The following is a 46,728-nucleotide window of genomic DNA, read 5'->3' as shown; positions in this document are numbered from 1 at the left end:
CGCAAAGGCGGCGGGACTTCGCGAACCGCGAATCACGAGTGACGTGAAGCATGTCGAAATCGGCTTGACCGACAAGTCCGACTCAGCGCGTTTTGCGGCGGGCTGGCTTGCAGAACGAGGAATCACCGGCGAGCTCATCGCCCTTTCGCATGAGATGCACCGAATGCACGGCGCTCGGGCGATGCCTTCGGAAGAACCCGAGCTCTGGACGGCCAGTTCGAGACAGGAACTATTGGCACGCCAGCCTCTTCATAGCCAGCGCTTGCTGAAAGACAGGTAGAACTGCCATGAGATTCACGAACCGAGCACAAGCGGGTCGGCGCCTCGCTAAGAAGTTGGCACAACTTCAAGGAAGGGACGTGGTGGTGCTCGGGCTCCCGAGGGGCGGAGTACCGGTCGCATTCGAGGTGGCTCGGGCACTCGGCGCACCACTCGACGTCATCGTCGTGCGCAAGATCGGCTTTCCCCACCAACCCGAGCTTGCAATGGGGGGGCAATCGGCGAGGACGGCGTTCGTATCGTGAACCAAGACATCGTGCGATTGACCGGGGTCACCGAAGCAGAGTTCGCGACGGTCGAACGCCATGAACGCGCGGAACTCGAGCGCCGCGCCCGAGCGTTCCGTGGCGAATGTCCCCCGGCTCTCGCTTGCGGGGCGGACAGCACTGGTCGTCGATGATGGGATCGCAACTGGGTCGACGGCGCGTGCCGCGTGCCAGGTCGCTCGAGCTCACGGAGCGACCAGGATCGTGCTTGCCATCCCGGTCACTCCATGTTCGGTCTTCGCGGATCTCGGCGGCGATGTCGACGAGATCGTCTGGCTCGAGACACCCGAACCCTTCCACGCCGTCGGACAGTGGTATTCGGAGTTCTCGCAAACTTCCGACGAGGAGGTTGTCGACCTCCTTCGCCGGGCTCGCGAGGGAACGAAATTGACCCACGCCGTAGCCGACGCCGACCCGCTGGTTCGCGACGAGGAGGTCGCGGTGAACCCCGGACCGGTCCGCCTTGCCGGACACCTCACCGTGCCCGAAGTCACTCGGGGGTTCGTCATCTTTGCTCACGGAAGTGGCAGCACCCGCCACAGTCCCCGCAATCGCTTCGTCGCCTCGTTGCTCAATGAGGCGCGACTCGGAACGTTGCTCTTCGACCTCCTCACACCGACCGAGGAGCTCGAGCGTGCCAACGTGTTCGATATCGAACTCCTCGCGAGGCGCTTCGCGAAAGTCACCGAATGGCTGCGCGGCGAGCGCGAGGTCGATGAACTGCCGATCGGCTACTTCGGGGCGAGCACCGGAGCGGGCGCCGCACTGCTCGCGGCGGCAGAACCGGACAACCAGGCCGCCGTGGTCGTGTCGCGCGGCGGCCGGCCCGATCTGGCCGGGTCAGCGCTGGCAAATGTACGGGCTCCGACGTTGCTCATCGTGGGTGGCCATGACACGGCCGTGCTGGAGCTCAACCGCGCCGCCCAAGCGCGTCTTCGCTGTATCAGCGAGCTCGCCGTGGTCGCGGGCGCGACGCACCTCTTCGAGGAACCAGGTGCCCTCGAGCAAGCCGCCGAACTCGCGCGCGATTGGTTCATTCGACATCTCTCGGTGAAGTGAGCGAATCGATCGGGCGGCACCGCCAGCTCGAACCAAGACCTCCCGTGGGCGTATCTTTTCCTCACTCCGATGCACTTCACTTCATGGAACAAGGCTCGGACCGGACTTCGACAGTCAAATTGCGAACTACTCGCGAAACATGGCTCGCGGTTTCGACAAGGCGGCATCTCGCCAGCTCGCACGCCGAGCAGTTCGAGGAATTGGCTTCCCCATAGAGCGCGTCTGATTCCGATGGCATGCACGATCACGCGACGATTCTCCTCGTGAACGTGACTCCTTGACAGAGTACAAGGACCTTTCATACCGCTGATCGCAGAACGGGACCTGGGCCAGTGACATTCAGGAGAAGAACGACTGACGATTCACGGCTGACCACGAACGCCGGAATCCAGTTCAATCGACGCATGCAAACGATTTACGAGACTTCTCTCTTCGCCGGCATTATCCGGGTCAGATACTGGGGGTCGTCGAGTTTCCTCGACCTCTCAGCTCTCGCTCCCTCTTGGTCTCGTAAACCATTTCTTATTAGAGCACTGCGGTGAGCGGTCGCCTAGGGCCGAAAGACTCTTGGTGACCCGTGGCGACCACACGCGGCAACGACACCTTGAGCAGCTGCGAGGCGTCGGCCCGGACGTCGCTGGTCTCGACGTGCGGGATCTGAATCGGCCCTTGTCGGGGTTGGCCTTCGCCATGGCCCCTTCAAGATGTGTGCGGCCAGACCGAACTGTCAGGACCTGATCCCGGTGCGATGAGCTCGCCTTCCGCCTTCACTGATTTGGGCCATCGGACCCTAGGCATCCGCCAACGGATGGGCCAGGCTCAAACTATGTGGATCGATCAGCACGGCTCGGAGGTGCTCGAGCGAACTGAATGCTTTCGCCTGCTTGCTGTGGCAGCGAAGGAGCACAGCATTGCCTGACTTGGTGTCGCTACGTCGAGCTCCCCGGTCATCGTCCCTGTGAACTTCACCTACGACGACGCTGGCGTGGTGATCCGGATCGCCCAAGGGACGATCAGCAACTTTGCCGCGGGCTCGCTCGTCGCGATCGAGATCGATCGGGTCGATGAGAAGGTCGGCGAAGCGTGGAGCGTCCTGCTTCGCGGGTTCGCGCGCGTGCTCAGCACTACAGGTGATCTCCCATCAAAGCGCGAGGTTCGACGCGTTCCCCAACCGCTCGCCCCGGTCCCTGGCGATCTGGTGATCTGGGTGCGGGGAGACGACGTCACTGGACGTCGCTTCCCACTGATTACCTCACAAGCCGATGACGGCTAATCGTTTCGAGAAAGAGTTCGACCGTACGTTTCTTCGCACGCGCCCGCATGCAATGACGCAGGACCCGTGACCATCAAGTTGCTGAGTGGGACCCAGATTCCTTTGTCCACCCGCGCCGATCATCCAAACAGAGCAGAAGGAGACAGCCATGGGAAATAGAAGCAAATTGGTCGTTGTCACCGCGGGGTCTGCCGCGTTCGCCGCTCGAGCGTTGTCGAGAGCTCGGCGTCGTGCCCGGCTGGCGGCGAGCACGAAAGGAATCGCCGAGGTGATCATGCCCTCTGTGGTCGAAGAGACTCCATCGGCACAACAACGCCTTATCACTGACGAGTCACATGCCCCGGGCCATCAGCATCTGATGAGGAGAGCAATGAACGCGTCCGAGTCCGAGCCCGAGCCCGTAGACGACCGTCCGTTCGCGAAGCACCAACGCGGCTTGCGCCATCCGGGCCGTCGCTGATCGGAGTTGCTATGCCTCATGTTCGTAGCCGCAGGCCAACAATCATGAAGGTCCTGCTATTGCCGCGCGTGAGAGTCCTTACCATGGGACTGGTCCAGTGAAGCGGTCGCCGGCCACCCGCCCAACGCCAAGGCGAGACACCTCTCGATCGCGCGGCGTGCCCACGGAAGCAGCAGAGGCAGAGTTCGCGCTTTCCGAAGAGCGAGTCGCGATAGCGGGGCGCGCCGATGCCGAGTTCTCCGTGCTTGAACAAGACCTGCAGTCGCTCGTCGCCAAGCACGAGAAGGACCTCGAGCTTGTTCACGCGGTGCACCGGACTGATGCAGTCAACCTCCTGCACTATCTCGCGTTGCGGCGACATGACGAGCACGATCTTCAGCGGAGACTGACCGAGCTCGGTCTCTCATCACTCGGCCGATGCGAGCCGCATGTGATGGCCTCAGTCTTGTCGATTCACGGGATCGATCCGGGTGACCTCAGATCGCTACGGACACTTGTTTCCGGGTGCACGTGCTGCCCTCGCCGAGTCGCTGGAAATCACGTTCCGAGCTACGACCGATCTCGCTGGACGGACAAACGCCGGATGAAGTCCGCTCGGAGATCGAAGAAGAGCCGGAGCGAGAACCCGAATCAAGCCTCTGACCAGGTCGTCGATTTGGAGCGGACGACGGGATTCGAACCCGCGACCCTCACCTTGGCAAGGTGATGCTCTACCAGCTGAGCCACGTCCGCCTGCTGAGGGACCATGGTAGTCCGCCTCGGGGGAGGCGTCGCTCACCGGCCGGTGTGACCGAATCCCCCCTCGCCTCGCTGGCTCGTGGGGAGGATCTCGCCGCGCACGAAGCTCGCCTGCTCGACCGGCACGATCACGAGCTGTGCCACGCGATCGCCGCGTCGGACCTCGTAGGCGATCTCGGGGTCGGTGTTCACGAGCAGCACCTGCAGTTCGCCCCGGTAGCCGGAGTCGATGAGGCCGGGACTGTTCAGGCAGGTGATGCCGTGGCGGGCGGCAAGGCCGCTCCGAGGAAGCACGAGCCCCGCGTAGCCGACGGGAATCGAGACCGCGACGCCGGTCGAAACCAGGCCGCGCCCGCCGCGCGGCTCGAGGCGGAGGTCCTCGCGGGCCACGAGGTCGGCGCCGGCGTCGCCGACGCGCGCGTACGCAGGCGCAGCGAGCTCCTCGTCGAGGAGGACGATCGGGACCTCGATCACGTCCGCAAGCTAGTGCCGCCGCCCGGCGGACGTGCCACGAGGGTCACGTAGCATCGCCGGATGCTCGTCTGGATGGATCTCGAGATGACCGGCCTCGACCCCGACCGGCACGTCATCGTCGAGATCGCCACGCTCGTCACCGACGACCAGCTCGCGATCGTCGCCGAAGGGCCCGACCTCGTCGTCTCGGCGAGCGCCGACGAGCTCGCGAAGATGGACGCCGTCGTCGACAAGATGCACCGCGAGTCCGGGCTGCTGGCGGCGATCGAGGCCTCCCCCCTCACCTTGGAGGAGGCGGGCGCCGAGACGCTCGCGTTCATCAAGGAGCACGTGAAGGAGGCGGGGCGGGTCCCGCTCTGCGGCAACTCGATCGGCGTCGACCGCCGCTTCCTCAGTCGCCACCTCCCCGAGATCGAGAACTACCTGAACTACCGATCGGTCGACGTCTCGACGGTGAAGGAGCTCTGCCGGCGGTGGGCGCCGGGGCTGTATGGCAAGGCGCCGAAGAAGTCCGGGAACCACCGGGCCCTCGACGACATCCGCGAGAGCGTCGCCGAGCTCGCCTACTACCGCGACCGCTTCTTCCGCATCGCCGACGGGGACGACGGAGCGCCCGCGGAGTAGCTCAGCGCGCGACGTCGAGGACGACGCGCCCGCGCACCCTACCCGCGAGCACCTCCGGCGCGAGGGAGGCCACCTCCGAGAGCGCCTCGACGCGGGCGACCGTCCCGGCGAGGCCGTCGGGGAGGAGCGCCCCGAGGCGCGACCAGGTGGCCCGTCGCTCCTCGGCGTGCAGCGTCACCGAGTTCACGCCGGCGAGGACGACGCCGCGCAGGATGAAGGGGTAGACCGTGCTCTCGAGCTGGCTGCCCCCCGCCAGCCCGCAGGCCGCGACGGTGCCGTTCGGCGCCGTGCGGCGGAGCACCTCGGCGAGGGTCGCGCCCCCGACGACGTCGATCGCCGAGGCGAAGCTCACCGGACCGAGGGGGCCGCGCCCGACCGGGGCCAGCTCCTCGCGCCCGACGACGCGCGCCGCGCCGAGCGCGCTGAGGTAAGCGGCCTCCTCGACCCGTCCGGTCGAGGCGACGACGGTGTAGCCAAGGCGGCCGAGCAGCGCCACCGCGTACGAGCCGACGCCGCCCGCAGCGCCGGTGACGAGCACCGGCTCGCCGCCTAGGCGCTCGGGCGTCGCGCCGTTGCGCTCGAGCGCCGCGCAGCACAGCATCGCGGTCAGCCCCGCGGTGCCGAGCGCCATCGCCCCGACGGCGCCGAGGCCCTCGGGGAGGCGGACGCACCACTCCGCCGGCACGCGCGCGTAGCGGGCGTACGCGCCGGGGTGGTCCTCGCCGAGACCGCCGCCGGCGACGAGCACCTCGTCGCCGACGGAGAAGCCCGGGTCGCTCGAGGCGACGACGCTGCCGGCGAGGTCGATGCCGATGGTGAGCGGGAAGCGCCGCACCACCGGAGCCGTCGCGGTGGTGGCGAGGGCGTCTTTGTAGTTGAGGCTCGAGTAGGCGACCTCGACGGTGACCTCGCCCTCGCCGAGGGACTCCTCGCCGACCTCGGCGAAGGCCGGGGGCACGCCCTGTTCGGTGGCGACGAGCGCCCGGAAGCGGCCGAGGCCGGCCACCTCAGCGCCCTCCGGCGGTGGACGTGGGCTGCTTCGGGGGGTGCACGGCGCCGTTGTAGCACGCTCGCGCGCGCCGCCCCTTCAGCGGAGCTCGCCCGCCAGCACCTCCTGCAGGCGGTCGATCAGCTCGCCCTGCGCCTCGACGAGCACCCGCTTCGCCTCTGCGAGGGAGCACCACGCGCCGCGGTCGCACTCGGGGAAGCGCTGCAGCTCGCCCGAGCGGGGTGGCCACTCGAGCTCGAAGTCGTTCGAGCAGACGAAGGCAAGGGCCGGGTCATCACTCTCGGCCGCGAAGGCCACGACCCGCTTCCCGTTGCGCTGGCGCACCTCCCCGAGCTCGATCACCGACCCGGCGGGGGGTGGGGCGCCCACCTCCTCGGTGAACTCGCGACGCGCCGTCTCGAGCAACTCCTCCCCCGGCTCGGCGAGCCCCTTCGGGATCGACCACACCCCCTCGTCGCGATGCGCGAAGTAGGGGCCTCCGGGGTGGACGAGGAGCACCTCCGCGCCCTCGGCGGTGCGCCGGAAGCAGCAGAAGGCGGCGCTCACCGCCGGCATCGCGGCGCTCAGGCCGGCAGCGCAGCGCCGTCGAGCAGCGCGAGCACCCGCGGTGGCGTGAGCGGCTGGCGGGTGATCTCCACGCCGAAGGGTGCGAGCGCGTCCGCCACGGCGTTGATGATCGCCGCGGGGGCGCCGATCGCGCCTCCCTCCCCCATCCCCTTGAAGCCGCCGGGGTTGGTCGTGGCCGCCGTCTCCAGGTGGTCGTACTCGATGACCGGCACCTCGGTCGAGGTCGGGATGAGGTAGTCGAGGTAGGTGGTGGTGAGCGGGTTGCCGGCCTCGTCGTAGACGAAGTGCTCGTACAGGACGCCGCCGATCCCCTGGATCACGCCGCCTGCGATCTGTCCCTCGACGACATTGGGGTTGATCATCACGCCGCAGTCCTCGCTCACGATGAAGCGCCGCACGGCCACCTGCCCGGTCTCGACGTCCACCTCGCAGACCGCCACGTGGGTGGCGTTGGAGAAGGTGTAGCCGGTGCTCGTCGTGAAGCGCCCGACCGTCTCGAGGCCCGGTTGCATCCCTGCCGGGAGGTTGAGGGAGGTCTCCGCGAGCGTGGCGATCTCCCCCAGGCTCTTCTGCCGCACCGGGGCGCCGCGCACCTGCACCACGCCCTTTTCGATCTCGAGGTCCTCGACGCTCGCCTCGAGCGCATGGCCGGCGATCTCGAGCACCTTTCCCCGCAGGTCGACGGCGGCCTTGATCGCGGAGTTCCCGCCGCTCACCGCGTTGCGGCTGCCGCCGGTGGTCGCTCCGAAGGGGGTCGCCGCGGTGTCGCCGATGACGATGCTCACGTCGGCGAGATCGACACCGAGCTCGTCGGCGACGATCTGGCAGATCGTCGTCTCGACGCTGTGGCCCTGCGAGCCGCTCCCCACGCTGACGAGGACCTTGCCGGAGGTGTCGATGCGGATCGCCGCCCCGTCGCTCACCCGGCGGGCACCCATCGCCGAGGGCTCGACGAAGACGCTGATCCCGACACCGAGGTAGCGACCCTCGCGGCGGGCCTCCTGCTGCGCGCTGCGGAAGGCGCCGTAGTCGAGGAGGGCGACGGCGCGCTCCATCGTCTCCTCCGCAGTGATGAGGTCGTAGTTCATCCCCGTGCCGGTCCGGTAGGGGAGCTCCTCGCGATGCAGGATGTTGCGGCGGCGGATCTCGAGGACGTCGATGCCGAGTCGCCGGGCGATGAGGTCGAGCATCGTCTCGCGCAGCACGGACTCGAGCATCCAGGGCCCCCGGTACGCGGCGCGCGAGGAGGTGTTCGTGCGGATCGAGGTCGACCGCACCTCGACGACGGGGATCCGGTAGGGGCCGGGGATCATCGTCACGAAGTTGCCGCCGCCCGATCCGCCGTAGGCCCCGCAGTCCTGGTAGTGGTCGACCTTCATCGCGAGGATCCGTCCCTCCTCGTCGGTCGCCACCGAGACGTCGGCGAACTCGCGGCGCGCGTGCGGACCGGCGACGAGGTTCTCGTAGCGATCCTCGATCCAGCGGAGCGGCCGGTCGAGGAGGCGGGCGGCGACGGGGATCGCCGTCTCCTCCCGGCTCACCGAGATCTTCTGGCCGAAGGCACCGCCGACGTCGCCGGCGATGACACGCACCTTGGTCTGGTCGACCTGCATCACCGAGGCAAAGTGCGAGACGGCGGGGTGCGGACCCTGGGTCGAGATCCAGACCGTGAGCTGGCCCGTCGCCGACTGCCAGCGGGCAGCGACGGCACGCCCCTCCATCGGGGAGTGGACGTAGCGGTGCTGCTCGATGCGCTCGGTGAAGCAGTGCGGCGCCGCCGCGAGCGCGGCGTCGACGGTCGCGAAGCCCTCGCTCACCGAGGGGTTGAAGGCGTTGGAAGTGTCCGCGTCGTGCGCGAAGACCGTGTCGGCGACCGCCTCCTCGAGGTCGATCACCGGCTGCTGCGGGGTGTAGCGCACCTCCACCAGCTCGGCAGCGTCCTCGGCTTCGGCGCGGCTGTCGGCGACGACCATCACCACCGGCTCGCCGACGTAGGAGACTGCGGTCGTCGCGAGCAGGCTCCCCCGCCACCCTCCGGGGAGCTTCAGCCCGACGCTCAACTCGGCTCCGGTGAGTACGCCGCGCACCCCCGGCGCGGCGCGCGCCGCGTCGAGCTCGAAGGCGTCGATCGTCGCCTTCGGGTAGGGGCTGCGGACGAAGGCGACGTGCGCGCAGCCGCGCAGCTCGATGTCCGCGACGTAGGCGCCCTGCCCGGTGAGCAGGCGGGGGTCCTCCTTGCGGCGGGCACGCGCGCCGACGAAGCGGGCTGCGCTCCCTGCCTCGACTTGTGTCACCGCGACCTCCCGATCGATGGACGACGCCGAGCATACAAACCGTCCCCGCCGTGGCCCGTGGGAGGCGGTTGCACCGGCGGCGCGCCGACCGTACGGTTCTTCGCACCCTCTCCCCCGGAGCGACAGTGAAGCCGGCCCTATTCGACTACCACGCACCGACGACGATCGAAGAGGCCGCCGCGCTGCTGCACGAGCACGCCGAGGAGGCCAAGGTCCTCGCCGGTGGCCAGAGCCTCGTGCCGATGCTCGCGCTCCGCCTCTCGCGCTTCGAGCACCTCGTCGACGTGAACCACGTCGACGAGCTCGCCGGGGTGGACGCCGAGGGAGAGGGCCTCCGCATCGGCGCGATGACGCGGCAGGCGGTCGCCGAGCGCTCCGCGGAGGTCGCCCGACGGGCCCCACTGCTCGCCCGCGCCTTGCCCTTCATCGGCCACTTCCAGATCCGCAACCGCGGCACGGTCGGCGGGACGATCGCGCACGCCGACCCGGCGTCCGAGCTGCCCGCCGTGGCCTGCGCCCTCGACGCCGAGATGGAGGTGGCGAGCGTCCGCGGCTCGCACAGGATCGCCGCCTCGTCCTTCTTCACCTCGGTCTGGGAGACCGCCCTCGAGCCCGACGAGCTGCTCGTGGCCGTGCACCTCGCGGCGGCACCGCCCCGGTCGGGGAACGGCTTCGAGGAGCTCGCCTGGCGCCTCGGCGACTTCGCGATCGCCGGCGCCGCCTGCCACCTCACCCTCGACGCCGCGGGCACGGTGGCGCACGCCGCGATCGCGCTGATGGGCATGGGCCCGACCCCGCTGCGCGCCGGGGCGGCTGAGGCGGCGCTCTCCGGGCAAGACGCAGGGCGCGTCGATCTCGCCGAGGTCGCGGCGCTCGCGCTCGCAGGCGTCTCCCCCGTCGACGACGTCCACGCTTCGGCGGCGTACCGCCTGCGCGTCGCCGCACCGATGATCCGCCGCGTCGTCGGCCAGGCGCTCGAGGAGGCACGCCGTGGATGAGCTCCCCGTCGAGATCGTGGTGAACGGCGAGCGAGTCCGCGCCTTGGTCGAGGCGCGCGAGACCCTCGCCGACTTCCTCCGCGACCGCTGCTCGCTCACCGGCACCCACCTCGCCTGCGAACACGGCGTCTGCGGGGCGTGCACCGTCCTCCTCGACGGTGCGGCGGTGCGAGCCTGCCTGCTCTTCGCCGTGCAGGTGCGCGGGCAGTCGGTGACGACCGTCGAGGGCCTCTCCCCGACCGACGGCACCCTCAGCGCGGTGCAGGAGGCGTTCTGGGCGAACCACGGCCTGCAGTGCGGCTTTTGCACCCCGGGCTTCGTGGTCTCGATGACCGCCTTCCTCCGCGACCACCCTGTACCGAGCGACGAGGAGATCCGCGAAGGCCTCTCGGGCAACCTCTGCCGCTGCACCGGCTACCAGGGGATCCTGAAGGCGGTGCGCGCCGCGGCCGAGACGCTGAGTGGCGCCGAGGACGAGTAGCGGCCGAGGCCTCATCAGCCGGCGCTCGCCGTAGCGTCTTTGTATGGCGACCCTCCCCTTCGACGCCCCCACCCGTGCCTTCATCGGGGGCGCCTTCTCCCCCGCCGCGGGCGGCTCCACCTTCCCCGTCCTCGACCCCGCGAGCGGGGCGCTCCTGGCCGACGTCGCCGACTGCGGGGCGGCCGAGGCGCTCGCCGCACTCGACGCGGCCTGCGCGGCGCAACGCGACTGGGCGGCGACGCCGCCGCGCGAACGGAGCGAGCTGCTGCGGCGGGCCTTCGAGCTGATGATCGAGCGGCGCGACCCGCTCGCCCGCCTCATCGTCTTGGAGAACGGCAAGGCCCTCCCCGACGCGACCGGGGAGATCACCTACGCCGCGGAGTTCCTCCGGTTCTACGCCGAGGAGGCGGTGCGCAACCGTGGCGAGTTCAGCACCGCCCCCGGCGGAGCCAACCGCCTGCTCGTCCTGCACCAGCCGGTCGGTCCCTGCCTCCTCGTCACGCCCTGGAACTTCCCGCAGGCGATGCTGACCCGCAAACTCGGCCCGGCGCTCGCCGCGGGTTGCACGGTCGTCGCCAAGCCCGCGGAGGACACGCCGCTCAGCGCGCTCGCGCTCGCCGAGCTCTTCGCCGAGGCGGGGCTGCCCGAGGGCGTGATGAACGTCGTGCCGACCAACCGCCCCGCAGAGGTCGTCGGAGCGCTCCTCTCCGACTCCCGCCTGCGCAAGCTCTCCTTCACAGGATCGACCGAGGTCGGGCGCCTGCTCCTCGCGCAGGCCGCGCCGGGCGTCGTGAACACCTCGGTGGAGCTCGGCGGCAACGCCCCGTTCCTCGTCTTCGCGGACGCGGACCTCGACGCCGCGGTGGCCGGGGCGATGGTCGCGAAGATGCGTCACGGTGGTGAGACCTGCACGGCGGCGAACCGCTTCTACGTCCAGGCGCCCGTCGCCGCCGAGTTCTCCCGCCGCCTCGCCGCCGCGATGGGTGGCCTCAAGGTCGCACCGGGGCTCCAGGAGGGGTCCGAGGTCGGCGCGCTCGTCAACGCGGCGGCGATCGAAAAGGTGGAGCGCCTCGTCGACGGCGCCCTTGCCGCGGGCGCCCGCGCCCTCGTCGGCGGCCGGCGGGTCGACCGAGCGGGCTACTTCTACCCGCCGACCGTCCTCGGGGACGTGGCCCCCGAGGCCGCGATCCTCGCCGAGGAGATCTTCGGGCCCGTGGCCCCGATCAGCGCCTTCGACGACGAGGAGGAGGCGATCGCGCGGGCCAACGACACCGAGTTCGGCCTCGTCGCCTACCTCTACACCGGCGACCTCGGGCGTGGGCTGCGCGTTGCCGAGGCGCTCGAGACCGGGATGGTGGGCCTCAACCGCGGCCTCGTCTCGGACCCCGCCGCGCCCTTCGGGGGGATGAAGCAGTCCGGGCTCGGCCGCGAGGGCGGCCACGAGGGGATGGAGGAGTACCTCGAGACGAAGTACGTCGCGCTGAGCTGGTGAGGCCCGCGCCGTCGGCCCCGGCGGCAGTCTGCGATTAGCGTTCGCGGTGCGGCCGAGGAGCCGACGAGCAGCCGGCCGGGGGGTGGCAGATGCTGACAGCCGAAGAGAACGAGATCCTCACCCGCGTCGGGCCGGGGACGCCGATGGGCGAGCTCCTCCGCCGCTACTGGACGCCGGCCTGCCTCTCCGCCGAGATCCCCGCCCCCGACGACCCACCGCTCAGGGTGCGCCTGCTCGGCGAGGACCTCGTCGCCTTCCGTGACACTTCCGGCGCCGTCGGCCTCGTCGGCGAGCACTGCCCGCACCGCGGCGCCTCGCTCTACTACGGGCGCAACGAGCAGGCCGGCCTGCGCTGCGTCTACCACGGCTGGAAGTTCGACACCGCCGGGCGATGCGTCGAAATGCCGAACGAGCGGCGCAGCTTCGCGGAGCAGATCCACCACCTCGCCTACCCGGTCCACGAGTCGGGCGGGATCGTCTGGGCCTACATGGGCGCGCCCGAGACGATGACGCCGTTTCGCGACTTCGGGACCGACTCGCTCGCGCCCGATCAGGTCACCGCCGCGAAGCTCCGCACCGACTGCAACTGGATCCAGGCGATGGAGGGCAACATCGACACCGCCCACATCTCCTTCCTCCACCAGTTCGAGGGGATCGACGACATCCCCGACGACGGCTCGGACCGTCCCGGCTACCCCTCCAACGCGATGTCGTGGAAGTTCTGGCGGCATGACCGCACCCCCCGCCTCGAAGTGGAGAACGAGTGGTACGGCTTTCGCTACGCGGCGCTGCGCGAGACGCCGAACCACCACACCCACGTGCGGATGACGACCTACGTCGCCCCCTACTCGACGCTCGTGGCGAGCATCCCCTTCACCACCCGCCAGGGGATGTTCGTCCCCTCCGACGACGAGCACACCTGGCGCTACAGCTTCGTCACGCAACCGCCCGCCAACCCGCGCAACCTCGGGGGGGCGAACCTCTTCGACGTCGCGCCGTACACGACGCCGTTCAGCGGCGGGCCGCGCCAGGGCGTCACCCCCCGGCCGTACACCGAGGAGAACGAGTACCAGATCGACCGCGCCGTGCAGCGCAGCTCCACCTTCAGCGGCGTCGCCGACTTCGTGAGTCAGGACCTCATGGTGACCGAGTCGATGAAGCCGATCTACGACCACACCAAGGAGCACCTCGGCACGACCGATCTGGCGATCATCCGCATGCGCCAGGTCCTCATCGACGCCGCCCTCGGCCTCGCCGAGGGCAAGGCGCCGCCGGGGATCGCGACCGGGCCCGAGCAGGACTACCGCACCATCCGCGCCGCCGAGAAGATCCTCGAGGTCGGCGAGGACTGGCGGCTGCTCGGCACCGACGACGACCCGGTGGTGCGGGAGGCGTTGCAGCTCGGCGAGGTCGCGCCCAGCCCCGCTTGAGGCGCCCGATGCCCCGCCGGAAGCGGCGATGAGCCCGAACGAGGGCGCGACGCGCGCGCTCCTCGTGTGCCGGGTGAGCCTCGAGGCCGACGACGTGATCTCGATCGAGCTCACCGAGCCCGACGGTCGCGAGCTGCCGGCCTGGGAGCCGGGCGCCCACATCGACCTCTTCACGCCGTCGGGACGGATCCGTCAGTACTCCCTCTGCGGCGACCCGCAGGACCGCGCCCGCTGGCGGATCGCGGTGCTCCGTGAGGACCGCTCGCGCGGCGGCTCGCGCGAGCTGCACGACCATCCCCTCGTCGGGCGCAAGCTGCGCGTCATCGGCCCCCGCAACCACTTCCCCCTCGTGGACGCGGAGCGCTATCTGTTCCTCGCCGGCGGCATCGGCGTCACCCCCATCCTCCCGATGCTCGCCGCCGCCGAGCGGGCGGGACGCCCCTGGTCCCTCGTCTACGGGGGGCGCAGGCTCTCGTCGATGGCCTTTCGGAGCGAGATCGCGCGGCGCAGGGGCGGCAGCGTGCGCCTCGTCCCGCAGGACACCGACGGCCTCCCCGACCTCGAAGCGGCGCTCAGCGAGGCGCCCCCCGGGACGGCTGTCTACTGCTGCGGCCCCGAGCCGATGCTGCAAGCCGCAGGGGCCGCCTGCCTCGGCCACCTCGGCGCGGCGGCGTTCCACCTCGAGCGCTTCTCCGAGCCCGCGGGGCCGCTCCCCGAGGCGACGGCCGTGGCGGGCGAGCGCTTTGCCACCTTCGAGGTCGAGCTCGCGAGGAGCGGCAGGGTCCTCACCGTCCCCGCCGACAAGTCGCTGCTGCGCACGGTGAAAGAGGCCGTCCCCACGGTGCTCTACTCCTGCGAGGAGGGCTACTGCGGCACCTGCGAGACGCGAGTCCTCGGGGGCCTCCCCGACCACCGGGACAGCATTCTCTCCGCTGCCGAGCAGGCAACGAACACGACGATGATGATCTGCGTGGGGCGCTCGCTCAGTGAGCGGCTCGTCCTCGACCTCTGAGAGGTCGCGGTGCCCGACGGCGGCGAGGCCGCCCCGCTCCGTCTCCCCGACCGGCTGGAGAGCGACGGCCTGTTGCTCGGGCGCTGGCAGCCGAGCGACGCCGCGGCGGTGCGGGAGAACCTCGAGCACCTCCGCCCCTGGATGCCGTGGATCGCGTTGGAGCCGCTCTCGGCGGCGGACCGTCTCGCGTTGATCGAGGGGTGGACCACCAACTGGGAGGGCGGCGGGGACGTGACGCTCGCCATCCTCCGGGGCGCCGAGGTCGTCGGTGGGACCGGACTCCACCGCCGCCGCGGCCCGCACGGCCTCGAGGTCGGCTACTGGGTCGACCACCGCCACCTCCGCCAGGGGATCGCGACGACCGCCGCCCGCCTCCTCACCGCCGCCGCGCTCGAGCGTCCGGGGATCGAGTTCGTGGAGATCCACCACGACGAGGCGAACACCGCCTCCGCGGCGGTGCCTCGACGCCTCGGCTTCGCCTTCATCGGCACAACGCCGGACACCCCGGTCGCGCCGGGGGAGGTCGGGATCGACTGGACCTGCAGGATGACCGGGTCGCGCTGGAGGGAGGGCGGCTTGCCCTCCCTCACCGTCGCCGCAGGCCAGTAGCCTCGCGAGCAGGGCGCTTAGCTCAGTTGGAAGAGCAGTTGGCTTACAACCAACAGGTCGTCGGTTCGAGCCCGGCAGCGCCCACCACACGCCCACCGGAGCGGGTGACACGCGCCGGGCGCGGCGACTCGGTCGGCGCCCCGTCGGATTGGCGGCCGTAGGCGGCGGGTAGCCACCGTACGAGATCGACTCCCACGGAGGTCCGAGGATGGCGAACGAGCAGGATCCCACCCGCGTCGACGACGCGACCCGCGACGCCGAAGCCGAGGAGGCGCGCACGACGGCGCACGCCGACCGGCCGCCGACGCCCGAGGAGGAGGAGCTCGCCGACGAGGCGGGAGGCGTCGACGAGGACGTGGCCGCGCACGAGAAGGAGATGCTCGAGCGCGGCGCCAACGTGAAGGGCGAGGGCGCGATCAGCCCGTCCTAGCGGGCCCGGTGCGGCCGCACCGGTGGCCGACTTCGAGTGCTACGGGTTCTCGCTCCCGGGGACGCCGAAGGCGTAGACCTTCACCGTCCCGCCGCAGGGGCTGAACGACACCGGCGCAGTGACCGATTCGCTGCTCCCCGGCGGAGCCATCTCCACCGACGCGACAGTGGTGCAGCCGCCCCCGACCGGGACGTCGCTGAAGATCACGAGGAACTCGGCGGAGCCGTTCGTCTTCAGCGTCACGGCCGCGGGGGCCGGCCCCGCGTCCTGGTCGGTGATCGCCAGCTTGGCCCCGGCGCCGGCGCCGCCCCCGGCGGTCGGCCCGAAGAAGGTCAGCGAGGGGTAGCCGTCGAGACGGCAGGTGGCGGGGCCGTTGTTGGTGACCGTGAAGGTTTCGACGCTGCTCCCCGCCGATGCGCCGCCGCCCGAGGCCGACAGCGACAGCGCCCCCGTCGAGCAGGTGGGGCCTCCCGCCAGCGTCGTCGAGGTCGTGCTGCTCGTCGAGGTGGCCGTGGTCGTCGTCGTCGAGGTGCTCGTCGAGGAGGTGGGCTGCGAGGGGCTGCACGCCGACAGGCCGAGCAGCGCCCCGGCGACGAGCAGCGCTCCGACCAGGCGGCGTCGATTCCCCACGCCTGATGTGTACCAGCTGGCCGACCCGTCGCTCGCCATCGCTAGGGGAACAGGCCGCGCAGCGAGGTCGCCTCGGCGACGCGCTCGAGGCCGAGCGCGACCGCGGCGCGCCGGAGCGTCACCTTCAGCTCGTCGGCGCGGCGGTAGGTGTCGTCGAAGGCCTTGGTCATCATCCTCGTGAGACGGGCGGCGACGACGTCGGCCTCCCAGGCGAAGCCCTCCCGGTCCTGTGCCCACTCGAAGTAGGAGGCCATCACGCCGCCGGCGTTGGCGAGCACGTCGGGGACGACGACGATGCCGCGCCGCTCGAGCACCGGGTCGGCGGCGGGGACCGTCGGGCCGTTCGCCGCCTCGATGAGGACCTTCGCGCCGAAGTGCTCCGCGACCTCGGCGGTGATCACGCCGCCGAGCGCGGCGGGGACGGCGAGTTCGCACTCGAGGGCGAAGATCGCCTCACGCGCGAGCGGATCGGCCGTCGGGAAGCCGGCCACGGTGCCCGTCCTCGCGACGTGCTCGGAGAGGGCGGCGGGGTCGAGCCCCGCGGGGTTGTGGACGGCGCCCTGCACGTCGGCCACCGCGATCACCCGCATCCCGAGCGAGGTGAGCAGGTAGACGAGGGGGCCGCCGACCTTCCCGTAGCCCTGGACGACGGCACGCGCCCCGGTGAGCTCCATGCCGAGCTCGGAGAAGAGCGCCTTCGTGCAGATCGTCACGCCCGTCGAGGTCGCACCGACGTGACCGTGGCTGCCGCCAAGGGCGATCGGCTTGCCGGTGACCACCCCCGGCGTGGAGCGCCCCTGGATCATCGAGATCGTGTCCATCACCCACGCCATCACCCGCGCGTCGGTGTTCACGTCCGGGGCGGGGACGTCGCGGTCGGGGCCGAGGATCGTCGCGACGTCGAAGGTGTAGCGGCGCGTCAGCCGTTCGAGCTCGCTCAGCGAGAGGGTGCCGGGGTCGATGCGCACCCCCCCCTTCGCGCCGCCGAAGGGGATGTCGACGACCGCGCACTTGATCGTCATGTCCGCCGCGAGCGCGGTGACCTCGTGCACGTCGACGTCGGGGTGGAAGCGGATCCCGCCCTTGCCGGGGCCACGGCTCGTGTCGTGGTGGATGCGCCAGCCGGTGTACACCTCGATCGTCCCGTCGTCCCGGCGGATCGGCACCGCGACCTCGAGGATGCGCTCCGGGTTGGTGATAAGGCGGGCGGTGCCGGCGTCGATGCCCGCCAGCGCGACGCCGTCGGCGATCCGCTCCTTCACCGCCTCCCAGGCGTCGTAGGAGCCGGCCTGCGACGGGACGGGGATCTCGGGCGCACTCGGGTTCGGCGCATCGCGCCGGAAGCGGGCGCGGGCGGGCGTCGTCGGGCTCACGCGCCCCCTCCGGCCGCGGCGTGGCCGAGGGCGTGCTCCGGCGCGGAGAGGCGCTCGTGGGCCTCGCTCTGATCGATGAGCGGCGAGGTGCTGAGGATGAAGAGGCCGAGGACCATCACGCCGAGGGCGAGCACCTCGAGCGCGGTCCGTGCGCCGCCGTGCTGCAGGTGGTCGTCGAAGAGCCAGATGCCCATCACGATGCTCGAGAGCGGGTTCACGATGAGCAGCGCCGACTGGGACGCCGCGACCGGCCCCGCGTTCAGCGCGTGCTGGCTGAGGACGAGGCCGAGGAGACCCGCCCCGGCAACGCCGTACGCCTCGAAGTGGGTGAAGACGAAGCCGGGCCCGCGCCCCCACTGCTCGGCGACCGCCTTGATGCAGGCGGCGGTGAGGGCGAAGGCGATCGCCGCCGCGACGCCGGTGCAGGCCGCCCGCCAGGCGCGCGGGCCCCGACGGCCGGCCGACGAGGCGAGGACGATCGCGCCGCCGCTCGCGATGAGGAGCAGCCACCAGTCCTGCCGGCTCGGCGAGGAGCCGCCGCCCGAGGAGGAGCTCAGCGCGAGGAAGCCCCCGAGGCCGACGGCCGTGCCGCCGGCGCCCGCCCACTCCCGCCAGCCGAGGTGGAAGTGGAAGCCGACGCTCAGCACGGCGAGCAGGAAGACGATCTCGGTGACCATGATCGGCTGCACGGTCGAGAGGTTGCCGCCGGCCAGCGCGAGGGCCTGGAGGAGGAAGCTCGCCGTCGTGAGCGCCAGGCCGGCGTACCAGATCGGTCGCCGGAGCGCGCCGGCCATCATCGCCCGGGTCGAGCTGCCCGAGGTCCCCGCCTGCTCGAGGCCGAGGCGCTCGAGGACGGTCGCGAGGGCATTGGCGAGCGCCGCCAGCAGGGCCAGCGCGATGACCATCGACGTGTTTATAGCCGAGGGACCGGCCCCCCGCTGCCGAGGGTCAGGCGGGGAGGCTCTCGACGACCTCGTAGGCGAGCTCCGCGTCGCCGAGCGCGAGCAGCTCGAGCTGCTCCCCCTGGGCTCCGGGGAGGCGCCAGCTCCGCCGGTGTTCGACGCAGGGGCCGAGCGCCCCGAGCGCCGCGAGGTGCTCCGGGGTGGCGTAGCCCTTGTTCTGCTCCCACCCGTAGCCGGGGTGGTGCTCGGCGAGGCCGACCATCAGCGCGTCCCGCTCCACCTTGGCGAGCACGCTCGCCGCCGAGGAGGAGGCGCAGGTGAGGTCCGCTTTCACCTGCAGCACGACGCGCCGGGGCGCCGCGGCGAGGGGCGAGGCGGCGGCGCGAGGCGGCCGCGAGAGCCAGTCGTAGTTGCCGTCGAGCAGGACGACGTCGGGCTCGACGGGGAGCGTGGCGATCGCCCGCTCACCCGCGAGGCGGAGCGCGGCGAGGATCCCGAGCGCGTCGATCTCCGCCGCGCTCGCATGCCCGACCGCGCTCGCGAGCGCCCAGTCGAGGATGCGCGGGACGAGCGACTCGCGTCGAGCCGGGGTGAGCAGCTTGGAGTCACGCAGCCCGCGCGGCGGGCGGCGGTGCACCGAGTCGATGAGCACGACGCCGGCGCTCACCGGGCCGCCGAGCGCTCCGCGGCCGACCTCGTCGGCGCCGACGAGGAGGGTCGGGCCGTCGCCGAGGAGCTCGCCCTCGCGCCGGAGGTTCGGGGGCTTCGAGGTCACCGCGGGCACCAGCGCGCCATCGCGCCGACCCTATCCCCGATCGCCACCGGGGCTCTGGAACTCGGGCTTCGCGGCGCGGCCCATCAGCAGCGGGATGCTGTCGATCGGGGCCGAACGCCCTTCGAGCACCGCGAGCACCTGCTCGGCGACGGGCGCCTCGACGCCCGCGCGGCGGGCCAGGGCGACGACGGGGGCGCAGCTCTCGGCCCCCTCGGCGACCATCGAGGTGGCGCGACGTGCGGCGTCGGGCGTGCTTCCCTCGGCGAGCGCGACGCCGAGCGCGAAGTTCCGGCTCTTGTCGCTCGTGCAGGTGGCGACGAGGTCCCCGAGGCCGGCGAGGCCGGCGAAGGTCTGCTGCTCGCCGCCGAGCGCGACCCCGAGGCGAGCGAGCTCCGCGAGGGCGCGGGTGATGAGCGCGGCGCGCGTGTTGTCGCCGAAGCCGAGGCCCATCGCCATCCCGCAGGCGATGGCCATCACGTTCTTCACGACGCCCGCCACCTCGCAGCCGATGACGTCCCGGTTGGTGTACACCCGGAGGCGCTCGCTCGAGAAGAGCTCCTGCAGCTCGCGGCCGACCCCGTCGTCGGCGATCGCCACCACCGACGCCGTCGGCTGCCCGTCGAAGACCTCGGCGGCCAGGTTCGGCCCGGTGAGCACCCCGTACGGACGCCCCGGCCAGCAGCCGGCGATGACCTCCGTCGCCCGCAGCGCGCTCTCCCGCTCGAGGCCCTTGGTGAGGCTGAGGACCGGCACCCCCGGCGCCGGGCCGCCGCAGGCGGTGAGCACCGCCCGCAGCCCCTGACTCGGCACCGCGACGACGACGAGCGAGGCGCCAGCGAGCGCCTCGTCGAGGTCGGCCGTCGCGCTGAGCGCCTCGGACAGACGACGCTCGCCGAGGTAGGTGGCGTTCGTCTGCCGCTCCCGCACCTCCTGCGCGATCGCCTCGCGTCGCGCCCACAGCGTCGTCGGAACCTTGCGGACCAGCAGATCGGCGATCGTCGTCCCCCACGAGCCGGCGCCGACGACCGCGACGCGCGTCATCGACGGCAGGCCGCTGTCGGGGGGCGGGGTCGCATCACGGAAACGGTAGCGGCGGTCGCAGGGCACCCGAGGAGGGTGACGGACGGGGCGCCTTCCTAGACTCCGCCGACGTGCGCGCCCTCCTCGTCCCCGTGAAGTCCTTCCGCGAGGCCAAGCACCGCCTCGCGCCCCTCCTCGGCCCCGAGCAGCGGGCCGCGCTCGCCCGCGACCTCGGGGCGCGCGTCCTCGCCGCCGCCGGCGACTGCCCCACCCACGTCGTCTGCGACGACGACGAGGTGGCGGACTGGGCGGTCGCGCACGGCGCCTCGGTGCTGTTCACGCCGGGGCTCGGCCTCTCGGGGGCAGTGACCACCGGCGTCGCCCACCTCGCGACGACCGGCGTCGACACCGTCACCGTGGCGCACGCCGACCTCCCCCTCGCATACGGTCTCGACCGCTTCGGTGAAGATGGCGAGGTGACCCTCGCCCCCGACCGCCGCCTCGACGGGACCAACCTCGCCTCGGTGCCGGCGCGCTCCGGCTTCACCTTCTCCTACGGCCCCGGCTCCTTCCGCCGCCACCGCGCGGAGGGGGAGCGCCTCGGCCTCACGGTGCGGGCCGTGCACGACTGGCGCCTCGCCTCCGACGTCGACACCCCCGCCGACCTCGCCCTCCTCGAGCGCGAGGCGGGCCTCGACCTCACGGGAGCCGCGAGCGGGCGCGCCGCGGCGGCAGAGGGCCGGTGACGACGCGCAACCTCGCGGTCCCCGGGAGGGCGCTCGCGATCGGGGCACACCCCGACGACGTCGAGTTCGGCTGCGGAGCGACGCTCGCCAAGTGGGCGGCGGCGGGCACGGAGATCTTCCACCTCGTCCTCACGGACGGGTCGAAGGGGACCTGGCAGGCGGACCAGGACCCGACCGAGCTGGTTGCCCGCCGCCAGGTGGAGCAACGCGCCGCGGCGCGCGCCCTCGGCGGCGGCGAGGTCGTCTTCCTCGGGTGGCCCGACGGCGAGCTCGAGTCCGGCCTGCGTCAGCGCTTCCAGGTCGCCGGGTGGATCCGGCGCCTCCGCCCGGACGTCGTCCTCGGCCACGACCCCTGGAAGCGCTACCGGCTGCACCCCGACCACCGCAATGCCGGCTTCCTCACGACCGACGCCATCGTCGCGGCGCGCGACCCGCTGTTCTTCCCCGAGCTCGACGCCCCGCCGCACCGCCCGAGCGAGCTCCTCCTCTGGGAGGCGGACGAGGTCGACCACCTCGAGGAGGTCGCCGCGACCTTCGACGCGAAGATCGCCGCGCTGCTCGCGCACGAGAGCCAGTTCCACACGACGATGCGGATCACTGACGGCGGCGCCGCGAGCGAGGAGCACGCAGCGTTCGTGGAGCGGATGCGCGCCCGCCTGCTCGACTTCGGGGCCCCCGAGGGCCTCGGCCCCTGCGAGGGCTTCAAGCGGCTCGACCGCCTGTAGCCCGCGCCGGCGACCGGCTCAGCGCTTGGTGGGCGCCTTCTTGGCGGTGCCCTTCTTCGCGACCGCCTTCTTCACGACCGCCTTCTTCACGGCCTGCTTGGCGACGGCCCTCTTCGCCGTCACCTTCTTGGCCACGGCCTTCGCGGCGACGACCTTCTTCGCCGGCGCCTTCTTCGCGACCGCGGGCGCCTTCTTCGCGGGCGCCTTGGCGACGGCCTTGCGACCGCCCGGCTTGGCCGGGGCGCTGCGCGAGTTGAGGTCGGCCTTCAGGGTCACACCGGGGGTGAAGCCGATGCCCTTGGAGGCCTTGATGCGCACCGCGGCGCCGGTCTGGGGGTTGCGTCCCTGGCGCGCCCTGCGCTCGCGCAGCTTGAAGGTCCCGAAGCCGGTGATCCGCACCGCCGCGCCCGAGCGGACCCCGGCGGTCACCTCGTAGACGAGCGCGTCGAGCGCTGCCTCGGACTGCTGCTTGGTCAGTCCGGCATCGCTGCTGATCGCCTCGATGAGCTCGGTCCTGTTCACCGCCACCTCCGTGTCGACTTGGGTGCGGCAATGAAAGAGGATCGGCGCACGTGTTGCAAGCACCCCACCCGCCGGCCGGCGCGAGGGAGCGGGGCGGGGCGGCCTTCCGCCCCCCTCAGGCACGAGGTGGCGACGCCCCGGAGGTAGCCGCGTCGGTAGCGGGCCGGGAGAGGATCGCCTCCGTGCGAGCACTCCCGCACCCCCCTCCGGTGGCCGAGGACCGCCTGCTCGCGGCGGCGCGCGTGCACCGCGACGGCCTCTATTGCGGGTGGGGGACACACGGGCCGGTCTTCGCCGCGCCCGAGCAGTGCGCCCTCGTCCTCGGCCCGCCGCGCTCGGGGAAGACGACCGCGGTCGTCGTCCCGAACGTCCTCGCGGCGCGCGGCAGCGTGGTGTGCATCTCGACCAAGGGGGACGTCCTCGAGGCGACGGCCGGAGCACGCGCCCGGCGCGGGCCGGTCTTCGTCTTCGACCCCTCAGGCGAGCGGGCCGACCGCAGCGGGGCGCTCGCCGTCTCCTGGTCGCCACTCGACCGCGCCGCCGGCTGGGACCGCGCGGTGCTCGCCGCCGAGGCGATGGTCGGGGCGAGCGGGACGGCGCGGGTGGGCGAGCACTCGCACTGGGGGGAGCGGGCGGGGGCGCTGTTGTCGAGCCTCTTCCACGGTGGCGCCCTCGCGCGGATGACGATGGCCGAGGTCTGCTCGGCGGTCGACCGAAGGTCCCCCGAGCGCCTGCTCGCCGCGCTCAGCGACGGTGAGGCGACCGTCGCTCGCGACGTGCTGAACGGCATCCTCGACACCGACGCCCGCGAGCAGAGCGGCATCTGGTCGACCGCCTCGGGGGTGCTGCGCGCCTACCGCACGGGGGCGGCGCGGGCGAGCAGCGAGGGGCGCCCGCTCCCGATGGAGGAGCTCGTCCGCGGCCCCGCGACCCTCTACATCGTCGCCGGCTCGGAGCAGCAGGAGCACCTCGCGCCGATCGTCGCGGGCCTCGTGCGCGACCTCCGCAGCGTCACCTACGAGCGCCACTGGGCCCTCGCGGGGACGAAGGCCCCGCCGCTCCTCCTCGTCCTTGACGAGCTGGCGAACATCGCCCCCCTCCACGACCTCCCCGTCCTTGTCGCCGAGGGGGCGAGCCAGGGGCTGCTCACCCTCGCCTGCCTGCAGGACCTCTCCCAGGCGCGGGCCCGCTGGGGGGTCGCGGCAGAGGGCTTCTTCTCCCTTTTCGGCACGAAGCTGGTGCTCGGCGGCGTCGGCGACCGAGGCACCCTCGAGACCCTCTCCCTCCTCGCCGGGGAGCACGACGTCGCCCACCGCAGCGTGAGCCGCGGCCGGCCGCGGCTGCGCGGCGGTGGCGGGGTGCAGCGCACGCTCACCACCCGCCGGGAACGCCGTCTCGCCCCCGACGCGGCCTCAACCCCCGGCCCCGGCGTCGCCTACTGCGTCTTCGGCACGACGATCGGGCGCGTCGCGCTCCCCCCGTGGTTCGGCCCTCCCCCGCCGCAGCTCGCGTCGCGCGCACGCTGATCCCGCCGCCCTTCACCGCCCGCGGCCCAGCTCGCGCCCCGCGACGAGGCTCGGGGAGGGGCGCTCACGAGCGGGGGCGGCGAGCGACCACTCGGCGAGGGCCGCCCGCCGCCAGCGGGCGCGCGCCGCAGGGTCGAGCGCCGGCGCCCCGAGGCGCGAGACGAGCGAGCGGGGGGCGGCGATCTCCTCGAGCACGCCGCCGCCCGTCGGCTGCGCGACGACGAGGTGCAGCCGGCGGCGGTCCTCCACCCGACCGAGCCCGCCGCCCAGCAGCCGCGCCGGGCCGAGCACGACGACCGACGCCGCCGGCGCGGCGCGCAGCGACCTCACGACGAGCTGCGGCGGCACGCAGCCCGCGCCGGCGAGCGCGGGGTCGGCGGAGACGGCGACGACCCCGTCGCGCGTCGCCGCGCTCCGCACCCGCTCGAAGACCGCCAGCAGCTCCTCCGGGCCGGCCGCCCGAAGGACGCGCACCTCGCCGACGCGCTCGAGGCGTGGCGGCTCACGGCCGGCGGGGAGGAGGCCGGCGCCGACCGGCGCCTCCCGGTCGAGGACCAGCACGGGGAGGCGGGACGACCGGGCGAGCAGCGCGTGCAGGGCCGCCGGCGTGAACTGCTGCGGGCCGAAGACGACGAGGGGCCCTTCTGCGGGACGCGCCCCCGCGGGATGGGCGCTCTCCACGCCGCTCAGCGCCTCGAGGTGCGCCGCCAGCCCGGCCGTCGGGGCGAAGCCGGAGAGGCGAGCCGCCGCGGGCGCGGCTGAGAGGCGCGCGAGCGAGGCGAAGTCGGCGACGCGGTAGAGGCCCGGGCCGGGGAGCGCACCGCCCGGCAGCTCCGCCGCGCCGGCGAGGCGGTCGCGGTTCTCGGCGTGGAGGCGCGCCGCCTCGCGGTTCAGGTAGCTGGGCACGATGCGGGCCGCCGGGATCGCGCGGGCGGCGCCGTGGCGGCGCCCGCCCTCGCCGAGGCGCACCACCGGGCCGTCGGCGAGCAGCTCGTCGACGGCGCCCTCGACGGCGGCCACCGCGGCACCGCGGGGAAGGGCCGCACAGGTCGCCCGCACGAGCTCGTCGCGGGTGAAGCGCCCGGGGAAGCCGGCCGCGCTCCGCGCCGCGGCCGGCCCCGCCTCGGTCGCGGCCACCGGAGGGGCGCCAGCGGCGCGCAGGCGCTGCAGGTCGCTCGCGGCGATCCCCGACCCGGCGCCGCGGCGTGACCACTGCCCGGCGAGCTCCTCCGCACCGAGGGTGCGGTCCTTCTCGGCGCGCGTCCTCTCGGCGGCGAGCGCCACCGCGCCGCGGCCGCCGCCTCCGTGGCGCGAGAGCTCCTCGGCGATCTCGCCCGAGCGCCGGGAGAAGGCGGCGAGCGCGTGCTGCGGGAAGCCGCTCAGGTCGTTGAAGCCGCGCCCCTGCTCGCGCCAGACGACGCCGAGCTCACGGCTCAGCTCGTGGCGCAGCGCGCAGCGATAGAGGGCGCCGGCCGTGCCGGCGTGCTCGTAGAGCCCCCTCCCGTCGAGCGCCGAGTAGGCGCCCCCCGCCGGGGCGGCGAGGTTCGCGACGAGCACGTGGCTGTGCAGGTGGGGGTCGTTGCTGCGACTGGTGCGGTGCAGGAAGGCAGCCGCCGCGAGGCCGCTCGCGGGGAGCACCGCTGCCCCGGCCGCCGGGCGGCGGCGCACCACCGCCCCCTCCCGCTCGAGGTAGCCGAGCGCCGCGGCGACGCTGCGGCGGTGCGCCTCGAGCACGGCGGGCGACTCGCCGTCGAGGAGGGCGAGGAGGCTCACCGACTTCGGCGCCGCGAAGGTGCAGTCGTAGGCGAGGACGCGCACCCGCTCGTGGCCCGGCGAGAGGATCTCCCCGGTCGCGGGGTCCACGCCAGCGAGCAGCGCCGGCAGCGTCGCCCGGTCGGCCGGGAGGCCCTCGAGGCCGAGCGCCGCCGCGAGGGAGCCGAGGTAGCGGCCGACGGCCTCCCCCCGCTCCACCTCGATGCGCGCCGCGTCGAGGTAGTAGCCCAGGCCGTCCCGCTTGACCTTGTAGAGCCGCAGCACGCGGCGCAAGGTACGGAGCGGCCTCCCGCGCCCCCTACCGGTAGCGGGCGAGCGCCGCGGTGGCGGCCTTGGACCGCGCGCCGGCGAGCTCGGGGGGGTCGAGCACCTCGGCGGCGTCGCCGAGGCGCAGCAGCAGGCGGCCGAGCCAGCGCTCGTCGGCGACGGCGACCGCGACCACCACCTTCCCGTCGCCCGCCTCCTCGGCGGGCCCGGTGGCGAAGCGCTCGAGGGCGGGGGCCTCGGACGCCGAGACGGCGATGCGCGCGACGCGCGTCCCGCCACCGCCGGCAAAGGCGCGCGGCCCGGCGAGCTCGGGAGGCGCCGTGCGGGGGGTGCCGGTGCTGCCGGTCGGCCGCACCGCGGCGATCCGCTCGACCTGGAAGCGCCGCCAGTCGCCGGCGAGGTGGCAGAAGGCGTCGAGGTAGAAGTGCCCCTCGCGCGCCGCCACCGAGTACGGCTCGACGACGCGCGTCGTCTCCTCGCCGCGGTTCGCCCCGAGGTAGTCGATCTCGACGAGCTCGCACTCGGCCGCGGCGCGCCGCAGCACCCCGAGGTGCGGAGGGACCTCGAGCTCGACCTGCACCCGGTCCTCGCCGAGCGCCGCCTCGAGCTTGCCGAGGGCACGGCCGAGCGGCCCGTCGGGGTCTGCACCCGGCACGGCGAGGAGGGCGCGCGCTGCTGCGGCGACGGCGAAGCCCTCGTCGGGGGTGAGGCGGGGGGGCCGGCGCAGCGGCTCGAGGCCGTAGGCCGAGACGCGGTCCTCGTCGATCACGAGCTCGAGGAGCTGGTCGGGGGTGTAGGGCGGGAGGCCGCAGCAGGCGGCGAGCTCGAGGTCGGCGACGAGCGCCTGCTCGTTCACCCCGAAGCGCGCCGCCAGCTCCGCGAGCGGCGCCTCGCCGACCTCGGCGAGGTGGCCGAGGATGGCGAGCAGCCGGCGCAGGCGCGCCCCGGCGTCGAGCACCTCGCCCGTGCCCTCGGGGCTCACCGCGCCCCCTCGAGGGCGTGCACCATCTTGTCGACGAGGGCGCTCGGTGAGCGCACCACGACGGCGTCGCCGAGGCCGAGGAGGTAGGCGACGAGCGCCTCCTCGTCCCCGGTGCGGAAGGTGAGCTCGACCGATCCGTCCTCGGCGGTCGCGGCCCGCGCCGCCGAGCCGATCGTCTGGCGGACCTGGCGGGCGACGCGCACGTCCGCGTCGAGGACGACCTCCGTCGCCCCCTCGCCGCCGTCGCTGCCGCCGAGCGGCGAGAAGCGCAGCTCGGCGGCGACGTCGAGGCCCTCCGGGACCCGGTAGGCGTCGGGCTCCCCCGCCGTCACCTCGCCGGCGATACGGTCGACCCGGAAGGTGCGCAGCCCGCCGGCGCCCTCGTCGTCGCCGACCAGGTACCAGCAGCCCTCCCGGAAGACGAGGCCGTAGCCGGCGACGAGGCGCTCCCGCCCGTGGTAGCCGAAGCGCGCCCGGGAGCGGTCACGGATCGCCTGCTGGAGGTGGCCGAGCGCGGGGAGCGAAGGTAAGAGCGCGAGCGGGGGGGCGTCGGGGGCGGCCGCGCCGAGCTTCTGGGCAACGTCGCCGGGGCTCGCTCCCTCGAGGCGCACCGCGACGAGCGCGAAGCCGAGCGCCTCGGCCTCCTCGGGGGTGAGGTCGAGGTCCGCCAGATAGTAGTCCTCGGGGCGGATGCGGTAGCCCGCCTGCTCCTCGCCCTCGAGGCGCTCGACGGCGACCGGGATCCCGTTGTCGCGCAGCGTCCGCTTGTCGCGTTCGAAGGCCTGGCGAAGGGCCCCCGCTTCTGGCGGGTAACCTGCTACTGCGCCGCCGATCTCGCGAAGCGACAACGGCCGGGATGTCTCGAGCAGCGCGAGCACGAGGTTCGTGATCCGCTCGAGTCGGCTGATCCGTGGCGCCACGACTGCAATCTAAGCGCCACACCGCGCGCGGTCCCGAGGGGCCGCGCACTTGGCGCACTACACACAGAGGGAACGAACTGTTGGGAACGCGCGACGAACTGCGCAACGTGGCGATCATCGCCCATGTCGACCATGGCAAGACCACGCTCGTCGACGCGATGCTGCGGCAGGCGGGCACCTTCCACGAACGAGAGGTCGTCGTCGAGCGGGTGCTCGACTCGATGGACCTCGAGCGCGAGAAGGGCATCACGATCCTCGCCAAGCTCGCCTCGTTCCGCTTCGGGTCGCGGCGGGTGAACATCGTCGACACCCCCGGCCACGCCGACTTCGGCGGCGAGGTCGAGCGCGGCCTCGCGATGGTCGACGGAGCGATGCTCCTCGTCGACGCCGCGGAGGGGCCGCGCCCCCAGACGCGCTTCGTGCTGCGGAAGGCGTTCGAGTCGGGGCTGCCGGTGATCCCGGTCGTGAACAAGGTCGACCGTGCCGACGCGCGCATCGCCGAGGTGGTCGACGAGACCCTCGAGCTCTTCTTCGACCTCGACGCCCCCGAGAGCCAGCTCGACATCCCCTTCCTCTTCGGGAGCGCCCGCGACGGCTGGCTGACCACCGAGATGCCCGACGGCCCGGTCCGCACGCCACCCGCCGGCGGCAGCCTCGCCCCCCTCCTCGAGCTGCTCTTCAGCAAGCTTCCCGCTCCCTCGTACACCGACGGGGCGCCGCTGCAGGCGCTCGTCACCAACCTCGACGCCTCCCCCTATCTCGGCCGCCTGGCGCTCTGCCGCGTCGTCGAGGGGACGCTGCGGCGGGGACAGAGCGTCGGCTGGTGCCGCCACGACGGCCGCATCGAGCGCGCCAAGGTGGTCGAGCTCTTCGTCCCCGAGGGACTCGAGCGCGTGAGCGTCGAGGAGGCCCGCGCCGGCGAGCTCGTCGCCGTCGCCGGCATCGACGAGGTCACCGTCGGGGAGACCCTCGCCGACCCCGAGCAGCCCGTCGCCCTCCCCGTGCTGCACGTCGACGACCCGAGCCTGACGATGACCATCGGGGTCAACAGCTCGCCGATGGCCGGCCGCGAGGGCAGCAAGCTCACCGCCCGGCTGCTCGGCACCCGCCTCGCGCAGGAGGCGATCGGCAACGTCGCCATCCGGGTCCTTCCGACCGGACGCGCCGACACCTTCGAGGTGCAGGGCCGCGGCGAGCTCGCGCTCGCCGTGCTCGTCGAGCTGATGCGCCGCGAGGGCTTCGAGCTCACGGTCGGCAAGCCCGAGGTGCTGACGCGCATGATCGACGGCGTGCTCTGCGAGCCGGTCGAGCAGCTCTCGATCGAGGTCCCCGAGGAGCATCTCGGCGCGGTCACCCAGCTGCTCGCGAAGCGCAAGGCCAAGGTGCAGCGGATCGTCCACCACGGGACCGGCTGGGTGCGCCTCGACCACGAGGTGACGGCGCGCGGGCTGATCGGGATCCGCGGCGAGCTCCTCACCCAGACGCGGGGCACCGCCCAGCTGCACCACGCCTTCTCCGGCTACGCCCCCTACAGCGGCGAGATCCGCACCCGCCAGAGCGGGTCGATGATCGCCGACCGCACCGGCCCCACCACCGCCTACGCGCTCGCCAGCCTCGCGGAGCGGGGGACGATGTTCGTCGGGCCGGGCGAAGAGGTCTACGAGGGGATGGTCGTCGGCGAGAACAGCCGCACCGACGACATGGACGTGAACCCGACGCGCGAGAAGAAGCTCACCAACATGCGCTCGTCGAACCAGGACGAGCTCGTCCGGCTGACGCCCGCGACGCGGCTCAGCCTGGAGCAGGCGCTCGAGCACGCGGACGAGAGCGAGTGCGTCGAGGTCACCCCTTCCTCGGTGCGCCTGCGCAAGATCGTCCTCAGCCAGCAGGACCGCTCCAAGGGCCGGAAGGGCGCCCGCGCCGCGAGCCAGGTCTCCTGAGCCGCTGCCGAGGGCACAGCCAATCCGCGGCTGATCACGACGAGGGGGACGGGCCCCCTTCTGCAGCGACCTGCTGCCCGAAGGGGGCCGTCCGAACCTGAGGTGCCTGCTCCCTACTTGAAGTAGTTGCCCACCGAGCTCGCCATCTGGGTGTAGACGGCCGTGAGCGAGCCGCTCGCCGTGAGCTTCAGGAGCTGGAACCCCTCCGGCGGCCAGTTCCACTGGTTGAACACCAGCTGACCGGCCGCTCCCTCGTACTGGATCTTCTTCCCCGCCTTCAGGTCGGCGACCGCCTGGGCGTAGTTCCCAACCACCACGCCGCCGGGGTTGTCGGTGCCCTTCTTGATGTCCTGCACGTAGACGCTCGGGCTCGAGGAGTGCGTCTCGTCCATCGCGAGGGCCATGATGTCCAGCCCGTCGTAGAGGTCGTACTGCGGCGGCACCGGGGTCCCCGCCTTCGGGTCGGCCCTGGTCCACTGCGGAGATGAGGTTGACGAGCGTGCTCTTGCCGGCGCCGTTCGGGCCGATCAGGCCGGTCACCTTGCCGCGCTCGATCTCGAGGGTCGCCCCGTCGACGGCCCGCACCCCGCCGAAGGCGCAGCTCACGTCCTCGCAGACGAGGAGCGGCTCAGCCACGGGAGCACGCCGTCCCAGAGATGGACGCCTGGCCCTGCAGCGCGGTCGAGCTCAGCTCCCGGCCACGCTCGCACCGCCAACGCGCCTTTCGCTCGGGGAGCAGCCCCTGCGGGCGGAACCACAAGAAGGCGAGCAGCGCGACGCCGTAGGTGATCCGCTGCAGGGCGTACCCGAGCTGCGGGTCGGAGGAGATGCCGGGGAGGAAGCCGATCCCCTGGCCGACCACCACGTAGGTCATGAAGGTGCCGAGCGCGAGGCCGTAGTTGTTGCCCCGCCCGCCGATGATCATCGCCGCCGCGGCGGGGAAGATCTCGGCGAAGGACCACGGCTCGACGCCCCACACCGTGACGTAATCGGCGAGCAGCCCCCCGAGAGCGCCGCCAGCGCCCCCCGCAGACGGTCGCGATCAGCCGCACCCGGCGGGGTTGATGCCGAGGGTCGTGGCGGCCGACTCGTTCTCGCGGATCGCCCGCGCGGCGCGGCCGAGCGGTGAGCGGACGAAGCGCTCGCAGAAGATGAAGGTCGCCACCCCGGCGACGGCGCAGATGCCGAGGAAGATGTACTGGTAGCTCTCGAACGAGCTCGTGAGCGAGACGAGCGGCTGCGGAATGAGGTCGAGGCCGTTCGCGCCGCCGAGGAAGTTCGGGAAGCCGTCGACGAGCGTCCAGGAGATCGTGAGCAGCGCGATGGTCATGATCGCCAGGTAGTGGCCGCGCGCCAGCCCTCTGCAACTTTTTCCCGAGCGCGGGCTCCCGAAACCTGCCGATGCCGCGGGGAGGCCGGGGCCGGCCGCGCCGGCGTGCAGATGATCAGCGGTGGTGTCGCACGGCGAGGGGGCGTGACCGCGTGCCCCGGGCGCCCGGCGACCGTCCTTCGTGACCGACGGTCAGGCGAGCACCTTGGAGAAGCGCAGCAGCGGGCGATAAAGGACGAGGGTCCCGAGCACTGCGTCGCTCTTCGCGTCGACCGCGACGACGGCGAAGCGCCCGCGCTCGCGCCCGACGGGCCAGCCCGAGCGCACCGCGCCTGAGGAGAAGCGGCCGCGGTAGTTGACCGCGCAGACCGCGTCCCTGGCCTCGGCGAGCGCGCGTGGCGGGCGCGCGCCCGAGTGCTCGGCGCGGTGCAGCGCGCTCACGAGGGCCTGAGCGGCGAGGTAGCGCACGCCGTCGTAGACGCCGCGGCCGCCGACAGCGTCCTTGGCCACCGCGAGCGCGCGGAAACAGGGGCTCGAGTTCGTGCCGAGCGCGTCGCGTGGCGAGGTGCAGCCACTCAGCGCCAGGGCGAGGGCGAGGGCGAGCAGGAGGAGGGCCCGACGGTGGCTGGGGCTCGGGGGTTTCATCTGGCCACCTCCTCGGGGGACAGTGAGGTCACGGCGCCCACCTCGCCGAGGTGCGCGGCGAAGTGCGCTCGCGCCCGGTCGGCACGACGGTCGGCGACCGCGAGCACTGCGAAGGTGAGCCAGCCGACCGGTAGGTAGCCCCAGAAGCTCACGATCCGGTAGCAGAGGACGGCGGTGACCGTCGACAGCTCGCTGCCACCGAAGGCGACGAGGGCCACGGTGAGGCTGCCCTCGACCACGCCGAGGCCGCCCGGGGTGATCGGCAGGTTGGCGGCGAGCTGCGCCGCGCCGTAGGCGATGAGGAGGCCCCTCCAGGGGACGGGCGCCCCGACCGCGAGGAAGCAGGCGGTGAGCGCCCCGCAGTCAAAGGCCCAGTTGCCGACGGCGGCGAGGACGGTGGCTCCGAGGTCGCGCCACCCGAGCTGCACCGCGGTGAGGCGCTCGAGGAGGTCAGCGACGATGTGCACCGCCTCGCGCCGCGGGCGGCCGGTGAGGCGGCGCAGGGCGCTCAGGAGGACGACCACCACGTGCGCGAGCCAGCGCCGCTGCCAGACGACCGCGTCGGCGACGAGTGAGATCACGAGCACTCCGAGCACCACGCCGACGAGGTCGTAGCTCGTGCTCTCCTCCACCGCGAGGGCCACGCCCGCCGTCGCGACCAGGCCGAGGCCGAGCGCCGCGCAGACGAGCGTGGCGAGGAGGACCCAGAGGGCGAGCGCGTCGTCGGCACCCTTGCGGCGGTAGCGGCGGAACGCGTAGACGCTCGCGAAGGCGGGGCCGGCGGGGACGGAATTGGCGAGCGCCCCCGCCGCGAGGGTGAGCAGGGTGGCGAACGCGGCGCTGACACGCACGCCCCCGGCGCGCAGCAGCCGCCGCTGCAGCAGGCCGAAGCAGACGAACGACGCGACCTCAAAGGCGGCGGCGACGAACAACCATCCGAGGCGCAGGTGCGAGAGGGCCTTCGAGGCCCCGATGAGCTCGCCGCGCTGACCGTTCAGCGCCCACAGCACGAGGCCCCCGAGGGCGAGGCCGAGGCAGAAACGCGCGACCGCGAATCGCCTCGATCGCGTGGGCGCGGCCGCCGGGCTGACCACGGGGCAGGCTATCCCGCGCCGCCCGGGTGCATGGTCGGTTCAGGCGCCGGTCACGGGGAGGGCGCCGCTCGCGCCCGTGACCCCCGTGGCGCCGCTCACCCCGGTGACGCCCGTGGAGCCGGTCGCCCCCGTGACGCCGGTCACGCCGGTGGCGCCGGTCACGCCGGTGGCACCGGTCACCCCGGTCGCGCCGCTCGCCCCGACGGGCGTCGCCACCACCGGGCCGCGCAGCACGCGCGAGACCGCGAACCAGTCCGACTTCAGTCCGAGCGCCGCGGTGAAGGAGCCGGCGCCGACGCGCAGGTCCGTGCGGGTGCCGCGCAGCAGCACGATGAGCGCCCGACCACCGAGCACACCGTCGTGGTTGCGCTTCATGACGCGCAACCCGACGAGCCTCCCCAAGCGGGGGTAGTGGCGCACGATCGACGCCGCGGTGAGCCTCTGACGCCACGTGTGGTTGGGATTGCACTGGAGCGCGTTGCCGGGCACCACGCAAGCGTCGCCGGCGTCCGGAACCGCCGGGAAGGCCCCCGGCGCGGTCCACCCTCCCGTCGAGGCGGAGAAGCGGGCGTCGACGACGGCGTTGCGGGCGCCGGTGAGGACCTGGCCCCCGGTGTCCGCGACGGCGAGGTCGGTGATCGCGTACTCGTAGTTCGCGCCGACATAGGCCTCGCACTGGTCGGTGTCGCAGATGTCGGCGTAGCCGTTCCAGCCACCGGCGGCAGCAGCGGCAACGGTGTAGGAACGGGCCGCGATGGCCTGCGCCTCAAGTGCCTGGAAGCCCCACGGCTCGCCCTGGGGAGCGCCCTCCGAGCCGCCGTCGGCCCCCCAGGAGGCCGACTCCTCGGCGGGGACGACGCCCGCGAGGTACGAGTCGAGCGGGAGGAGGTTGAGCGTGCGCGCGTAGCCCGAGCGGTCGTAGGCCTCGACGGCGCCACGCAGGACCTCGTCGACCCCGTCGTGGCGGCAGAGGGTGAGGAGCGCGCTGCGCGGCGCGCTCGGCGAACTGCTCGGCGGGTTGGCGATCGGATTGCTGAGGCCGGTCGCGACGGCGCTCGTCGACTGGCGGGCCGCGGAGCAGCTCGCGCCGAGATAGGCGTCGAAGGTGCCGTCCGGTTGGATCCGCAGGTCGACCGCCTCCCCCGCCGGCACCGTGAGTGCCCCCGGTGCGGGGGTCACGAGGCCGCTGTTGCCCGAGCCGCCCGAGCCCGAGGGGCCTGTGACCGAGCCAGTCGCGCCGCTCGCCCCCGAGCCGCCGCTGTTGCCCGTCCCGCCCGTCGCGCCGCTCACGCCGCTGGCTCCGGTCGCGCCGGTCGCGCCGGTCGCTGCCACTGTGCTGGTGGTCGTGGTGGTCGTGGTGGTGGCCGCCGGGAGGGGTCCGCTCGTCAGCGTGAAGCCGCTCGTCGAGGTGACGACGGGGTCGTAGCCGACGTTGGTCTTCAGGTTCAGGTTCTCGAGGATCACGACCCGCACCGGGGGATCGGGGTTCTCGCCGAGCGTCGCCAGGTTGGAGAGGGTCGTGCCGCCGTAGAAGTGGGAGAGGATCTGCGTCTCGGTCTCGTGGTACTGCACGGCGTCGCCGAAGTCGCCCCACTGGCCCATGCCGATCCCCGGCCCCCAGCCGTGCCCGGTGAGCACGATGGCGCGCGCCGTGCGGGTCGTGCCCTCGGCGGCGGGAGTGGCGACCACGGCGGCCGCGCCGACGAGCGTGGCGAGGCCCGCGAACGCCGCGAGCCGCGGCCGGGCGCGTCGGCTGCTGTTGTTGAAGTGCACAGTGGTGGCGATGTTACGCCAGGGACGACTGTGGCTCCTGCACCGGGCGCTCCAACGCGGCACGGATCGCCGCCCGGAAGGCAGCGCGGGCGCCCTCCAGGGTGTGCCCGGCGGCCTGTCGACGGGCGGCAGCGGCGAGCTGCGCACGGCGGCCCGGGTCGCGCAGCACCTCGTGCGCGGCGCTCGCCACGACCGCGGGCGACTTGTCCGCGAGCAGCACCCCACCACGGCCGACCGTTCCCGGGACGGCACCCGCGCGGTAGGCGACCACCGGGACCCCCCGCGACATCGCCTCGATGAGCGGGGCGCAGTAGCCCTCGTGGTCCGAGCAGCAGACGAACAGGTCGGCGTTCTCGTACTGCGCGACGAGTGCCCCCGGGCTCACCGACCCGGTGAACTCGACCGCCTCGCTGAGGCCGAGCCCCGCGACGAAGCGGCCGAGCGCGTCGCGGTAGGCGTGCCCCATCTCACGCCCCACGAGGTGCAGCCGGGCGGCCGGGTCGTAGCAGCGGCGGTAGCACGTGAAGGCCTTCACGATGTCGTGCAGCGCCTTGTGCGCGCCGAGCTGGCCGACGAAGAGCCAGTCGGCGCCCCCGCCGCGCTTCGCCGCGGCGAGGCGCGCGAGCTCGCCGTCGTCGGCTGTCGCCTGGAGGTTCGCGGCGTCGATCAGCACCGGGACGACCGTCACCTCGCGGAAGCCCTTCGCGACCAGCTCCTCGGCGTTGTAGGCCGAGTCGGCGAGCGCCCCATGCACGAGCGGCGCGAGCTGGCGCAGCTGCTCGCGGCCGAGTCGCGACTCGTCCGCGAGCGGCGGGATCCAGCGCTCGACGAGCTCGGCGGGGGTGATGTTGTGGTAGTCGAGGAGCTTCGGGCCGGGATGGCGGGCGAAGGTCTCGGCGACGGGGCTGCCGATCGAGGACTGGTAGAGAAGCCACTGCTCGCCGCCGGTGAGGCGCGGCAGCTCCGCGATGCGCCGGACGCGTCCCTCGGTGCCCGGCCCGAGGATCGCGGCGTAGATCTCGGAGGCGAAGCCGAGCTCGCGGAGGAGGCGCTGCGCCTCAAAGGCGTGGTTGGAGACCGCGTCGTGCTCGATGATCGCCGGGATCACCTGGTCGATGCGCTGCGGCGCGGTCACCGCCGCCACCGGATCATCGGGCGGCGACCTTGCGGATGGCGCGGTCGACGAGACGGGCGAGGCGGCCGAGCAGCGGACGGAGCGCCCTCGGTACGACCTTTCGCGCCACGCGTCGGGCGCGCGGCGCCCGCTCGGCGAGGGAGGGCACCGCGAGCGCGGCCCGCGCCGCCTCCTCGAAGCGGCGGGCGAGCTCGGCGTCGTCGGCTGCCGTCCACAGGCCCTTCGCTCGGAGCTCCTCCGCCGCGACGATCGCTGCCGCGGCGACCTCGCCGGGAAGGTCCTCCGCCGCGCCTTCGGGACGGGCCGTCAGCTCCAGGGGGCGGCCCCGGCGCTCGGCCTCACGGGGGCGTCACCTCGAGGCGCATCGGCAGCGCGACGATGCCCGTCGCACGGCCGGGGTTCATCACCTCGAAGTAGGTGGCCGGCTCGGAGACGTCGAGGACGACGCCGCCCGCGTCGCGCACATCGATGTTCACGACGAAGCGGCCGTCGAGGAGGGTGACGGCGTCGAAGATGAAGGCGGCGCTGCCGAGGCCCTTGTCGAGCTGCACGCCGCCGGTCGCGGCGTCGAGGAGCTCTGCGAAGACCACGTCGTTGCGCTCGTTGAGGACGGTGATCGAGAGCTGCCCGCCCGAGAGCGGCTCGTTCACCTCGAGGCCGACCCGTACGGTGAGCGGCTCCCCCGAGACGAGGTAGGGGCGCTCCCCGCTCCCGGGGTACTCGATCGTGGTCTCCGTGAGTCGCACCCGACGCGCCGACTCGACGACGGGCACGGGGCCCGTCTCGGGGTCCACCTCGATCGGCTCCGGCGCCTGCATACCGGACCCGATCATCCGCTCCCGGAAGGCGCGAATCGCCTCACCGGGGTTGGCGAGGGTGACCACTTCTCCGTGGTCGATCACGAGGATCTCCTCACAGATGCGGCGGAGCGTGTCGGGCGCGTGCGAGACGACGATGATCGTGCGCCCGTCGCGCTGGAACTGCGCCACCCGGTCGAGGCACTTCTGCTGGAAGCGCTCATCGCCGACGGCGAGGACCTCGTCGACGAGGAGCACGTCGGGCTCGACGTTCACCGCCACGGCGAAGCCGAGGCGCACGTACATCCCCGACGAGTAGTACTTCACCTGGTTGTCGATGAACTGGTCGAGCTCCGCGAACTCCACGATCGCGTCGAAGCGCTTCGCGATCTCGCGACGCGAGAAACCGAGGAGCGAGCCGTTCAGGTAGACGTTGTCCCTCCCGGAGAGCTCGGGCTGGAAGCCCGCGCCGAGCTCGAGCATCGCGGCCAGCTGGCCGCGCACGACGACCTTGCCCTCCGTCGGCTGCAGGATGCCGGCGACGCACTTCAACAGCGTCGACTTCCCCGAGCCGTTGCGGCCGAGGATGCCGACGGTGTGGCCCGCGGGGATCTCCGCGGAGACGTTGCGCAGCGCCCAGAACTCCTCGTAGGGGACGTGCCCGGCGTGCACCACCCGCTCTTTCAAAGAGGCGTACTTCTCGTGGTAGAGGCGGAAGCGCTTGGAGACGTTGTCGATCTCTACAGCGGCGTTCATTGGGGGCTCACAGCTCCTCGGCGAAGTTCCCCTCGATGCGGCCGAATACGAGCATCGCCCCGAGGAGGAGGAGCACGGAGGCGACGAGCACACATCCGAGCATGAACAAATAGAAATGGTAGGGGTAGTTCGCGAGCCACACGGTCGTCTTGAAGGTGTGCGTCGCGGCGTCGTAGGTCCGGTAGCTCACCTTGCCGTAGATCGCCCGCTGGAAGGTGAGGATGATCACCGTCATCGGATCGAAGAGGTAGAGCTCGCCGAGCCAGTGCAGGCTCTTGTGGCCGTAGACCTGGTTGAAGCTGTAGATGATCGGGACGCCCCAGAACCAGGCGTTCAGCAGCACCGCGACGAGGTGCTCGATGTCGCGCAGGTAGACGTTCACCGCAGAGAGGAAGATCGCGAGCGCCGAGGTGAACAGCAACAGGTCGACGAGGGCGAAGGGGATGAGCGGCATCCACCCCCAGGCCGGCGTGTACTGGAAGCCGACGAGGAAGATCACCAGCACCACCGACTGGAAGAGGAAGAACATCCCCGAAGTGCCGATCTGCGCGAGGGCGAGGATCTCGCGAGGAAAGGAGACCTTCTTCACGATCCCCGCATTGGCGACGATCGTCGAGGCGGCGCCGATGAGCGCGGTGAGGAAGAAGTTCCAGACGATCATCCCCGAGAACAGGTAGAGGGCGAAGCTCGGTGCGGAGGCCTTCAGGAAGTACTTGAAGACCACGTAGTAGACGAGCAGCGTCACCGCGGGGTTGAGCATCGACCACAAGAGGCCGAGCACGCTGCCCTTGTACTTGACCTTCAGCTCCTTGCGGACGAGGAAGACCAGGAGCTCGCGGGCGCCCACGATCTCGCGCAGGCGCGTCCGCAGGCTGACGCGCGCCGACACCGTCCGGGCCTGCAACGGTGGCCGCGCCTCGAAGCTCAATCGCGCCACCGAACCGGGCTCGGGGTGGCCCGGCTCCTCCGCGACCGCGGATGACGAGGTGTCACTCACCGTCGCCATCGTCTACCTGCCCTTTCGAGGGAACGCGTCGGGGGCGGCGGGAAAACGCGCCCTGGCCGGGCCGCGAGCGGCACGCCAGCTGCGGCGCGTCGTTAGCGGTTGGCCCACCAGAGGAAATCCTAGCGGTGGCGTTCTCCCAGATCGCGGCGGCCGGCCGCCGGTAGCATGACGCCGCAGTGCCGAGCCTCCGCCGCCTCCTTCACAAGACGGGCACCGCCGTCGGGCTCCCCGGGCGGGTCGTCGCCGTCGAGGACCAGAGCCGTGATCTCGAGCGCCGCGTCGGGGAGCGCCTCGACGAGGTCCGCCACGAGCTCGCCGAGATCCGCAGGATGCTCGAGGCGATGAGTCAGGCAGACGCCGAGAGCGTCGAGCTCACGGGGCGGCTCCTGCGGTCGACGGCCGATCGCCTCGACCTCCTCGAGGAGTACGCAGGCATCCCGCAAGAGGCCTCCGAGCGCGGGGTCCCTTCCGTCTGAACGCGACCGCACGCGGCGGCGGCCCGGTCGCCATCGACCTGCAGGCGCTGCAGAGCCCGATGTCGCGGGGGCGGGGCATCGGCCGCTACGCCGAGCAGCTCGCCCTCGCCATCGAGGAGATCGACCCGAGCCTCGTCGGCGCCTACCTCCTCAACCCCCGCCTCCCGCCTCCCGCGGCCGCGGAGGCGCTCGTCGCCAGCGGGAAGCTCAGCTACTCCCGACAGCTGCCCGAGGGCTGCCGGGTCCTGCACCTCCTCTCTCCACTCGACCTCGAACTCCGCCTCGGCGAGCTCTGGCCGGCCGAGTGCGACTCGCGGGGGATCGCCCTCTCCGCCACCGTCTACGACCTCATCCCCCTCGTCGAGCCGAGCGCGGCGATCGTCGACGCCGTCGAGCGCCGTCGCTACCGCGCCCGCCTGGAACTGCTGCACGTCGCCGCCGGGCTGCAGGTCCTGTCCGCGGCGGTGCGACGCCAGCTCGTCGAGGTGCTCGGGATCCCCGCGGCGCGCGTCGCCGAAGTCGGCGCGGCGCCGCACCCCCGCTTCGCCCCGCCCGCGGTGCGCGAGCGCTCGCGCCAGCTCGTCGAGGGGCGCCTCGGCCCGCTCGGCCTCTCGGGGCCGTACCTGTTCTGCCCGTCGGGCTCGCATCCGCGAAAGAACAACGAGGCGATGATCGCCGCCTTCGCCGCCGCCACGGCGGGCGGCCCGTGGCTGCAGCTCGTGCTGAGCGCCGAGCTCGACGCCCCGACCGTCCACCACTACCGCCATCTCGCGGAGGGCCTCGGGATCGCCGAGCGCCTCGTCCTCCCCGGCTACCTCGACGACGAGACGCTCTGCGCCTGCTACCAGGCGGCCGAGCTCGTCTGCGTCCCCTCGCTCGCCGAGGGCTACGGCCTGCCCGTCGTCGAGGCGCTCGCCTGTCGGACCCCCGTCATCGCCTCGGATGTCCCCGCACTCGACGAGCTGGTCCCCCCGGACCGGCGCTTCGACCCACGCGACGTCTCGGCGATCGCCACCGCGATCGCCGGAGCGCTCGACGCGCCGGCACCCGCGGCGGCGCTGCCGGGCTGGCACGAGGTGGCGACGCGCGCCGTCTCGCACCTCGCGGCGCTCGCGAGGTCCTCGGCGCGGCCACGGGCGCGCCCGAGCGGCCTCCGCCGCCGCCCCCGGCTGGCGCTCGTGACCCCTGTCCCTCCCGCAGCGACCGGCGTCGCCGGCTACAGCCTCAACCTCGTCGAGGCGCTCGTCGCCAGCGAGAAGGTGGAGGTCGACCTCTTCGTCGACGGCGGCCGCAAGGGGCGGGCGCCCGCCGGTGTCGAGCAGTACGCGGCGCGCGCGCTCGGCCGCGTGGAGGCGCTGAAGGGCCGCTACGACGAGGTGCTCTACGCGATCGGGAACAGCCACCACCACCTCGACGCGCACGCGCTCCTCGCGGCGCGGCCGGGCGTCGTCCTCGCCCACGACGTCCGCCTCTCCAACCTCTACCGCCATGCGCACGGCGACCCGGGGCTGCGCCCGGGCGGCTTCGCCGCCGCCCTCCACCGCCTCTACCCGGGCCTGCCTGCCGAGGCGGGGGCGAACGGCGAGCTCACCCGCGAGCACCTCGAGCGGTACGGCCTGCTGATGGCGCGCGAGGTGATCGCCCGCTCGAGCGCCTTCCTCGTGAGCTCTTCCTCCGCGGCCGCGCTCGCCCGGGAGGACGCCCTCGGGCGCGACGCCGCGAAGATCGCCGTCCTCCCCTTCGCCCTCGGCGCGGTCGACGAGCGCGAGGGGCTGTTCGCCGAGGAGGAGGTCGCACGTCCGGAGGCGCTCGGCCCCGCCGGGGCGCTGTGGGGGGCCGACCCGTCCTTGCTCGCGGGCGGCCCGCTGCTCGCGAGCTTCGGGATCGTCGACCCCGCGAAGTGCCCCGAGCTGCTGCTCGCGGCCGCAGCGCTGCTGCAACAACGGCTGCCCGACCTTCACGTCGCGCTCGTGGGGCCTGTCTCCGACGCGCTCGCAGCCGAGCTCGAGGGCCTCGCGCGCACGCTCGACCTCGGCGAGGCGCTCGTGCTCACCGGCCCGCTCCCGGCCGCGCGCTACCGCAGCTGGCTGGCCCGCGCCGACCTCGCCGTGCAGCTGCGCGCCGCCTTCAACGGCGAGGCCTCCGCGGCCATCGGGGAGTGCCTCGCGGCGGGGGTGCCGACGGTCGCGACCCGGAGCGGCTTCGTCCGCGACCTCCCCACCGACTCCCTCGCCACGGTCGAGGCGGGCTGCACACCGGAGTCCCTCGCCGCGCTCCTCGCCGCGCTCCTCCTCGACGGGACCGAGCGCGCCTCCCTCGCCGCCGCGGGACGCGAGGCGGCCCGCCAACGCTCCTTCGCCGCCAGCGCGCGGGCGCTCCTCTCCTACCTCGAGCGGCTCCCCGTGCGCAGCGCCCGCTGACGGCGGACGATGCCCGCGGCGCCGCGCCGCGAGAGGCCGAGCGCGGCGTGGGCGAGGCCCGGCAGGCTCGCGCGCACCCGCACGTGCTCGGAGAAGGCGGAGCCGGCCCGGGGAAGGGGGGTGCCGATCTCGCGTCGCGCCGCGAGGAGCGAGCGCTCCTCGGCGGCGGAGCGGCGGATCTCGTCCTGCGCCTCGGACCGCAACCCCGAGTCGGTCGCCGTCGGCCAGCGCCGCACCGCCGCGGCGACCGCCTCCTCGGCTGGCGGCTCGAGGACGATCTGCTCGGCCGAGAGCCCGGGCACTTGGGCGAGCAGGGCGCGGTCCTCCTCGCGCTGCACGACGACGGTGTCGACAGCGGCCCACAGCGTCGTGGTGGCGCGCCCGCCGACGCCGCCCGGGATCGGGACGGGGCTGTCGAGGCGCAGCGTCACGCTCGCATAGCGGCCGAGCACGACGCCGAGCGCGAGGAGCACGGCGGTGCGCAGCGCCCGACCGCTGTCGGGGGCGAGCGGGAGCGAGGGCTCGATCCGCAGCTCGAGGACGTCGTGGCGCCGCGACCGCCAGGCGAGCTGCGCCACGAGCGCAAAGCCCGTCAGCGAACCGCTGCGGTGCGCGGCGCTGCGCGGGTCCGGCGAGAGCACGGTGACCTCGTCACCGTCGGCGAGGCGGCCGGCGGCGACCACCGCCAGGCGTCGCGCCGCCGCGCCGCCCGGCGGCGGCACGGTGCCGACCACGAGGACGCGGCTCATCGCCTCGGGAAGTCCTCGAGGAACTGCTCCATCGCGTCGAGGACGACCTCCCACCGGTAGTGCTCGAGCACGTACTCGCGGCCCTTCGCGGCGAGCGCCGCCGCGGCCTTCGGCGCCTCGGCGACAAAGCGCAGGCAGTGCGCGAACTCGCTCTCGTCGGCATAGGTGAGGCCGCCACCGGAGCGCTCGCAGTGCCAGGCGACCACCTCCCCGGCGGCGTTCGCGATCACCGGCGTGCCGGCGAGCCAGGCCTCCATGAGGGTCCGGGAGAAGCTCTCGTTGGTGCTCGGCTGCACGAGCGCCTCGGCGGCGGCGAAGGCGTTCGGCAGCTCCTCGGTCTCGAGGTAGCCGAGGTCGACGACCCTCCCGGCGAGGCCCTCGGGGATCTCCGGCGCCCCCGCGCCCACGGTGACGAGGTCAAAGGTCGCCGCGTCGCGCGCCACCGCGGAGGCGTAGGCGGCGAGCAGGTCCCGCCAGCCCTTCCCCTGCTCACGTCGGCCGGCGTAGAAGATGAAGGGGCGTTCGAGGCCGTGACGGGCCTTGAAGCCGGCGGGGTCGTAGCGCTCGGGGATCTCCACCGCGGCGCCGACCACCGCGTGGCGGGGCGCGAGCGCGGGGGCGACCCGGTGGGTGAGCTGGTGCTCGGGCTCGGAGAGGAACCAGAGGCCCGCCACTTTGGAGAGGGTCTCGCGCACGATCTCGAGCCAGGCGTAGGGCTCGTCGTGCAGGCAGGGCATGACGATCGTGCGCTCGGGGGCGACGTCGGCCCCGTAGATCGTCGACCAGAACAGGTACGGGGAGAGCACGATCGCCCGGTAGCTCGCGGCGTGCGCGACGAGATGGAGGTAGAGGTCGGGGACGCGGAAGCGCCCGTTCACCCAGGCGACCTCCTCCCCGGCGCTGAGGTGCTCCGAGCGCTGCACGCGCCGCTCGAGCTCGCCGGCCGCCACCCGCGAGCGCGCCGCCACCGTGGCGAAGCGCCGCACCGTGACGCCGTGCTCCACGAACGAGCCCGCCTCGAACTCGTTGGCCCAGCTGTAGTGGCTCTTCGCGCAGGTGGTGAGGATCTCGACGCGGTGCCCCCGCGCCGCGAGGCCGCGCGCCGCCTCGGCGACCACCGCCTCGGAGCCGCCGACGACGCCGGGTCCGTAGCGCGGGGTCACGAAGACGAGCGGCGCGCCCGCGCCGCCGTCGTCCCCGCCCCGCACGCTCGCCACGATGGCGAGATCCTACTGACGTGGCCCCGCGCCGAAGTGCCGGGGCGCTGGGGCGCTGCGTAAGGTTGGCCCGTGGCGGGAGGCAAGGTGTCGGCCCGCATGGGGGCGCGCGCCACCTCCGCCTCCACCGCGCTCGTCGGCCTCGCGACCCTCCTCGCAGCGCTCCTCCCCACCGCTGCGGGCGCCGCCGCGGGGACCGGGGGCTTCCCACAGCCCCTCTGGTCCGACACCGCCGGCCCGGTGGCGCTCTCCTCGCCCACCGTGGCGACGATCGACGGCGTGAGCGCCGTGGTCTTCGCCTCGGAGAACGGCTACCTGAACGTCGTCGACGCGACCACGGGCCTCCCCCTGCCGGGCTGGCCGGAGCCCGTGGAGCTGGCACCGGGGGTGCCCTCGGCCATCGAGTCGAGCCCCACGGTCGCCTACCTCGACGGCCCGGACCACCCGCCCTCGATCATCGTCGGCGCGGGGTCGACCTACGTCGCCCAGCAGCACGGCGGCCTCGTCGCCTTCCGCGCCGACGGGCAGGTGCGCTTCACCTTCCACACCATGGACGTCTACAACGAGTGGTCCGGCAACAGTCGCCCCGGCCCCGACGGCTACGACGAGGCGGTCTTCTCCACCCCGGCGGTCGGCGACATCACCGGCGACGGGAGGCTCTCGATCGTCTTCGGCTCCTATGACCACCACCTCTACGCGCTCCGCCCGAACGGCAAGCTCGTGCGCGGCTTCCCCGTCGACACCGAGGACACGATCTGGTCGTCACCGGCGCTGCACCACGTCCGCGGCAAGAAGCGCCAGGAGGACATCTTCATCGGCGGAGACGGCTCGGGGAAGCAGCGCTGCTTCGGGGGCTTCGTCTACGACTTCAGCTACCGCGACGGTGCGCCCCGCGTCATCTGGCAGCACTGCGAGACCCAGACGATCTGGTCGAGCCCCGCGGTCGGAGCGATCAACGCCACCGGCAACCCGATCGTCGTCGTGGGCACCGGATTCGGGGAGACCCCGCCCTACCTGCCGGGGAGCAACCGCCTCTACGCCTACTACGCGAGAAGCGGCAAGCGCGTGCCCGGCTGGCCGGTGCGCACCGCGGGGCCGACCTTCGGCTCGCCGGCGATCGGGCTCCTCCCCGGGGGGACCGAGCCCGCGGTCGTCGACACCTCTTGGTGCCTCAGCTGCGCCGGTCAGGGCATCGGCTCGTCGGTCGTCTACGCGTACACCGGGAGAGGGCGCCTGCTGTGGTCCGAGCAGCTCGCCGGGGCGAACGACTTCTCCTCGCCGGTGCTCGCCGACCTCACCGGGAGCGGCGTGAACGACGTCGTCGTCGGCTCCTCCGCGGGGCTCTACGCGCTCTCTGGGGTAGACGGCTCGTTCATGTTCCAGGCGAGCGAGGCGGCCCCGATCAACACCTGCTCGGACCAGAACTCCGTCGTCGTCGCCGACGTCGCCGGCAGCGGGCCGGCCTCGGGCTGGCACCTCTTCGAGAGCTGTGGCGGGCCGAGGCAGGTCAACCAGATCGGCCGGCTCATCGACTACCCGCTGCCCGCAGCCCCCGCGGTCGCCCCCCCGTGGCCCGAGTGGCGGGGCGGCCCGGCGCACAGCGGCGTGGCGAACGCCCCCTTCGCGCGCGGCTGAACGCCGACCCCGAGGGGCGCGAGGTGGGTGCGGGTGACGCGCGAGCGACCCGCGGCGCCGGACGGCCCGGCTATGACGTCGAGATCGCCGAGGGCATCATCGTCGAGCGGTCGATCACCTGGTCGATGAAGCCGTACTCCTTGGCCTCCTCGGCGGTGAACCAGCGGTCGCGGTCCGAGTCCGCCTCGATCCGCTCCACCGGCTGGCCGGTGTGGAAGGAGATCCGCTCGGCCATCATCCGCTTCAGGTAGATGATCTGCTCCGCCTGGATCGCGATGTCCGCCGCCTGACCCTGCATCTGCCCCGAGGGCTGGTGCATGAGGATCCGCGAGTGCGGCAGCGCGTAGCGCTTGCCGGGGGCGCCCGAGCACAGCAGGAACTGGCCCATCGAAGCCGCGAGGCCGAGGCAGATGGTCGAGACGTCGCAGCGGACGTACTGCATCGTGTCGTAGATCGCGAGGCCGTCGGTCACCGAGCCGCCCGGCGAGTTGATGTACAGCGAGATGTCGCGGTCGGGCTCCTCGGACTCGAGCAGCAGCAGCTGCGCGCAGATGAGGTTCGCCGTCGCCTGGTCCACCTGGGTGCCGAGGAAGACGATGCGCTCCCGCAGCAGCCGCTGGTAGATCTCGAAGGTACCGGGGTCGCCACCCGAGGAACGCGCGAGGACGTCGGCGATGCGGAGGTCGTTGCTCATGGGACCGAGGCTACCAAGACCCGCCGATGGTCCTCTCGCCGGCGGCGCCTCCGCGAACGGCCGGCCGCGGGCCTGGGGCCTCAGTCGGCGACCGGCGTCATCACCCGGTCGCCGAGGACCCGCGTCGCGAGCTCGGGGTCGACGCTCCCCTGGTGGGTGAGCTTCACCGGCCCCCCCGCCTGCTCCGAGGCGCGGATCGCGAGGCACAGCTCGAGGCAGGCGATCCCCCAGCTCCCGTCGTGCAGCGCCGGGGCCTTGTCGGTGATCGCGTGGTAGAGCTCGTCGACGATCACCTCGGTGCCGGTCGGGCCCTCGGCGTAAAGGGCGCGCCGCCCCTCCTCCCCGTAGAGCAGGACGGCGCCGCGCGGCGCGGGCCGCAGGTCGCCTTCGTCGCAGTTCATCAGCGTGAAGCCGTAGACGCCGCTCGTGAAGCTGGCGCCGCGGGGGTGGCCGAGGTTGCGCTTCATGTCGTACTCCGCGGTGGCGTCGTGCGCCTCGCCCTTCAGTCGGCGGCGGGAGACGCCGATGTCCGTCGGCTCGATCAGGCCGCTCGTGAACTCCTCGGACTGGAAGTGGTCGTAGCCGTTGTAGATCGAGGTCACGACCGTCCCGTCCTCGCACTCGATGAAGGCGTGGTAGGCGCCCTCGCCGGGCCGCTCAGGGTCGTAGTCACCGGTCGTGCCGTGCAGGCGCACCGGCGAGGAGGGGAGCAGCAGGCGCAGCATGTCGAACTCGTGCGCGCCCTGGCGGAGCACCACGCCGCCGGCCTCGGGGTCCCGCTCGTCCTCGGCGCGTGGCCGGTAGAACCAGTCGCTGAAGTGCCAGCGGTGCACCGCCCGCACGCGCCCGAGGCCCGAGTCCTTGGTGAGCTGCCACATGCCGAGCACGTCGCGGTCGGCGCTGTGCTTGTGGTTCACCATCAGCACGCACCCCGCCGAGGCCGCAGCGTCGATCATCCGCTCGGCGGCCTCGATCGAGGTCGCGATCGGCTTCTCCACGAGGACGTGCACGCCGCGGACGAAGGCGAGCTGGGTGAGCTCCTCGTGCAGGCGGGTCGGCGTGGCGATGTACACGGCGTCGAGGTCCCCCTTCTCGAAGAGCTCCGCCGCGGACTCGTAGGCAGGGGCGGAGAAGCGCTCGACGAAGCGGGAGCGCGAGAGCGGGTCGGGGTCGGCGCAGCCGACGACCTCGTAGCGGCCGCCGGCCTCGAGCGGCCCGACGACGGGCCCCGTGGCCAGCCCGAAGCCGATGATCCCCATCCTGACTGGCGCTGCCATTGCCCCTCCCGTGGTTCGCTCGAAGGCTGCGGGGAGGACCCTGCCAGCCCCGGGCTCCGCGGAGCCGAGAGGTGGCGGTCGACCGCACGTACGCGGCGCGGCACCCACGCGAATGCCCAGCTCACCCT

The 46,728-nt window shown here is 72.8% G+C and carries 43 protein-coding genes, 2 tRNA genes, 2 pseudogenes and 1 riboswitch; of the genes and pseudogenes, 19 read left to right on the top strand and 28 right to left on the bottom strand.

Features of this window, described 5'->3' with window-relative positions:
- The 3 genes and pseudogenes from VNF07_01760 to VNF07_01750 form a co-directional block, all read left to right on the top strand.
- Positions 1-280: hypothetical protein (locus VNF07_01760; protein HVB04959.1), on the top strand; the 280-nt coding region annotated here is incomplete at its 5' end.
- A 469-nt stretch (positions 281-749) separates the two neighbouring features.
- On the top strand, positions 750-1,604 hold the full coding sequence (locus tag VNF07_01755) for a hypothetical protein (protein ID HVB04958.1): 855 nt from the start codon (positions 750-752) through the stop codon (positions 1,602-1,604).
- A gap of 410 nt (positions 1,605-2,014) precedes the next feature.
- A riboswitch (TPP riboswitch) is annotated at positions 2,015-2,116 on the bottom strand.
- 419 nt (positions 2,117-2,535) lie between these two features.
- A pseudogene (locus VNF07_01750) lies at positions 2,536-2,877 on the top strand (pyridoxamine 5'-phosphate oxidase family protein).
- Between the two features lie 1,116 nt (positions 2,878-3,993).
- On the opposite strand, the gene VNF07_01745 reads toward VNF07_01750, so the two are convergent.
- Positions 3,994-4,069 (bottom strand) — tRNA-Gly (locus VNF07_01745).
- A gap of 42 nt (positions 4,070-4,111) precedes the next feature.
- The gene (gene dut, locus VNF07_01740; GenBank protein HVB04957.1) at positions 4,112-4,549 is read right to left on the bottom strand and encodes a dUTP diphosphatase; all 438 of its coding nucleotides are present in this window, start codon (positions 4,547-4,549) and stop codon (positions 4,112-4,114) included.
- 60 nt (positions 4,550-4,609) lie between these two features.
- Between dut and orn the strand changes: the two genes are divergently transcribed.
- Positions 4,610-5,173 (top strand): oligoribonuclease, encoded by a 564-nt coding sequence (gene orn, locus VNF07_01735; protein ID HVB04956.1) that lies wholly within the window; start codon positions 4,610-4,612, stop codon positions 5,171-5,173.
- Position 5,174: 1 nt separating this feature from the next.
- Here orn and VNF07_01730 read toward each other — a convergent pair whose 3' ends face one another.
- From VNF07_01730 to VNF07_01720, 3 genes are all read right to left on the bottom strand, one after another.
- Positions 5,175-6,179 carry an acryloyl-CoA reductase gene (locus tag VNF07_01730; protein HVB04955.1) on the bottom strand — a complete coding sequence of 335 codons (1,005 nt, stop codon included), beginning with the start codon at positions 6,177-6,179 and terminating at the stop codon, positions 5,175-5,177.
- 81 nt (positions 6,180-6,260) lie between these two features.
- Entirely contained in the window at positions 6,261-6,737 is a 477-nt protein-coding gene (locus VNF07_01725; protein HVB04954.1) for an NUDIX domain-containing protein, read from the bottom strand.
- An 8-nt stretch (positions 6,738-6,745) separates the two neighbouring features.
- Entirely contained in the window at positions 6,746-9,043 is a 2,298-nt protein-coding gene (locus VNF07_01720; protein ID HVB04953.1) for a xanthine dehydrogenase family protein molybdopterin-binding subunit, read from the bottom strand.
- 125 nt (positions 9,044-9,168) lie between these two features.
- Here VNF07_01720 and VNF07_01715 point away from each other — a divergent pair, with 125 nt between their 5' ends.
- The 8 genes from VNF07_01715 (at position 9,169) to VNF07_01680 (ending at position 15,495) form a co-directional block, all read left to right on the top strand.
- The gene (locus tag VNF07_01715) at positions 9,169-10,041 is read left to right on the top strand and encodes a xanthine dehydrogenase family protein subunit M (protein HVB04952.1); all 873 of its coding nucleotides are present in this window, start codon (positions 9,169-9,171) and stop codon (positions 10,039-10,041) included.
- Positions 10,034-10,522: a (2Fe-2S)-binding protein gene (locus tag VNF07_01710; protein HVB04951.1), complete on the top strand. Its 489-nt coding sequence runs from the start codon at positions 10,034-10,036 to the stop codon at positions 10,520-10,522. The genes VNF07_01715 and VNF07_01710 overlap by 8 nt, the downstream gene beginning before the upstream one ends.
- 43 nt (positions 10,523-10,565) lie before the next feature.
- The gene (locus tag VNF07_01705; protein ID HVB04950.1) at positions 10,566-12,014 is read left to right on the top strand and encodes an NAD-dependent succinate-semialdehyde dehydrogenase; all 1,449 of its coding nucleotides are present in this window, start codon (positions 10,566-10,568) and stop codon (positions 12,012-12,014) included.
- A gap of 89 nt (positions 12,015-12,103) precedes the next feature.
- Complete coding sequence (locus VNF07_01700) at positions 12,104-13,444, top strand: Rieske 2Fe-2S domain-containing protein (GenBank protein HVB04949.1); 1,341 nt, start codon at positions 12,104-12,106, stop codon at positions 13,442-13,444.
- Positions 13,445-13,472: 28 nt separating this feature from the next.
- On the top strand, positions 13,473-14,456 hold the full coding sequence (locus tag VNF07_01695) for a PDR/VanB family oxidoreductase (GenBank protein ID HVB04948.1): 984 nt from the start codon (positions 13,473-13,475) through the stop codon (positions 14,454-14,456).
- A 9-nt stretch (positions 14,457-14,465) separates the two neighbouring features.
- Positions 14,466-15,065, top strand: a complete 600-nt coding sequence (locus VNF07_01690; GenBank protein HVB04947.1) for a GNAT family N-acetyltransferase — start codon at positions 14,466-14,468, stop codon at positions 15,063-15,065.
- 11 nt (positions 15,066-15,076) lie between these two features.
- Positions 15,077-15,152, top strand: a tRNA-Val gene (locus VNF07_01685).
- Between the two features lie 121 nt (positions 15,153-15,273).
- Positions 15,274-15,495 (top strand): hypothetical protein, encoded by a 222-nt coding sequence (locus VNF07_01680; protein ID HVB04946.1) that lies wholly within the window; start codon positions 15,274-15,276, stop codon positions 15,493-15,495.
- A 39-nt stretch (positions 15,496-15,534) separates the two neighbouring features.
- Here VNF07_01680 and VNF07_01675 read toward each other — a convergent pair whose 3' ends face one another.
- The 5 genes from VNF07_01675 to VNF07_01655 are packed head-to-tail and all read right to left on the bottom strand — an operon-like array spanning position 15,535 to position 20,282.
- A complete protein-coding gene (locus tag VNF07_01675) occupies positions 15,535-16,125 on the bottom strand; it encodes a DUF4232 domain-containing protein (GenBank protein ID HVB04945.1) in 591 nt (196 codons plus the stop codon).
- Positions 16,126-16,166: 41 nt separating this feature from the next.
- On the bottom strand, positions 16,167-17,498 hold the full coding sequence (locus VNF07_01670) for a Glu/Leu/Phe/Val dehydrogenase (protein HVB04944.1): 1,332 nt from the start codon (positions 17,496-17,498) through the stop codon (positions 16,167-16,169).
- Complete coding sequence (locus tag VNF07_01665) at positions 17,495-18,403, bottom strand: DMT family transporter (GenBank protein HVB04943.1); 909 nt, start codon at positions 18,401-18,403, stop codon at positions 17,495-17,497. Before VNF07_01665 ends, VNF07_01670 begins: the two co-directional genes overlap by 4 nt.
- 43 nt (positions 18,404-18,446) lie before the next feature.
- Positions 18,447-19,175, bottom strand: a complete 729-nt coding sequence (locus tag VNF07_01660) for a ribonuclease HII (protein ID HVB04942.1) — start codon at positions 19,173-19,175, stop codon at positions 18,447-18,449.
- Positions 19,176-19,205: 30 nt separating this feature from the next.
- Positions 19,206-20,282 (bottom strand): NAD(P)H-dependent glycerol-3-phosphate dehydrogenase, encoded by a 1,077-nt coding sequence (locus tag VNF07_01655; protein HVB04941.1) that lies wholly within the window; start codon positions 20,280-20,282, stop codon positions 19,206-19,208.
- 44 nt (positions 20,283-20,326) lie between these two features.
- On the opposite strand from VNF07_01655, the gene cofC reads away from it, so the two are divergent.
- Both cofC and VNF07_01645 read left to right on the top strand, forming a co-directional pair.
- Positions 20,327-20,941: a 2-phospho-L-lactate guanylyltransferase gene (gene cofC, locus VNF07_01650; GenBank protein ID HVB04940.1), complete on the top strand. Its 615-nt coding sequence runs from the start codon at positions 20,327-20,329 to the stop codon at positions 20,939-20,941.
- The gene (locus VNF07_01645; protein HVB04939.1) at positions 20,938-21,666 is read left to right on the top strand and encodes a PIG-L family deacetylase; all 729 of its coding nucleotides are present in this window, start codon (positions 20,938-20,940) and stop codon (positions 21,664-21,666) included. Before cofC ends, VNF07_01645 begins: the two co-directional genes overlap by 4 nt.
- An 18-nt stretch (positions 21,667-21,684) precedes the next feature.
- Here VNF07_01645 and VNF07_01640 read toward each other — a convergent pair whose 3' ends face one another.
- Entirely contained in the window at positions 21,685-22,251 is a 567-nt protein-coding gene (locus VNF07_01640) for an HU family DNA-binding protein (GenBank protein HVB04938.1), read from the bottom strand.
- Between the two features lie 119 nt (positions 22,252-22,370).
- Between VNF07_01640 and VNF07_01635 the strand changes: the two genes are divergently transcribed.
- Positions 22,371-23,714, top strand: coding sequence for a type IV secretory system conjugative DNA transfer family protein (locus tag VNF07_01635; GenBank protein HVB04937.1), 1,344 nt, complete (start codon positions 22,371-22,373; stop codon positions 23,712-23,714).
- A 12-nt stretch (positions 23,715-23,726) separates the two neighbouring features.
- On the opposite strand, the gene mobF is transcribed toward VNF07_01635, so the two are convergent.
- Genes mobF through VNF07_01620 form a run of 3 tightly spaced genes read right to left on the bottom strand, consistent with a single transcriptional unit; the run spans position 23,727 to position 27,656 of the window.
- Positions 23,727-25,751: a MobF family relaxase gene (mobF, locus tag VNF07_01630; protein ID HVB04936.1), complete on the bottom strand. Its 2,025-nt coding sequence runs from the start codon at positions 25,749-25,751 to the stop codon at positions 23,727-23,729.
- Between the two features lie 34 nt (positions 25,752-25,785).
- Positions 25,786-26,736, bottom strand: a complete 951-nt coding sequence (locus VNF07_01625; GenBank protein ID HVB04935.1) for a WYL domain-containing protein — start codon at positions 26,734-26,736, stop codon at positions 25,786-25,788.
- Positions 26,733-27,656, bottom strand: coding sequence for a WYL domain-containing protein (locus VNF07_01620; protein ID HVB04934.1), 924 nt, complete (start codon positions 27,654-27,656; stop codon positions 26,733-26,735). Before VNF07_01620 ends, VNF07_01625 begins: the two co-directional genes overlap by 4 nt.
- An 80-nt stretch (positions 27,657-27,736) precedes the next feature.
- Here VNF07_01620 and typA point away from each other — a divergent pair, with 80 nt between their 5' ends.
- Positions 27,737-29,596: a translational GTPase TypA gene (gene typA, locus VNF07_01615; protein HVB04933.1), complete on the top strand. Its 1,860-nt coding sequence runs from the start codon at positions 27,737-27,739 to the stop codon at positions 29,594-29,596.
- Between the two features lie 113 nt (positions 29,597-29,709).
- Here typA and VNF07_01610 read toward each other — a convergent pair whose 3' ends face one another.
- From VNF07_01610 to VNF07_01565, 10 genes and pseudogenes are all read right to left on the bottom strand, one after another.
- A complete protein-coding gene (locus VNF07_01610; GenBank protein ID HVB04932.1) occupies positions 29,710-30,039 on the bottom strand; it encodes a hypothetical protein in 330 nt (109 codons plus the stop codon).
- A 37-nt stretch (positions 30,040-30,076) separates the two neighbouring features.
- Positions 30,077-30,181, bottom strand: a pseudogene (locus VNF07_01605) (ATP-binding cassette domain-containing protein).
- A 43-nt stretch (positions 30,182-30,224) separates the two neighbouring features.
- Positions 30,225-30,575, bottom strand: a complete 351-nt coding sequence (locus VNF07_01600) for a hypothetical protein (protein HVB04931.1) — start codon at positions 30,573-30,575, stop codon at positions 30,225-30,227.
- 63 nt (positions 30,576-30,638) lie between these two features.
- A complete protein-coding gene (locus VNF07_01595; GenBank protein HVB04930.1) occupies positions 30,639-30,935 on the bottom strand; it encodes a hypothetical protein in 297 nt (98 codons plus the stop codon).
- 183 nt (positions 30,936-31,118) lie between these two features.
- Positions 31,119-31,571 (bottom strand): hypothetical protein, encoded by a 453-nt coding sequence (locus VNF07_01590; protein ID HVB04929.1) that lies wholly within the window; start codon positions 31,569-31,571, stop codon positions 31,119-31,121.
- Positions 31,568-32,665 (bottom strand): YbhN family protein, encoded by a 1,098-nt coding sequence (locus VNF07_01585; protein ID HVB04928.1) that lies wholly within the window; start codon positions 32,663-32,665, stop codon positions 31,568-31,570. The genes VNF07_01590 and VNF07_01585 overlap by 4 nt, the downstream gene beginning before the upstream one ends.
- A 39-nt stretch (positions 32,666-32,704) precedes the next feature.
- Positions 32,705-34,438 carry a SpoIID/LytB domain-containing protein gene (locus tag VNF07_01580; GenBank protein ID HVB04927.1) on the bottom strand — a complete coding sequence of 578 codons (1,734 nt, stop codon included), beginning with the start codon at positions 34,436-34,438 and terminating at the stop codon, positions 32,705-32,707.
- A gap of 13 nt (positions 34,439-34,451) precedes the next feature.
- Positions 34,452-35,573: a glycosyltransferase family 4 protein gene (locus tag VNF07_01575; protein HVB04926.1), complete on the bottom strand. Its 1,122-nt coding sequence runs from the start codon at positions 35,571-35,573 to the stop codon at positions 34,452-34,454.
- Positions 35,574-35,911: 338 nt separating this feature from the next.
- On the bottom strand, positions 35,912-37,126 hold the full coding sequence (locus VNF07_01570; protein HVB04925.1) for an ABC transporter ATP-binding protein: 1,215 nt from the start codon (positions 37,124-37,126) through the stop codon (positions 35,912-35,914).
- A gap of 7 nt (positions 37,127-37,133) precedes the next feature.
- On the bottom strand, positions 37,134-38,123 hold the full coding sequence (locus VNF07_01565) for an ABC transporter permease (protein ID HVB04924.1): 990 nt from the start codon (positions 38,121-38,123) through the stop codon (positions 37,134-37,136).
- A 185-nt stretch (positions 38,124-38,308) separates the two neighbouring features.
- Between VNF07_01565 and VNF07_01560 the strand changes: the two genes are divergently transcribed.
- The gene (locus tag VNF07_01560; protein HVB04923.1) at positions 38,309-38,608 is read left to right on the top strand and encodes a hypothetical protein; all 300 of its coding nucleotides are present in this window, start codon (positions 38,309-38,311) and stop codon (positions 38,606-38,608) included.
- A gap of 59 nt (positions 38,609-38,667) precedes the next feature.
- The gene (locus tag VNF07_01555) at positions 38,668-41,028 is read left to right on the top strand and encodes a glycosyltransferase (protein HVB04922.1); all 2,361 of its coding nucleotides are present in this window, start codon (positions 38,668-38,670) and stop codon (positions 41,026-41,028) included.
- Here VNF07_01555 and VNF07_01550 read toward each other — a convergent pair.
- The gene (locus VNF07_01550) at positions 40,992-41,777 is read right to left on the bottom strand and encodes a hypothetical protein (GenBank protein ID HVB04921.1); all 786 of its coding nucleotides are present in this window, start codon (positions 41,775-41,777) and stop codon (positions 40,992-40,994) included. The genes VNF07_01555 and VNF07_01550 overlap by 37 nt on opposite strands.
- A complete protein-coding gene (locus VNF07_01545; protein ID HVB04920.1) occupies positions 41,774-42,994 on the bottom strand; it encodes a glycosyltransferase family 4 protein in 1,221 nt (406 codons plus the stop codon). The genes VNF07_01550 and VNF07_01545 overlap by 4 nt, the downstream gene beginning before the upstream one ends.
- Positions 42,995-43,066: 72 nt before the next feature.
- On the opposite strand from VNF07_01545, the gene VNF07_01540 reads away from it, so the two are divergent.
- Positions 43,067-44,629 carry a hypothetical protein gene (locus VNF07_01540; GenBank protein HVB04919.1) on the top strand — a complete coding sequence of 521 codons (1,563 nt, stop codon included), beginning with the start codon at positions 43,067-43,069 and terminating at the stop codon, positions 44,627-44,629.
- A 70-nt stretch (positions 44,630-44,699) separates the two neighbouring features.
- On the opposite strand, the gene VNF07_01535 is transcribed toward VNF07_01540, so the two are convergent.
- Positions 44,700-45,323 carry an ATP-dependent Clp protease proteolytic subunit gene (locus VNF07_01535; GenBank protein HVB04918.1) on the bottom strand — a complete coding sequence of 208 codons (624 nt, stop codon included), beginning with the start codon at positions 45,321-45,323 and terminating at the stop codon, positions 44,700-44,702.
- An 80-nt stretch (positions 45,324-45,403) separates the two neighbouring features.
- The gene (locus tag VNF07_01530; protein HVB04917.1) at positions 45,404-46,600 is read right to left on the bottom strand and encodes a Gfo/Idh/MocA family oxidoreductase; all 1,197 of its coding nucleotides are present in this window, start codon (positions 46,598-46,600) and stop codon (positions 45,404-45,406) included.
- Positions 46,601-46,728 lie beyond the last annotated feature (128 nt).

It is taken from the genome of Acidimicrobiales bacterium (assembly GCA_035533595.1).
In the GTDB taxonomy this organism is placed as follows: Bacteria; Actinomycetota; Acidimicrobiia; order Acidimicrobiales; family Bog-793; genus DATLTN01.
Note: the sequence above shows the minus strand (reverse complement) of the source record. Positions and strands in the feature narration are given on the sequence as shown.

What these genes read in the sequence shown, in the direction of transcription:
- VNF07_01530 (HVB04917.1), bottom strand. Translation starts at nt 46,600, where the DNA reads ATGGCAGCGCCAGTCAGGATGGGGATCATCGGCTTCGGGCTGGCCACG.
- VNF07_01705 (HVB04950.1), top strand. Translation starts at nt 10,566, where the DNA reads ATGGCGACCCTCCCCTTCGACGCCCCCACCCGTGCCTTCATCGGGGGC.
- VNF07_01535 (HVB04918.1), bottom strand. Translation starts at nt 45,323, where the DNA reads ATGAGCAACGACCTCCGCATCGCCGACGTCCTCGCGCGTTCCTCGGGT.
- VNF07_01725 (HVB04954.1), bottom strand. Translation starts at nt 6,737, where the DNA reads ATGCCGGCGGTGAGCGCCGCCTTCTGCTGCTTCCGGCGCACCGCCGAG.
- orn (HVB04956.1), top strand. Translation starts at nt 4,610, where the DNA reads ATGCTCGTCTGGATGGATCTCGAGATGACCGGCCTCGACCCCGACCGG.
- VNF07_01680 (HVB04946.1), top strand. Translation starts at nt 15,274, where the DNA reads ATGGCGAACGAGCAGGATCCCACCCGCGTCGACGACGCGACCCGCGAC.
- VNF07_01665 (HVB04943.1), bottom strand. Translation starts at nt 18,403, where the DNA reads ATGGTCATCGCGCTGGCCCTGCTGGCGGCGCTCGCCAATGCCCTCGCG.
- VNF07_01555 (HVB04922.1), top strand. Translation starts at nt 38,668, where the DNA reads ATGTCGCGGGGGCGGGGCATCGGCCGCTACGCCGAGCAGCTCGCCCTC.
- VNF07_01695 (HVB04948.1), top strand. Translation starts at nt 13,473, where the DNA reads ATGAGCCCGAACGAGGGCGCGACGCGCGCGCTCCTCGTGTGCCGGGTG.
- VNF07_01700 (HVB04949.1), top strand. Translation starts at nt 12,104, where the DNA reads ATGCTGACAGCCGAAGAGAACGAGATCCTCACCCGCGTCGGGCCGGGG.
- VNF07_01550 (HVB04921.1), bottom strand. Translation starts at nt 41,777, where the DNA reads ATGAGCCGCGTCCTCGTGGTCGGCACCGTGCCGCCGCCGGGCGGCGCG.
- VNF07_01570 (HVB04925.1), bottom strand. Translation starts at nt 37,126, where the DNA reads ATGAACGCCGCTGTAGAGATCGACAACGTCTCCAAGCGCTTCCGCCTC.
- VNF07_01590 (HVB04929.1), bottom strand. Translation starts at nt 31,571, where the DNA reads ATGAAACCCCCGAGCCCCAGCCACCGTCGGGCCCTCCTCCTGCTCGCC.